A 56,043-nucleotide genomic window follows, 5' to 3' on the forward strand; every position below is an offset into this window, starting at 1 on the left:
TCCCCGAGCTGACCGAGGAGCGCCGCCGCGAGTACATCAAGGTCGCCAAGGGCAAGGGTGAGGACGCCAAGGTCTCCATCCGCTCGGTGCGCCGCAAGGCCAAGGACGCGATCGACAAGCTGATCAAGGACGGCGAGGTCGGCGAGGACGAGGGCCGCCGTGCGGAGAAGGAGCTCGACGACACCACCGCGAAGTACGTCGCGCAGGTGGACGAGCTCCTGAAGCACAAGGAGTCGGAGCTGCTCGAGGTCTGATGAACGACTCTTCCTGGGGAGCGCCGCAGCCGGCCGGGTACTGGGGACCCGCGGACGGGTCCCCCGCCCAGGGGTCCGCCCCGGGGGCCGTCGCCCCCACGGGCCCCGCGTACGATGCGCAGCAGGGCGCCCAGCAGACCCGCCCCATGCCCATCGTGCCCGAGGTGCCCGCACACGGCGGAAACCAGGATGACGACCGGGGGGCCGCCCGGACGGGCGGCCCCTTGTTCCGGGACCAGGCCCCGCAGCCCCACGGCACCCAGCCCCCGCAGCCGCAGTCGTACGACACGCGGCAGCCGTACGAGACGCGGCAGCCGCAGTCGTACGGCATACAGCCGCACCCGCAGCCGTACGAGATACAGCCGCAGCCGTACGAAGCGCCGCAGCCGCGGCCCTACGACACGCCGCAGACGCCGCCCGCCCACCAGGCGGTGTCGCAGAATCCGGAGCCCATGCCCGACGCCCCGCAGCCGGCGCCCGCCCCGCAGAAGAAGAGCGCGGGCCGGGACCTGGGCGCTGCCATAGGAGTCGGCCTCGGGCTCGGCGTGGTGATCATCGCGTCCCTGTTCATCGTCAAGGCCGTCTTCGTCGGCGTGATCGCGGTCGCGGTCGTGGTCGGCCTGTGGGAGCTGACGTCGCGGCTCCAGGAGCGCAAGGAGATCAAGGCGCCGCTCGTGCCCCTGGCCGTCGGCGGCGCCGCCATGGTGGTCGCCGGGTACGTGCGCGACGCCGAGGGCGCCTGGGTGGCGATGGCCCTGACCACGCTCGCGGTCCTGGTCTGGCGGATGACACAGCCGCCCGAGGGCTACCTCAGGGACGTCACGGCGGGTGTCTTCGCCGTCTTCTACGTGCCCTTCCTGGCCACGTTCGTGGCGATGATGCTCACCGCGGACGACGGTCCGCTGCGCGTCCTGACCTTCCTGATCCTCACGGTGGTCAGCGACACGGGCGCGTACGCGGTCGGCTGGCGCTTCGGCAAGCACAAGCTCGCCCCGCGCATCAGCCCGGGCAAGACCCGCGAGGGGCTGTTCGGCGCCGTCGCCTTCGCCATGGTCGCCGGTGCGCTGTGCATGCAGTTCCTGATCGACGACGGCCTCTGGTGGCAGGGCCTGCTCCTCGGCCTCGCCGTCGCCGCCAGCGCCACCCTCGGCGACCTCGGCGAGTCCATGATCAAGCGCGACCTGGGCATCAAGGACATGGGCACCCTGCTCCCGGGTCACGGCGGCATCATGGACCGCCTCGACTCGCTGCTGCCCACCGCGCCGGTGGCCTGGCTGCTGCTGGTGCTCTTCGTCGGCTCTGCCTGACCCTTCGGGCCGCGTACGCGGGAGGAGCCCCCACCCCGGCCGGGGTGGGGGCTCCTCCCGCGTACGGCCGGGTTCGTGGTCACTGGTCGAGACGGCGCCACGGGTTGGCTTCCCGCTCCCGGACGACTCGGGCGGTGTGCTCGTCGATCATGTGGAGGACTCCCGCCGCCATCCGTTCGAGGCAGGAGGCCGCCGCCTCCGCGTTCAGTTCCTCCACGGAATCGGTCTCTTCCTGGTACGCTTGGGTGCCGGCCTCGGTCCACTGGGACACGAACCGGGTCTCGCCCATGAAATGCACCAGGTCCTGGGGCGAGACGCGGGAGAGGCGTTCACCGACGGGCGGCGCGCCGTGCTCGGGGGGCGGCGACGGCCAGTAGAGGTAATCGCGGTACGGCGCTCCCTCGCCCAGGGACGGCGCGAATTTCGCGGAGAGGCCCACCGTCACGTTGCCGTGGCGGTCCAGCAGGAGGATGGGATACCCGGTCCACTCGCCCTGCTTGTCCCCGCGGTCCCAGACGCCTCCCCACGTCACATGGCGCCCGATGCCGCTGTACCGGTCACCGCCGGCCCAGAGCCGGCACAGCCTCCAGGCGTGGTGCGTGGCCACACGCTCGGGAGGCTCGGGGGTCCAGAGCTTGCGCGCCAGCCAGGAGCGGGGCGGGGGCTCGACGGGCCGCCGGGCCTCCCAGGGGACCGCCGACAGCGGCACACCGGCCTCCTCCAGCTTGCGCGCACTGGACCGGGCGAACGCGTGGAACCTCTCCGTGAACGCGGAGACCGCCGCCTCCCCGGCCTCCACGTCCTCCCGCCGGCTCCGTTCGGCGTCCCGCTTCCGTCGGTTCAGCCGCTCCCCTTCGGCGAACACGTCGCCGTCCCCGTCGACCACCGCTTCCCCCTTTCGCCGCGCCTGGGCCCCGGCGGCCACCCCCGGCCCACCCCGGGCACGGCCGACCGCGGAGCACCGCCCAACGTACCAACGTCCCCCCGTCCCGGCCCCGGTAACGACCACGCCGGACACGACCGACACGGGCCACGGCCCCGGACCTGCCGAGGCGACCCCCACGAGCGGCCGCGCCGGAAGAGGCGGGCCCACGCCACCGCGTGACGGCCGCGGCGCCGGTCCGGGCCCCTCGGCGCCGGCCCGACGACCGACGCCCCCAGGTCACCCAAGTCGATCTGCGACACTGGTACCACCATGCCCAAGCCCGGAGAACTCACTTTCGTCGCCCCGCGCGGAGCCAAGAAGCCGCCGCGGCACCTTGCCGATCTGTCGCCTGCCGAGCGCAAGGAGGCCGTCGCCGCGATCGGCGAGAAGCCGTTCCGTGCCAAGCAGCTCTCGCAGCACTACTTCGCGCGGTACGCGCACGACCCCGAGCAGTGGACCGACATCCCGGCCGGCTCGCGGGAGAAACTGCGCGAGGCGCTGCTGCCCGACCTGATGACGGTCGTGCGGCACCTGTCGACCGACGCCGGCACCACCCGCAAGACGCTGTGGCGGCTGTTCGACGGGACGCTCGTCGAGTCGGTGCTCATGCGCTACCCGGACCGGGTGACCATGTGCATCAGCTCGCAGGCGGGCTGCGGCATGAACTGCCCGTTCTGCGCCACCGGGCAGGCGGGCCTGGACCGCAACCTGTCGACCGCCGAGATCGTGCACCAGATCGTCGACGGCATGCGCGCCCTGCGCGACGGCGAGGTGCCGGGCGGCCCGGCGCGGCTGTCCAACATCGTGTTCATGGGCATGGGCGAGCCGCTCGCCAACTACAAGCGCGTCGTCGGCGCCGTCCGCGCCCTCACCGACCCCGAGCCCGACGGGCTCGGCCTGTCGCAGCGCGGCATCACCGTCTCGACGGTGGGCCTGGTCCCCGCGATCCACCGGTTCGCCGACGAGGGCTTCAAGTGCCGGCTCGCGATCTCCCTGCACGCCCCGGACGACGAGCTGCGCGACACCCTCGTCCCCGTCAACACGCGGTGGAAGGTGCGGGAGGTGCTGGACGCCGGCTTCGAGTACGCGGCGAAGTCCGGGCGCCGGCTCTCCATCGAGTACGCGCTGATCCGCGACATCAACGACCAGGCCTGGCGCGGCGACCGGCTCGGCCGTCTCCTCAAGGGCAGGCCGGTGCACGTCAACTGCATCCCGCTCAACCCGACCCCCGGCTCCAAGTGGACCGCCTCGCGGCCCGAGGACGAGAAGGCGTTCGTCGAGGCGATCGCCGCGCACGGGGTGCCGGTGACCATCCGGGACACCCGCGGCCAGGAGATCGACGGCGCCTGCGGCCAGCTGGCCGCCACCGAGCGGTAGACCGCCGGGGCCCGCGGCGGGACCGCCGTCGTGGGCCGTGGGCGGTCGCCGGCGGCCGGGCGGTAGTCTGGGGCCGTACACACATCTTCATATTCCGACAGGGGAGCGCCACAGCGCTGAGAGTGCGGCACCGGCCGCAGACCCTCTGAACCTCGCCCGGGTCATTCTGGGTAGGAAGTTCGGTCATCACTCGAGCTGTTGCGTCCTGCCCGGGCATCCCACGGAATGCCCGGGCAGGGCCGCGTCTCTTCCTGGCCCACCCCCAGGAGGAAAGTCCAGTGCACACCAAGACGTTCGTCGCGGCCGCGGTCGGGCTGGGACTGGTCACGCTGTCCGCGTGCGGATCGTCGGGCGGCGACACGAGCGCCGCGGACTCCAAGACCGTGACCCTGGTCAGCCACGACTCGTGGAAGGCGTCCAAGAGCGTCATCGCGGACTTCGAGAAGTCCTCCGGCTACAAGGTCAAGGTCCTCATGGACGGCGACGCAGGGCAGGCCGTCAACAAGGCCATTCTCACCAAGGACCACCCGCAGGGCGACGTCTTCTTCGGCGTCGACAACACCCTGCTGTCCCGCGCCCTGGACAACGGCCTGTTCCAGCCCTACCAGCCGAAGGGCTCCGAACTGGTCCTGCCGCAGTACCGGGTCGACCAGGCCAAGCACCGGGTGACTCCGATCGACACCGGCGACATCTGCGTCAACTACGACAAGAAGTACTTCGCCGACCACGAACTGGCCCCGCCGGCCTCCCTCGACGACCTGGCCGAGCCGCGCTACAAGAACCTCCTCGTCACCGAGGACGCCGCCGCCTCCTCGCCCGGCCTCGGCTTCCTGCTCGGCACCGCCGCCAAGTACGGCGACACCGGTTGGCAGGCGTACTGGAGGAAGCTGAAGGCCAACGGCGTCAAGGTCGTCTCCGGCTGGGAACAGGCCTACGACCAGGAGTTCTCCGGATCCGCCGGCGGCAGGAAGGCGGGCGGCGACCGCCCGCTCGTCGTCTCCTACGCCTCCTCGCCGCCCGCCGAGGTCATCTACGCCAAGCCCCAGCCGAAGACCGCGCCGACCGGCGTCGTCCAGGGCACCTGCTTCCGGCAGGTCGAGTACGCGGGACTGCTCGGCAACGCCCGCAACACCAAGGGCGGCAAGGCCTTCCTCGACTTCCTCCTCACCAAGGAGTTCCAGGACGACATGCCGCTGAACATGTTCGTCTACCCGGTGCGCGAGGCCGCCCAGGTGCCGCCGGAGTTCACCCGGTACGGCCCCCAGGCCAAGGACCCCGAGACCATGGCCCCGGAGAAGATCGCCGCCAACCGTGACCAGTGGGTCAAGTCGTGGACCTCGCTCGTAGTGAAGTAGGCGGCGGGCGACGCCGCCGCTCGGGGAACGCGGCGCGGCTCGGCCTGATGGCCCTGCCCGTCGCGTTCTTCGCGGTGTTCTTCGCCTACCCCGTGGTGGCGATCGTCCGGCGCGGCCTGCGGGCCGACGGCGCCTGGCACTTCGGCCGGTTCGCGGACGTGCTCGCCGACCCCGGCATCCGGCACGTGCTGTGGTTCACCACCTGGCAGGCGCTCGCCTCCACCGCGCTCACCCTGCTGATCGCGCTGCCCGGCGCCTACGTGCTGGCCCGCTTCGCCTTCCCCGGCCGTCAGGTGCTGCGCGCCGTGGTCACCGTGCCGTTCGTGCTGCCCACCGTCGTCGTCGGCACCGCCTTCCTCGCCCTCGTCGGGCACGGCGGCCTCCTCGACGAACTGTGGGGGGTGCGCCTGGACACCACCGTGTGGGCGATCCTCCTCGCCCACATCTTCTTCAACTACGCCGTCGTCGTCCGCACGGTGGGCGGCCTGTGGGCGCAGCTCGACCCACGGCAGGAGGAGGCGGCCCGGATGCTCGGCGCCTCACCGCTGACCGCCTGGCGCAAGGTCACCCTGCCCGCGCTGGCCCCCGCCCTGGCGGCCGCCGCGCTCATGGTGTTCCTCTTCACCTTCACCTCCTTCGGCATCGTGCAGATCCTCGGCGGGCCCGCCTTCTCCACCCTCGAAGTGGAGATCTACCGGCAGACCTCCGAGATCTTCGACCTGTCGACCGCCGCCGTCCTCACCGTCGTCCAGTTCCTCGCGGTGGGCGCCGTCCTCGCCGTGCACGCCTGGACCGTGCGGCACCGGGAGACCTCGCTGAAGCTGGTCGACTCCTCCCTGACCGCCCGCCGGCCGCGCGGCGCGGGCCAGTGGGCCCTGCTCGCCGGAGTGCTCGCCACCGTGGCCCTGCTGCTCCTGCTGCCGCTGGCCGTGCTCGTGCAACGCTCGCTCACCGCACCCGGCTTCGGCTACTACCGGGCGCTGAGCGACGCCGACGGCGGCACCTTCCTCGTCGCACCGATCGACGCCGTCGGCACCTCACTGTCCTACGCCGCCGCGGCCACCGCCATCGCCGTCGTCATCGGCTCCCTGGCCGCCGCCGCGCTCACCCGCCGGGACTCCGGGCGGCTCGTACGGGGCTTCGACGCGCTGCTGATGCTGCCGCTCGGCGTCTCCGCGGTGACCGTCGGTTTCGGCTTCCTGATCGCCCTGGACGAGCCGCCGCTCGACCTCCGGCAGTCCTGGATCCTGGTCCCGCTCGCGCAGGCCCTGGTCGGGGTGCCCTTCGTCGTACGGACCATGCTGCCCGTGCTGCGCGCGGTGGACGTACGGCTGCGGGAGGCGGCGGCGGTGCTCGGGGCGTCGCCCTGGCGGGTGTGGCGGGAGGTGGACCTGCCGATGGTGCGGCGGGCGCTGCTGGTCGCCGCGGGTTTCGCCTTCGCGGTCTCGCTCGGCGAGTTCGGGGCCACCGTGTTCATCGCACGGCCCGACAACCCGACCCTCCCGGTCGCGGTGGCACGGCTGCTCAGCCGCCCCGGCGACCTCAACTACGGTCAGGCGATGGCCCTGTCGACGATTCTGATGGTGGTGTGCGCCGTCGCCCTGTTGCTCCTGGAGCGGCTGCGGGGCACGGACCGGAGCGGGGAGTTCTGATGCTGCTGAGGCTGGAATCCGCCACCGTCCGCTTCGGCGGGCGGGCGGTGCTGGACGCCGTGGACCTGGCGGTCGCCGAGCACGAGATCGTGTGCGTGCTCGGGCCCAGCGGGAGCGGCAAGTCGACGCTGCTGCGAGCCGTGGCCGGGCTGCAGCCGCTGGACGCCGGGCGGGTGCTGCTGGAGGGCCGGGACCAGGCGACGGTGCCGGTGCACCGGCGCGAGGTCGGGCTGATGTTCCAGGACCACCAGCTCTTCCCGCAGCGCGACGTGGCCGGCAACGTCGGTTTCGGGCTGCGCATGCACGGCACCGCGAAGGATGAACGGGCCGCACGCGTCGAGGAGTTGCTGGAGCTGGTCGGGCTGCCGGGAGCGGGCGGACGAGCCGTGGCCGCGCTCTCCGGCGGCGAGCAGCAGCGGGTCGCGCTCGCCCGCGCGCTGGCCCCCCGGCCCCGGCTGCTGATGCTGGACGAGCCGCTCGGCCAGCTCGACCGCACGCTGCGCGAGCGGCTCGTGGTCGAACTGCGCGAGCTGTTCGGCCGGTTGGGGACCACGGTGCTCGCCGTCACGCACGACCAGGGCGAGGCCTTCGCGCTCGCCGACCGGGTCGTGGTGATGCGCGACGGCGAGATCGCCCAGTCCGGGACCCCGCTGGAGGTGTGGCAGCGGCCGGCGGACGCCTTCGTCGCCCGCTTCCTCGGTTTCGAGAACGTCGTCGAGGCGGGCGTGGACGGCGGGGTGGCGGTCACGCCGTGGGGCAAGGTGCCCGTCCCCGAGGACTCCGCCGAGGGCGCCCGCACGCTGCTGGTCCGGCCGGCCGGAGTGCGGCTCGTCCCGGCCGACGAGGGCCTGCGCTGCACGGTCGCCGCCCGCACCTTCCGGGGCACCCATGTCGCCGTCCGCCTCCAGCCCCCGGACGCGCCGCCTCTGGAGGCGGCCTGTGCGCTGCGCTCGGCGCCGGAGGTCGGTGACGAGGTCGGGGTGGAGTTCGACCCGGCCGACGTCGTGCTGCTGGGCTGAGCCCGCGACCGCCGCCGACGGCCGCGGCCCGTCCCCGGGTTCGGGGACGGGCCGCGGAGGGAAGGTGCGGACGAGGGCGTCAGCGACCGCTGTTGGCCCCGCGCCGGCGCAGGCCGAGGAAGACGGCGCCGCCGCCGAGGACGACCAGGGCGATCGCGATGCCGGCGATCAGGCCGGTGTCGGAGCTCGCGCCGGTCTCGGCGAGGTTGGAGTCACCGGCCGCGGGCGAGGGGGCGTTGTTCACGGTGCCCGCCGGGGCGGTGCTGCTCTGCGAGGGGGCCGGCGTCTGTGCGGCGGGCGCCGAGGGCGCCGCGGAGGTCGCCGGCGCCGACTGGGCCGGGGTCGCCGGCTTCGAGGGAGTGGCCGGCTCGGACGGCGTGGCGGGCGCGCTCGGGGTGGTGGGCGCGCAGGCGGCCGACGGGGTCTTGAGGTTCGGCTTGATGTCCGCGTCGACCAGCTTGCCGCCGGCCTTGACGTGGATGCGGTACTCGGCGTTCGGCTGCCAGTTCTCGGCGAAGGAGACGACGGCGCCTTGGGCGGTGCCCTTCACCGACCGGGGCGTGCCGATCCGCTTCGCGTCGGCGCCGTTGTTCTCCAGGAAGACGGTGATGACGGCCGGGGTGCCGAAGGCGTCCTTGTCGGTGACGGCGATGACGCCCTTGCCGCCCTCGCACTTGGCTTCGGCGGAGAACTCGCTGATGTCGCAGGCGAGCGCGTGGCCCGCCGCGCCCAGTGCGAGCGCGGCGGACGCGGTGGCGACGCCCAGGACGCGCAGGGGACGTACGGTACGACGGGATATCGACAAGATGGCCACTTTGCCCTTCACGGGATGTGCGGTTGCGGGGGGTGAAGGGGGTGGTGGGGCGACCGGGTGACGACGGGCAGTGCCCCGGCACCCCCAGGAGGCCCACATCTATAGGCGCTCGGTCAGAAGTGTCAACGCGCCTGTCCCGCGCGGTCGTTGACTTTGCCCGTTCATTAACCGCCACGACGTTTGAGCGCGTTGTGAACCGGCCCGATCCGGGCGGCGGGGGCGAATCGGCCCGCCCGGGCGGGAACCGCCCGGGCCGGAACGAATCCGTCCGGGTCAGCCCCGCACCGCCGCCGGGTCCATCCACATGACCTCCCAGGTGTGCCCGTCGAGGTCGTCGAAGGCACGGCCGTACATGTGGCCGTGGTCCTGGGTCTCGCCCGACGCCGTGCCGCCGGCCGCGATCGCCTTCTCGACCAGCTCGTCCACCTTCTCGCGGCTCTCGGCGCTCAGGCAGATCAGCACCTCGCTGGTCCGGGTGGAGTCCGCGATCTCCTTCTTGGTGAAGTCGGCGTAACGCTCCTTGCCGAGCAGCATGGCGATGATCGTGTCGCTGATGACGACACAGGCGCAGTCGTCGGTGGAGAACTGCGGGTTGATGGAGTAGCCGAGCTCGGTGAAGAACTTCTTCGACGCGGCCACGTCGGCGGTCGCCAGGTTCACGAAGATCATCTGCTGGTACATGGTGGAGTCGCTCCCGTTCGTGGGTGGGTGCCCTGCGTGCCTTTCGGTGGGGTAGACGGAGCGGGCCCGCGGAACTCATCGGTGGCCCCCGATTTTTCTTCCGGGCTGTCACTCAGTGCGCCAGGGGCAGCGCGGCGAGCGTGGCGACCGCCCAGGTCAGTGGGAGGAACAGGGCGAGCAGGGCGGCGGCGCGCAGGGCGGCCGCGGAGCGCAGCACGGTGGCGGGCGCGCCCAGCCGTCTGAGGGCGGCGGTGGTCCCGGCCCTGACCTGCCGCGCCTCGACGGCGGCGGTGAGCAGGGCGGCCACGGCGCAGCCGGCCACGAGCAGCGCGCCGAGGGCGGTGAGCGGACCGGGCGGGGCGGCGGCTCCGCCGTGCAGCGCGGTCATGGCGTACGTCCCCGACGCGACCGCGCAGACCACGCCCAGGGGGCGGCCGATGCGGCCCGCCTCCGCCATCAGGACCCGGCCGGCCAGGAGGCGCAGGGCGCCCGGGCGCACCGCCTGGAGCAGGCGGCCGCACAGATGGGTGAGGCCGGGGCCGGCGAGGGCGAGACCGAGGGCGGTGAGCAGCCAGCCGGCGAGGACGGGCACGGAGCCGGCGGTGAGGTCGCCGGGGAGGAAGGCGCGGGAGGCGCCGTCGGGGGTGCGCCCGGCGTAGGTCTCGACGGTGAGGCCGGCGGCGAGCACGGCGATGCCCCAGGGCAGGCCCGCGGGGGACCGGTCGGACGGGAGCGCGGGGCCGGTGCCGTCGCCGGGGACCGGGTCGTCGGAGGCCTCGCCGCCGTCGGCGGGGGCGTCCTGGACGGCGTCCGGCGCGGCGCCGTCGGGACTCGGGCTCGGCGTCGTGTCGGTGCGGGAGGGCCGGTCCGTCCGCTCCCGGGGGCGCAGGGCGGCGGCGACCGCCGCGGAGGCGACCGCCGGGACGGTCGCCAGCAGCGTCAGCGTCCCGGCGGCGGGCAGCCGCTCGCGGGCGGCGAGGAACCCGTACGCCGCCCCGTCGAGGGGGAACGGCGGGCCGGGGAGGTCGCCGCGCAGGAGGAGGAAGAGCAGCAGTGCCAGCAGCGAGCCGAAGGCGCAGGCCAGTGCGGTGGTCGCGGCCGAGACGGCCATCAGGCGGGCGGGGCCGAGGCCGAGCGCGGACAGGCCGGAGCGGGGCCGGGTGCCGGGGTCGCTGCGGGCGACCGCGACCGCCAGGTGGGCCGTGGCGGCCAGCGGTACCGCGCACCAGGCCAGGCGCAGCAGTGCGGCGGACGGGTCGTCCGGGTGGCCGAGGGCGTGTCCGAGGCTGGACAGCAGCAGGAAGCCCGTGCCCGCCGAGGCCGCCACGACGGTGAGGCGGCGCAGCTGGACGGCCGGGTGGGCCACGCGGATCAGACGGAGAGCGAGCACGCGGCCCGGCCTTCCGTGGTGTCGCCGGCCGGCGGCAGGTGCACCGTCTTCACGCAGCGGCCGTCGAGCAGGGCCACCGTGCGGTCGGCGAGGGCCGCGGTCTCCGCGTCGTGCGTGGCCAGGACGACGGTGATGCCGTGCGAGCGGGCGGCGGTGGTGAGGGTGCGCAGCGCGTGGGCGCGGTCGGCGCGGTGCAGCGGGGCCGTCGGCTCGTCGGCGAACAGCACCGTCGGCGCGGGGGCCAGGGCGCGGGCGATGCAGACGCGCTGGCGTTCGGCCTGGCGCAGCTGGTGCGGGCGCTTGCGGGCCAGTTCGCCGGCGTCCAGGCGTTCCAGCCACTCCAGGGCGGCCACCTTGGCCCGGCGTCTGGTGGTGCCGCGCAGCATCAGCGGCAGGGCGGCGTTCTCCCAGACGTTGAGCTCCGGCACGAGGGCGGGGACGGGGTCGATCCAGCCGAACCGGTCGCGGCGCAGCCGTTCGCGGGCGAGCGGCCCGAGGGTGTGCACGGGGGAGCTGTTGAACCAGACCTCGCCCTCGCGCACCCGCACCATGCCGGACAGGCATCGCAGCAGCGTGGTCTTGCCGCTGCCGCTCGGGCCGCCGACGGCGAGGATCTCGCCCTGCCGGACGCCGAGCGAGACGCCGCCGAGCGCGGGGGAGCCGTCCTTGTGGGTGTAGTGCAGGGCGCGTGCCCAGAGCACGTCGTTGTCCGGCGGGGCCACCATGGCGTACACCTCGGTTCGGATCAGAAATGCCGCGCGTTGCCGTACGGTCCGGGGAATCCTTCGTACGAATCCCCCATACGAGGGAACGAAGGCGGAGCCGATCGGTCACTGAACGCTAGGCAGCCGACGCCGGGAGCCTGGACAGCACACGGCCCCGGGCCGCCGTTTCCCACTCGAACGGACGGCTCCGGGGCCGGTGATGATCATCTGATCGGAGGTACGCGCCTCACGGGTCGCCCGCCGTGACGGTGCGCGCGTCAGGTCGCCCACCGCCGCGGCACGCGCCCACGGCGCTCACCGTGACGCGTCGGTCACAGCTTGGTCCACGCCTCCGTCAGCGTCGCGCGCAGGATCTGCTCGATCTCGTCGAAGGTCTCCTGGTTGGAGATCAGCGGCGGGGCGAGCTGGACGACCGGGTCGCCGCGGTCGTCGGCACGGCAGTACAGGCCGTTGTCGTACAGCGCCTTGGACAGGAAGCCGTACAGGACGCGCTCGGTCTCCTCGTCGTTGAAGGACTCCTTGGTGTTCTTGTCCTTCACCAGCTCGATGCCGTAGAAGAAGCCGTTGCCGCGGACGTCGCCGACGATCGGCAGGTCGTGCAGCTTCTGCAGCGTCGACAGGAACGCGCCCTCGTTGTCCAGCACGTGCTGGTTGAGGCCCTCGCGCTCGAACAGGTCGAGGTTGGCGAGGCCGACCGCCGCGGAGACCGGGTGGCCGCCGAAGGTGTAGCCGTGCAGGAAGGTGTTGTCGCCCTTGTAGAACGGCTCGGCCAGGCGGTCGGAGATGATGCAGGCGCCGATCGGGGAGTAGCCCGAGGTCATGCCCTTGGCGCAGGTGATCATGTCCGGGACGTAGCCGAACTTGTCGCAGGCGAACATGGTGCCGAGGCGGCCGAAGGCGCAGATGACCTCGTCGGAGACGAGCAGCACGTCGTACTGGTCGCAGATCTCGCGGACCCGCTGGAAGTAGCCGGGCGGCGGCGGGAAGCAGCCGCCGGCGTTCTGCACCGGCTCCAGGAAGACGGCCGCGACGGTGTCGGGGCCCTCGAAGAGGATCTGCTGCTCGATCTGGTCGGCGGCCCAGCGGCCGAAGGCCTCGGGGTCGTCGCCGAAGATCGGGGCGCGGTAGATGTTGGTGTTCGGGACCTTGTGCGCGCCCGGCACCAGCGGCTCGAAGGGGGCCTTCAGGCCCGGCAGGCCGGTGATGGACAGCGCGCCCTGCGGGGTGCCGTGGTAGGCGACCGCGCGGGAGATGACCTTGTGCTTGGTGGGCTTGCCGACCAGCTTGAAGTACTGCTTGGCGAGCTTCCAGGCGGTCTCGACGGCCTCACCGCCGCCGGTGGTGAAGAACACCTTGTTCAGGTCGCCCGGCGCGTAGTCGGCGAGGCGCTCGGCCAGCTCGACGGCCTTGGGGTGGGCGTACGACCACACGGGGAAGAACGCCAGCTCCTGGGCCTGCTTGAAGGCGGTCTCGGCCAGCTCGGTGCGACCGTGGCCGGCCTGGACCACGAACAGACCCGCGAGACCGTCCAGGTAGCGCTTGCCCTTGTCGTCGTAGATGTAGGTGCCCTCGCCGCGCACGATCGTCGGCACAGGGGAGTTCTCGTACGAGGACATGCGGGTGAAGTGCATCCACAGGTGGTCGTACGCGGTTCGGCTGAGGTCCTTGCTCACGGTTATCGGGTTCCCCACATGTAGGTCTGCTTCTTGAGCTTGAGGTAGACGAAGCTCTCGGTGGAGCGCACGCCGGGAAGGGCCCGGATGCGTTTGTTGATGACGTCCAGCAGGTGGTCGTCGTCCTCGCAGACGATCTCGGCGAGGATGTCGAACGAGCCCGCGGTCATCACCACGTACTCGACTTCCGACATGTCAGTCAGCGCGTCCGCTATGGCCTCGACATCGCCCTCGACGTTGATGCCGACCATCGCCTGCCGGCGGAAGCCCACGGTGAGCGGGTCCGTGACGGCGACGATCTGCATGACGCCCTGGTCCAGCAGCTTCTGGACGCGCTGGCGCACGGCCGCCTCGGACAGGCCCACGGCCTTGCCGATCGCGGCGTAGGGCCTGCGGCCGTCCTCCTGGAGCTGCTGGATGATGGCGAGGGAGACGGCGTCCAGCTGGGGGGTGCCGTTCCCGTTGCGGGACTCGCGGGACGAGTCCCTCTGCTCTGCGCTTCGACTGGCCACGACCTCACTGTGCACGACGTCTCGATAGTTTTGCAAGGCGTGAGCGATGAAATTCGTTGTTTGAGACCGCGCGCTCTGCGGATTTCGCAGAAGTCATGCGGACGGGGGTGTTGAAAACGTGGGCGCGCCGACTAGGGTGGGTGTCTCAGTGATTGGACACCTGCACCAGCCAAGGAGGGCCGGCAGTGAGCACCGAGCTGCGTCGTCTGCGCAACTACATCGACGGTGAGTTCCGGGACGCCGCCGACGGACGGACCACCGAGGTGGTCAACCCCGCGACCGGTGAGGCGTACGCGACCGCGCCGCTGTCCGGCCAGGCGGACGTCGACGCCGCCATGGCCGCCGCCGCGGCGGCGTTCCCGGGCTGGCGCGACAGCACCCCGGCAGAGCGTCAGAAGGCCCTGCTGAAGATCGCGGACGCCTTCGAGGAGCGTGCCGAGGAACTGATCGCGGCGGAGGTGGAGAACACGGGCAAGCCCATCGGGCTCACCCGCTCCGAGGAGATCCCGCCCATGGTCGACCAGATCCGCTTCTTCGCGGGTGCGGCGCGGATGCTCGAGGGCCGCTCGGCCGGCGAGTACATGGAGGGCCTGACCTCCATCGTGCGCCGCGAGCCGATCGGCGTCTGCGCCCAGGTCGCGCCGTGGAACTACCCGATGATGATGGCCGTGTGGAAGTTCGCCCCGGCCCTCGCCGCCGGCAACACGGTCGTCCTCAAGCCGTCGGACACCACCCCCGCCTCCACGGTCCTGATCGCCGACATCATCGGCTCGGTCCTGCCCAAGGGCGTCTTCAACGTCGTCTGCGGCGACCGCGACACCGGCCGCCTCATGGTCGAGCACCCGACCCCGGCGATGGCCTCCATCACCGGCTCCGTCCGGGCCGGCATGTCGGTCGCCGAGTCCGCCTCCAAGGACCTCAAGCGGGTCCACCTGGAGCTCGGCGGCAAGGCCCCGGTCGTGGTCTTCGAGGACACCGACATCGACAAGGCCGTCGAGGACATCTCGGTCGCGGGCTTCTTCAACGCCGGCCAGGACTGCACGGCCGCCACCCGCGTCCTGGTGCACGAGTCGATCCACGACGAGTTCGTCGCCGCGCTCGCCAAGGCCGCCGAGGAGGCCAAGACCGGGCAGCCGGACGACGAGGACGTGCTCTTCGGCCCCCTGAACAACCCGAACCAGCTCAAGCAGGTCGCCGGCTTCATCGAGCGGCTGCCCGCCCACGCCAAGGTCGAGGCCGGCGGCCACCAGGTCGGCGACAAGGGCTACTTCTACGCCGCGACCGTCGTCTCGGGCCTCAAGCAGGACGACGAGATCATCCAGAAGGAGGTCTTCGGCCCGGTCATCACCGTCCAGTCCTTCGCGGACGAGGACCAGGCCGTCGAGTGGGCCAACGGCGTCGAGTACGCGCTGGCCTCCTCGGTGTGGACCAAGGACCACTCCCGCGCCATGCGGATGTCCAAGAAGCTCGACTTCGGCTGCGTGTGGATCAACACCCACATCCCGCTGGTCGCCGAGATGCCGCACGGCGGCTTCAAGAAGTCCGGCTACGGCAAGGACCTGTCGGCGTACGGCTTCGAGGACTACACGCGGATCAAGCACGTGATGACGTCGCTCGACGCGTAGCGCTCCGCGGGCCCGCCGAGCCGGCCGGGGGCGCGTGGGAGGCCGCTCCGGCGACCCACGCGCCTCCTCGGCCGGAGAGGGCGCCCGCCGTACGACCCGTGGCCCCGGACGGAGGACGGACCGTCCGGGGCCGCGTCGTGCCGTCGTGCGGCGCGGGGTCCGGTTCCGCCGTGGCGCCGAGCGCCCGCGTCCGGCTCCCGGCCGAGACGGACGGCAGGTGCCTCCCCGGCTCGTGACGGGGACGGACGGCAGGCGCCTCCCCGGCTCGTGACGGGGACGGACGGCGCGGGCGTCCGGTTCGCGGCGGGGATGGACGGCGCGGGCGTCCGGTTCGCGGCGGGGATGGACGGCGCGTGGGCCGTCCCGGGCCCCGGCGGGGCCCGGCGCGCGTGAGGCGGTGTGCGCGGGCGCGCCCCCGGCCTGGCCTGATCGACAACGTGTCGCCTCCGCCCCGGGGCGCTCGACGGAGCGTCGATTGTCCCGCCCTGGGCGGTCGCGTCATGCTGCGCCAATGCCCCGGACACCGATGACGCCCCTGAAGCCGCTCCCGAGCAGGCCCGCACCCTCCCGCCGCTTCTTGCTGCGCGCGCTCGGCGCCGCCTCCGCGCTCGGCGCGCTCGCCGGCTGCGGTGTGCCCGCCGCCTACGTCCGGCCCGGCGACCGCGCGGCCCCGGACACCTCGGCCACCGACAGGCGGCTGACCTGGTCGAACTGGCCGCTCTACATCGACACCGACGAAAAGAACCCCAACCGGCGGCCCACCGTGGAGGCCTTCGAGAAGCGCACCGGCATCTCCGTGCACTACTCGGAGGAGATCAACGACAACGACGAGTTCTTCGGCAAGATCAGCCCCGCGCTGATGAACCACCAGAAGCCGGGCCGCGACCTCATCGTCATCAGCGACTGGATGTGCGCGCGGTTCGTGCGCCTGGGCTGGGTGCAGCAGATGGACCGCGCCCGCCAGCCCCACGTCGCCGCGAACCTCGACCCGCTGCTGCGCTCGCCCGCCTTCGACCCCGGGCGGCGGTTCACGGTGCCGTACCAGTCGGGCATCACCGGCATCGCCTACGACCGCCGCCGGCTCGGCCGCGAGATCCGCGCCGTCTCCGACCTGTGGGCGAGCGACCTGAAGGGCAGGGTGACCCTGCTGTCCGGGCTCGACGAGGCGTTCGCGCTGCTGATGCAGGGCGACGGCGTCGACATCCGCAAGTGGACGGCGGACGACTTCCACCGCATGTGCGACCAGGTGGAGAGGCAGGTCGCCCGCGGCCAGATCCGCCGCTTCACCGGCAACGACTACACCAAGGACCTGGTCAGCGGCGACGTCCTGGCCTGCCAGGCCTACTCCGGCGACGTGATCCAGCTCCAGGCGGACAACCCCGACATCCGCTTCGTCGTCCCCGAGGAGGGCGCCGAGCTGTGGTCCGACTCCCTGATGATCCCCAACCGGGCCGACCACAAGACCAACGCCGAACGCCTGATCGACTACTACTACGAACCCGAGGTCGCCGCCGAACTGGCCGCCTGGGTGAACTACGTGTGCCCGGTCCCGGCCGCGAAGGAGGTGCTGGCCGCCTCCGGGGACGAGGAGACGGCCGCCCTGGCCGACAATCCGCTGATCTTCCCCGACACCGCCATGCGCGAACGCCTGGCCATCGCCCGCGACATGACGTCGAGGGAGCGCCTGGAGTTCGCGCGGCGGTGGAACAAGATCGTGGGCTTGTAGGGCCTCTCGTCCGGATCAGGCCGGGCTCGCGTGCCCCGGGTGCCTGATCCGGACGGAGGACCTGCGCCAGGGCGGATGGTCCGCCTCCCTGCGTCAGCTCCCGTTGGACGGGCCGAAGAACTCGATCTCGGCGATGGACACCTGCTTGCTGCCGGAGGTCTGGTAGGCGGACTCGATGACGAAGCGGACGGCCGTGACCTCGCCGACCCGGAACGAGCGGCGCTGGCCGCCCGCACCCTGGTCGAGGGTGAGCTCACGGGTCGTGGTCTTGCCGTCGGCCAGCGTGATCAGGGCCTTGACCCGGTGCGGCAGCGCCGACTTGGAGAGCTGGTCGGGACGGATCGACACGCCCGGCGTGATGATCAGGTCCAGCAGCCGGGTCGGCTCGTCGAACCGGGCCTCGACCCACTGGCCCTGGCCGGAGTCGGACACGCCGGGGCCCCACCAGGTGTTGTTGAGCTTGTCGAACGCCAGCTCGGGCTTGTGGCCCGGGTAGGAGCGGGACGCGCTGACACGGTCGGGCGCGACCGGGGCGCGCTTGGCGAAGTGGTCGCGGGTCGCCTGGACCCCCTGGGGAATGTTCACCACCAGCGCGATCAGCAGACCCAGGACGACGGCCACACCCAGCCAGGCCAGGACGCGGTCGAAGGCCCGGCGCAGGCGCGGCCGGTCGCCGGCCCACGGGGCCTCGCGGTTGCCGGCCGCCGTCAGCCGCCGCCACCAGGGCAGCCGGGTCGGCGCCTGCGCGCCACCGGCCATCGGCATCGCGCAGCGCGCGCAGTAGTGCCGGTCGGGCCGGTTGCCCGTCCCGCACCACGGGCACGGCGTCCCGCCGTCGGCGCCCAGTTCCTCGCCCGGGGCCCGTACGACCTGCGGGCGCTGGGGGGCCGGACGGCCCGGCAGCACCGGGGCCACGGAGGGAGCCGCCGCGGCCTGCGGCCCCGGGTCGGAGACCGGGATGAGGAGCTGCCGCGCCCGGTCGGTCATGCCCTCCGTCTCGCCGGCCGCCGGCGCGGCGGGCAGGGGCGCGGTGGGAGCGGTCTGGTCCACGGCCGGTGAGGCCGCGGGAGCGGAGACGGCGACGGCGGGCTGGGGCAGGGTGTCCGCCGCCGCGGAGGGGTCCGGTTCGGCGGCCGGTCCGACCGCCGGTTCGGCGGACGGGGCCGGGGCGCCCGTAGCGGTCGGCGCGGTGCGGGCCGGGCCCGCCGGATCCGTGCCGCCGCCGTCGGGACGGAAAGCGGCGGCGCCACCGGCCGCCGCGGCGCCGAGCGCGCCGCCGGAGCCGGTGGCCGCGGGGGCGGAGGAGGCCGGGGCCGCGCCGGTCGGGGACCCGGCGGGGGTCCCCGCCGCCGAAGGCTCGCCGGACCGCGTACCGGCAGTCCCGGACGCTTCCGGCGCCCCGACGGGCCCGCCGGTGCCGCCGGGCTCACCGGCACCGCCGGGGCCCCCGGCGCCGGCCGGCGCCGCGGCCGTCGCTGCCGCCGGGGTGCGGCTCGCCGACCGGTCCGTCCAGCTCAGCACCGCCCCGCAGGCGTCGCAGAACGACTGGCCCGGTTCCGCGCGGGTGCCGCAGTCGGCGCAGTTCTGGGTGGTCGTCATCTCTCGGAGGTCCTTTCGGCGGGTACGGCGGCTTCCATGGCGGTCACCTGAACCGTGTACGGCATGTGGGCGGGGCGGGCGGCGGCCACCAGGGTGTCCAGGCGATGCCGGTCCGCGGCGGTGGGGCGGGGCAGCCGCAGGTGTACGTGCAGACGGGGACGCGGCTCGCCGGGAACGGGGCCGAGCGGGCGCGCGTTCCAGTCAGCGGCCCCGCTCTCGCTGATCTCCGGCTCCACGCCGAAGGCCAGCCGGACCGTCTCCGACAGCCCGCGCCGGGTCCCGCGGATGCGGTGCAGATACGCCGCGGCGGCCACCGCCGCGCGCAGCAGCGGTTCCGGTTCGCCGCCCTCGGTCTCCGCGCCGACCCACCCGCCCAGCCACCGGGCGAAGTCCAGCGGGGCGAGGGAGGGCCGGAAGTACGCGTCCAGGCAGTCGAGGACGCTCAGGATCGGCGCGATCACCTCGTCCAGGCCGCCGACGAAACGCTGGGCGAGGTCGTCGTCGGCGAACACCGCCGGCAGCATCATGCCGATCGGCGCGGACGAGCCGAGACCGTCGATGGAGCCCCGCATCAGGCACCGTCCCCGATCACGCGCACCCGGTGGTCGAAGGAGAAGACCAGCGACGGCCGGGACAGGTCGATGCGGTCCGTGGCCTCCCCGCGCTTGCCGGTCAGCGGGTCGGCCGGGTGCAGGACCACCTGGTCGACCAGCTCCACGCCCGGCACGCGCTGCAGCACCGCGAACACCTCACCGGACTGGACCGGACGTCCGAACGGCCATCCGGTGCCGTCCGCGCCGCCGGTGAGCGGGTCGAGGTGCCGGTAGAGCGCGTCGTGCGCGTCCCGGCGCACCCGGTCGGTGTCCACGCCCCGGAAGGCGTGCACCGTCGCCACCACCGTCACGCCCTGGTAGTACGGCGGTCCCACCGCCAACCGGGTGCCGATCAGGCGGCGTTCGTCCAGGTGCCGGGTGATCCGATCCAACAGGGCGTCGCCGGGCACGAGTTGTTCGAAGCGCAGCCGTCCGCCCGGGTCGGCGACCGCCTGCGGCACCACCAGCACCCGTACCGCATAGGCCCCGTGCTCGCCCTCCTCGCCCTCCAGGCAGGTGATGCGCGCCGTCTCCGGGGCGGCCCGGCGGGCCAGCTCCTCGTAGTCGCGCAGGGTCACCGCCCGTTCCTGGGCGCGCAGGGTGATCGGCGCGCGGACCTTCGCCTCCTCCACGGTCTCCCCGTCCACGCCGCCGCGCGCCGCCTCGCGGTTGACGACCTCCGAGACGTAGGGGATCGAGGTGCGCAGGATCTGCACCGCGCCCCGGGCCACGTTGCCCGCGCGGCCGCCGCCGGTGCGATAGCGGCGCGCCCGGATCGGCGAGCCCTTCGGGGCGACGGCCCCGTACTGGCGCAGGGTGCCGTCGGGTTCGCGCACGGCGGGCCCGAAGGAGATCTCGCCGCCGGCGGCGTCCAGGGTGATGTGCCGGTCGTGCGGGCCGGAGGCCGCGAAGTTCGGGACGACCTGCCAGTCGGTCCAGCCGTCGTGCTCGGCGGTCTGCAGCAGCACCGGCGGGTCGTCGCCGACCACGGGCGCGTGCGCCAGACGCAGCCGCTGTCCGGGCAGCCCGGACGACTCGCCGAGCGCCTCGTCGTACACCGTTTCGGCGTGCACGGTGGCGGTGGTGCCGCCGACCGTGAACGCCTCGGCGGAGCGGACGGTGGGGGAGGTGGTGTAGAAGGGCTGGCCGGGGTGGGGCTCGGTGACCCGGCAGCGCAGCCAGCCCGCCTCCTGGCCGGCGTTGCGCGACAGCACGTGCCCGCCGGGGACGTGCAGGACCACCTCGCCGGGGCGGTTGAGGCCGCCGGTGCCGTCCCGGTCGACCTCGCAGGGCCGCCAGCCGTCCGCCGTCCACGCCTCCCACACCAGCGGCGGCTGGCGCGGGTCCACGCCGACGCCGTCGACGCGGCTGTCCAGGTCCAGCGCCAGCGCGCAGTGCGGCACGGCCGCGGACAGGCCGAACAGCATGCTGTCGCCGGGGTCGGGCGACTCCGCGAAGCACAGCAGGTCCTTGTCGTCCTCGGTGAGGTCGTGCGTGCGGTCCACGGCGGTCTCGCCCCGGTGCTGCACCAGAAGATGGCGCAACTCGCAAGGCACGACCGTCAGCTCGCGCTCGGTGGCGAAGACGACCGCCTCCTCGCTCTCGGTGCGCATCGTGGCGACCTCGGTGCCCACCGGCACCGCCACCGGCTCCTCCTGCGGCGCCGACAGCCAGAAGGTGACGTCGGTGCGGGCGGCCGACGGCGGGAACAGGGTGATCCCGACCAGGTCCAGGAAGGCCAGGTGGTTCTTCTCCGGGACCCGGTTGAGCCGGTAGACGATCTGGTCGGCCATGTGGGCGACCGTCTCGACGAGGGTGACGCCGGGGTCGGAGACGTTGTGATCGGTCCACTCCGGTGCGCGCTGCTGGATGTAGCGCTTGGCGTCGTCGACGAACTGCTGGAAGCGGCGGTCGTCGAGGTTGGGGGAGGGCAGTGCCATCAGCGGTCGCTTTCCGGAGCCGGGGAGGTGCCCTCCGGCTCGTCGTGGGACGGAATGACGTAGAACGGGAAGACGAGGCTGCGCGGGTTGTTGGTGCCGCGGATCGAGTAGCGCACGTCGATGTAGAGGACGCTGCGGTCGGCGCCCGCCGTCACCTCGACGTCCTCCACCTCGATCCGCGGCTCCCAGCGGTCCAGGGTGGCGTACACCTCGTGCTGGATGCGGCCCGCGGTCTGCTCGTTGACCGGGGCGAAGACCAGGTCGTGGATCGCGCAGCCGAAGTCGGGACGCATCGGCCGCTCGCCCGGCGCGGTCGACAGCACCAGCCGGATCGCCTCCTCGATCTCCCGCTCCCCGCTGACCAGCGCTATCCCGCCGGTCGGCCCGATGCGCAACGGGAACGACCACCCGGACCCGACGAACTGCTCGGCCATCAGAACCCCACCCCGCCTTTTGGAAGTCGCGTCACGGGATCACCATCGGAACCGGGATGGTGGTGACCCCGAACACCGCCGAACCGACCAGCGTGGTCGGCGACTTGATCGTCGTGTTGACGGCCGAGGTGATCTGCACGGTGCCCCCGCCGGTCACGTTGGCGACGCCGCCCGCCGTCAGGTTCAGCGCGCCCACGGTGTTGACCCCGATCTCGCCGGCGGCCCGAACGTTGACCATGCTCGCGCTCTGGATGCTGAGCGGCCCGCCGCTCTTGAGGGTCAGGCTGCGCCCGGCGCTCAGCGAGAGGTCGGTTCCGGCCTCCACCGACACCGACCGGCTGCCCTTGATCGTCACCGAGCCCTTGCTGTCCACGACGATCTCGGTGTTCGTGCGGTCCAGGTTGATGGTCAGCCGCTTGTCGCCGGACACCAGCCGGACACCCTGCTTGCGGCCGCCGGTCTTCTGGCTGAGCAGGTCCATGCGGTTGCCGTCCCGGTCGGAGACGGTGTGCCGGCTGGCCTTCTTGCGCACGGTGTCGTGCAGCGGCACGTCGCTGACGACGGTCGGCTTGTCCCGGCCGTTGTAGAGCCCGCCGATGACGAACGGGTGGTCCAGCGCGCCCCGGTCGAAGGCGACCAGCACCTCGTCGTTGACGTCCAGCGGGAAGATCCCGCCGCCGTCCAGGCCGCCCATCTGCACGGTCCGCGTCCAGTCGCTGACATACGCGTCGTCCAGCCACGGGAACTGCAACCGCACCCGGCCCTGCTTGAGCGGGTCGTTCACGTCCGTCACGAGCGCGTTGGCGACGCTCGGCAGCCGGGGCGCGGTGTCCGAACCGCCCGAGGCCAGCCCGTACAGCGAACGCCACTGCCGGCCGCTGACCGTCACCCACACCTCGTAGTGCTTGCCGTCGCCGAAGACGTGCCGCACCGAGGTCACCGTGTACTTGCCCTCGAAGGGCACGCCGACGTCGGCCAGCGCCACCGGAACTCCCGGCCTCAGCAGGGGGTTTCCGCGCGCCACGACCTCCAGTTCGCCGAACGAGCCGGTCACGTCGTCGGCGAGGGCGTCGGCCGCGAACTTCACCTCGTTCTGCTTGTCGTAGGGCGTGCCCGTCTCGACCAGGGTGGCGGGACCGAACTTGGCGGCGGCCTCGCCCGGCGTGGCGCCGATGGTGATGCCGGGGTTGTCGACGGCGGGCGCGGTGGCGGTGAGCTTCTTCTTCGTCGTCACGTCCCAGCCGCGCGACTCGACCTTCCCGACCTGGTCGGAGGCGGTGACCGCGGCCCGCAGGCGCAGGATGTCGTGCCCGGCCTGGAGCACGAAGGGGCTCTTGTCGCCGTCGGTGCTCGGCGACGGCGCGCCGGAGGCCGACTTCGGCTTCACGAACTGGAACTTCCCCTTCGCGTCCACCGACATGACCATCTCGTTCTCGTCGGCGAGCCGTGCCAGGAAGTCCCAGTCGGTGACGTTGGACTGGCTGATGAACTCGTACACCGTCCGCGTGGACTCGATCTTCCCGACCGGCACCCCGTCCTGGGCGGCCAGCTTGCGGGCGATGTCGGAGGCGCTCTGGTTGCGGTACGCGGCCACCCGGCGCCGGCGCAGCAGCCGGTGCCCGAGGTCGTAGCCGCGTACGACGGTGAAACTGCCGGTGCCGTCGTAGTCGGCCTCCAGACCGGTGACCTCGCCGGTCAGCAACGGATCGCCGGACCCGTCGCCGTCGGCCACCGGGGCGAGCACCACCTTGGTGCCGAAGGTGATGCCCAGCTGGCCCAGCAGCAGCCGGTAGGGGTCCCGGAAGGTGAGCCGGAACGCCGCCGGGACGCCGACGCCCTGGTCGACGTAGCTGTCCACGAGGTCCGCGGCGAACTCGGGCGGCAGCTTGGCGCCCCCGACCCGGACGTCGATGACATTGGAGAAGGCGGACTGCACCATCAGCCGCGCACCTCCTCGGCGGCCGGCATGATCAGCTCGGTGCCGGTGGGCAGGTATCCGGGGTCGTCGATGCCGTTGACCTCCGCGATGGCCCGCCAGGCGGCCGTGTCGCCGTACTCCCGCCAGGCCAGCGACTGCAGCGAGTCGCCCGCCACGACCCGGTGCACGCGCTGCGCGGTGAGCGCGCCGGAGGTCGGGTTCTGCCCCTTGGTCCGGCTGGGGATCTCGTGCAGCCGGAGCGAGCAGGTGGCGCGGATCGGCACGCCCGTCGTCCCGAACAGCGTGTAACTGGCCTCCACCGAGCTGACGTACGCCGTGAAGCGGGCCGTGGAGAACGACCCCCACTGGAAGACGACCCACGGCGGCGACGGCTGCTTGGCGGCGATGCTCTGCGCCGTCACCTCGCAGCAGGACAGCAGCGACTCGACCTTCTTCAGGACGGTGTTGCTGTTCGGGTCGTCGGAGGAGTCGAGGAAGATCTCCAGGCTCATCTCGCGGGGGTCGGCGCCCATGAACTCCGGGAGCGGGCCGCTGCGTTCGATCTGGGCGGGGGTGACCTTCCAGTTGGCGCGCCGGGTCATCGACAACCGCGCCGGGTTGAAGTCGAAACCGAACGTCTTGATGATCCCGCCGGGCGTCCTGCTCTTGCCCTTGGGCGGCTGGTGGATCGCGAGCGTGGCCCGCACCAGGCTCTTGCCGGCGCCGCCGCTGCTGCCTTTCGCCATGTGTCCGCTTCCCCTCAGTCCGTGAACCCGTGGTGGGCGATCTCCAGCACCTCGGTCGCCACCGCCGGGCTCGCGGGGTCGAGCGTGGGACCGGTCCAGCTCACCGGCAGCACGTCGATCAGCCCCCACCGGGCGACCTCGGACCCGTCGGCGCGCAGTGCCGCGATCTGCGCCGTGGGCCGCTTGATGCCGGTCTGCACGGACGAGATCCACTTGGCGACCTTGGCGGTGTCGGGGGTGAGCGGGCGGGTCAGCCGGATGGTGGAGAAGGTGACGCGCGTCGGCAGGTGCCAGACGAAGCCGTTGTTGCCGCCCTCCTGGTGGTGCTCGACCTCCACCTGGGACGACAGACCCTCGCAGCCGTTGAAGTAGCCGAGGCTCTCGCCGTCGATGCTGAGGGTGAACCAGATGGTGGAGCCCGGGTCCTGGCGGGACATCGAGGGTGGGCCTTTCTTTCGTTTCCGTCGTTCCTGGTCGGTGGTCGCGTGCCGCGCGGGTGCTCAGCGGCGCGGATCGCGGAGCTTGCCGATCCGCTCGCGGTCCAGGCGGAGTTCGGTGCGGATCAGCCGGGTGATGCGGCCGATGATCCGGTGCACCAGCTCGTCGAGCTGGAAGTCGGTCAGCTCCCTCGGGTCGAACGCGCCCGGCGGGATCTCCGCGTGGTCCGGCGGTGTCGCGGCGCCGGAGGGCGGGCCGCCGACGGGGGACGGTGGGGAGGTGGTGCGGGACGTGCGGGACGGCGGCGGGGCCGTGGTCCGGGAGACGGCCGGGGTGACCGGCGCCGGGGCCGGGTGCGGCACGGGGGCCGCGACGGTGGCCGACGGCGCGGGCTTGGTGAGCTTCGCGGACCGCTGGACCACCGGGAGGGACGGTACGGCCGGTACGACCGGCGGGGTGAGGCCGGTGGGTGAGGGCCTGGTGGTGCGCACGGGCGCCGCGGGCGCGGCGTGCGCCGGTGGTGCGAGGGGGGCGGGGGGCGTGAGCCGGGCCACCGGGAGGGGGCCGGCGGGGGCGGTGGGGCCGGTCGACGCGGGGGCGGCGAGGGGGGCGACGTCGGTGGGCGCGGTGGGCAGCGGCGCGCCGAGGGGGGAGCGACGCCGTGCGGGGGCGGCGGCTTCGGCGGCGTGCTCGCGCTGGACGGCGACCGGGGGCGCGCCGTCCTGGACGGGCAGCGGTGCGGGGCCGGCCGGCGGCGCGGGCGCACCCGCCTCGGCGGCGGGTGCGTTCGGTGCGGTGACGGCGGGGGGCGTCGGGCGGGGGGCCGAGGCGCGCGGGGGCGTCGGCTCGGCCGTGGGCGACGTGCTCCGCTGGATCGCCGGGGCCTGCGGGGTGGCAGAGGTGGAGGGGGTGGCCGGGACCGCCGGTGTGCCGGGGATGGCCGAGGGCGCCGTGGCGGACGCCGGGCCGAGGCGCACGGGTGCGGCGGGCGGCGTCGGGGTTCCCGAACCGGCGCGCGGGCTCGGAGAAGACACCGAGCGGGTGTGCTGTGCCGCCGAGCCGGGCCGGGGAGCGGGGTTCGGCCCGGTGGACGGGGCCGGCCGCGGCGAGGCGCCGGGCCGCGGTGACGGGGCCGGCCCGGCCGCCGTCGGAGCGGGACGGTCCGAGGCGCCGGGGCGGTGGGGCTCGGCCGGCGAGGGCAGTGCGGCCGGCGGGGCGAGCCGCTCCGACGCCGTACGGCCGGCTGGGGTGGCCCGCTGGACGGGAGACGCGGGCTGGTCGGACGGGTCCGGGCCGGTGGGCCGGGGCCGCGGGGCCGCCGGGTCGGCGGGCCGCGCGGAGACCGGCGCACCCAGCCCGAGACGCGGCGCACGGCGCTCGGAGCCGCGCTGGACGACCGGGGCGGCGGGCGGGGCCGCGGGGGTCCCCGGACGCGGAGTCCCCACCGCGGGGGCGGCCGGACGGGAGCTTCCGGCGGCGGGGGCGTCCGGGCGCGCGGCGGGAACGGCGGCCGTGGGCCCGGCCGGCGGCTCCTGCGCGGCACCGGAGTTCGTCCGCGCCCGCTGCACGGGAAGGCCGGCGCCCGGCGTGCCGGCGCCCCGCACGGATTTGGATCCGGCCGGCAGTGCTTCGGCCGCCGGAGCGGCCGGGGCCGGAGCGGCCGGAACCTGGGGGGTCGGGGTGGTCGGCGTGGTCGGGGTGGCGGCCGGAGCCGGCGCGGACGGCGTCGACGGTGCCGAGGAAGTGGAAGAGGCGGAAATGGAAGTGGCAGACGGCGCCGATGGGGTGGAAGAGGCCGAAGTGGCCGACGGCGCCGATGGAGCGGAAGGGGTGGAAGTGGCCGACGGCGCGGAAGGGCTCACCGGCGCGGGGCCGGGTTCCGCCTGCTTCCGCTGCACGGGCAGGTCGGCGCCCGTGGTCCGGGAAGCCCGGACGGAGTCGTTCGGCCGCGTTCGGGTCACCGGAGTGGACGGAGCCGGAGCGGACGGGGCCGGAGTGGACGGGGCCGGAGTGTGCGCGGACGACGCCTGGGCGGGGCGTGCGGACGGGGGACCGGCCGGGGCCGGGTGCTCCACCGCCGGGCCGGACGGCGTCGTACGACCGTCCCGCGCCGTCGCCCGACGCTGGACGGCGGACCGCGCCGCCGCCCCGTCGGCGCCCGGAGCGGCAGCGGAAGCCGCGTCACCCGGCGCGCCCGAACGCCGGGACACGGGGGCCGCCGAGTCCTTCGCCCCGTCGCTGCTCCGCTGCACGACGGCACCGGAGACCGGACCGGCACCGGAGACCGGACCGGCACCCGAGCGCCGTACGGCGCCGGGCGCGGCCTCGCCGGCCACCGCGCCGAAGGACGCGGGAACGCCGTCCGCGCGCGCCGGCGCCTGAGCAGAAGTCACCGAGCCGGCGCCGCTCGTGGCGGACGCCGACTCGGCGCTCGCCGGCGACGGATCGGCCGGCCGCACGACGGGAGCGGGGCTCCCGTCGCCCTCGGCGGCCGGGGTCGCCGACGTGTCCGCCGTACCGCGGCCGTCCCGCGCGGACCCCGCGCCGGACGGAGAGCCCGCCTGCGCCGCGGACGGCGCGGCGGCCATCCGCCGGGACACCGGAAGCACCCGCCGCTGGGTGCGGACGAGCGACGCCGGCGGAGCCGCGGCGGCCGGCCCGGTCGCGACCGGGCTCAGCCGGATCCCGGAGGAGGGCGGAGCAGGATTCACCGACCGGACGGACGGCGCCTGGGGCGACACCACCGGGCCGACCACCGGACCGCCCGACGCCGACGCGACCGACGTCGAAGCGGCCGGCACCGACGTCGCGGATCCCGCGGGCGCAGGCGCCGAGGCGGCCGCCGCCGCTCCCGGACCCGCCGACGGCAAGGCGGCGGAGGCGGGGACGGACGCGCCGGAGGAACCCGCGCCGCTCGACGAGGAGCCGGGAACCGGCCCGCCGGAACGCGCAGAACCGCCCGCCCCCGGTCCGGCAGCCGACCTGTGCCCGGCGGTAGGCCTCGCCGCGGACGCGGACCGGAGTACAGGAGTGGCGGAGCCGTCAGCCGTGACGGACCTCGCGGGCGACGTGGCGGCAGACGGGCCGGCGGACCCGGCACCCCCGGCGGACGGCCCGGTGAAGGGCACCCCCGGACCACCCGACGGCCGCCCGACACCGCTGCCCGACGCACCGGCCGACGCCGGAGACATCCCCGCCGCCGACGACGTCCCCGCCGCCCCCCGCGGCGGAAGCCACCGCAGCGGAACGGCCGGCGCCCGCTGCACCACGGGTCCCGGACCGGGCGACGGCAGCGATGCCGCCGGCTGCTCCAGCCCCGTCACCGGGCGGCCGGGCAACGGCTGCGCCGTACCGCCGCCGAGCACCGCGCTCGATCGTCCGTCCAGGACCGCGTGGGAGGCCGCGCCCATGAAGGACGGGTTCTGCCAGGTCGGCAGCCGTCCGCCGAACCCGCGGTCGGCGACGCCGGCCGGGCTCGGGGCCAGCGCCCGCTGGATCGGCGGCAGCACCGACCAGGTCGCGGGCACCGGCGCGCGACCACCGCCCGCCGGCCCCTCACCGCCACCGGGGGTCGCACCCGGCGACACCGGATCGGCGGACGCCGCCGCACCCGGCGGCATCTCGCCGCCGGGCACGGCGACAGAGCCGCCGGGTGCGGTGCCGCCCGTGCCCTCGTCGTCCGTCCGTCCGCGGAACCGGTCCAGGAAACCCACCGCTCAGCCCTCCGCCCCGGCGCGCGTCACCAGGGACGCGATCTCGCCCGTGTACCGGCGGCGGTCGTGATGTTCCAGGTCCAGGATCTCCTCCAGGCCCCAGTGGAAGTGGTAGGCCACGTACGCGATCTCCTCGTGCAGCCGGTCGGTCGCGTACGTCACGATTCCCCCAGGCGGCTCCCGCCGAGTTCCACCTCGAAGGGCTCCGCGCAGTGCGGGCACCGCACGGCGGCGCGCGTGTGGCCCTCCGCGTTGATCTGGCGGTAGAAGTCCTGCAGGAACGCCAGGTCGGAGGCGAACATGTTCTCCACGATCCCGTCGTGGACCATGGGCAGCGTGCCCAGCCGGGTGATGACCCGGCCGAGCAGTACGACCGACAGGTAGGCCGGGTTCTCCTGCACGCGCACGTCCCGCAGCGGGACGAGTTCGTCCCGCGCCGTCGACAGCCGCATCGTCCCGTCCCGGTGCACGGTGCCCGACTCGTCGACGTACCCGCGGGGCAGCTGGAAGGAGAACTCGGTGCGCAGCGACTCCTGCTGGAGCGGGAGCTGCTGCTGCGGCGGGGCCGCCTCGACCGCCGCCTCCGGCACGGACTCCGCCGCATCCGGGCCGGCGTGCGCGACGACGCCGCCGGCCCTGGCAGCCGTACGCCGCATTACTCGATGACCAGTTCTTCGAACGTGATCGTCACGGTCTCGGTGAGGGCGGCTGCCTCGCCGGCCTTGACCGTGCTCGCGTCGATCTTGCTGCACCAGGCGTTGCGCAGGTGGTAGCGCTTCACCGGGTTGTTCTGGAAGTCCATCATGATGATGGAGGCGTTCTTGCGGGCGGTGGTCATCTGCCCGGTGATCGACTGGTTGATCCACTGGGTGAACGACGCCGACTGGGTCATGCCGCGCACGACCGTGCAGGTGCCGTTCTTCTTCACACCCGGCAGGTTCTTGACCACGTTCTGGCCGCCCGGGGTGTTCTGCTGGTAGGTGATGACGTCCTGCTCGATGCTGAGGCCGCTGACCTCGGCCAGGTACTCGACCATCACACCGTCGATCTGCAGGCCGAAATTGTGCGAGGTGAGGGCGTCACCCGGCTGGAGACTCATGAGTTCGCTGTCCTTCTAGGGGTGTCGAGGGAGAGTTCGGGGAGCGGCGGGCGGCCTACTCCTCCAACTCACCGCTGCCGCTGGAGAACTGGGCCAGCCGGAAGATCACGAACTCGGCCGGCTTGACCGGTGCGATGCCGATCTCGCAGACGACCCGGCCGACGTCCACCGACTCCGGCGGGTTGGTCTCCTCGTCACACTTGACGTAGTACGCCTCTTCGGGCCGCTGCCCGAACAGGGCGCCGCTGCGCCACTCGTTGACCAGGAACGCCGAGATGTTGCGCCGGATGCGGGCCCACAGCGCGTGGTCGTTGGGCTCGAACACCACCCACTGGGTGCCGATCAGGATCGACTCCTCCAGGTAGTTGAAGTACCGGCGGATGTTCAGGTAGCGCCAGGCCGGGTCGGAGGAGAGGGTGCGGGCGCCCCAGACGCGGATGCCCCGCCCGGGGAAGGCGCGGATGCAGTTGACGCCGATCGGGTTGAGCAGGTCCTGCTCGCCGCGGGTGATCTGGGTCTCCAGGTCGACCGCGCCGCGCACGACCTCGTTGGCGGGCGCCTTGTGCACGCCGCGCTCGGCGTCGTTGCGGGCCCAGATGCCGGCGATGTGGCCGCTCGGCGGGACCAGCCGGGTCTGGCCGCTGCTCGGGTCGAACGTCTTGATCCACGGGTAGTACAGGGCGGCGTACTTGGAGTCGTAGCCGGCCGTCTCCTGCCGCCAGACGCGGATCTGGCGGGCGTTGAGGCCGGGCGGCGGGTCGATGACCGCGACCCGGTCGCCCATCAGCTCGCAGTGCGCGATCAGGCCGAGCTGGACCGCCTTGACGGCCTCCAGGTCGATCGCGCCGCGCTGGTAGGCGGCCATGAGGTCGGGCACCGCGACCATGGAGACCTCGTCGACGGCCTCCAGACCGCCGAAGCCGGTACGGTCCGCGGAGTCGCCGAGGTACTCGGCCGGGCCGGGGTGCGAGTTCCGCGCCGTGTCGGAGGCCGGCACGGCGGGGACGGGCGCCGGGGCGGCGACGGCCACCGTCTGGTTGTCGGGGCGGACCAGCTGCGCGGCCGGCACGGCCTCGGTCACGGAGATGAGCTTGGAGCGCTCCTTGACCTGCGTGACGACGTAGTTGCGGCCGCCCTTCTTGGCGGTGACGTCGAAGGTCTCGACCGCCTTGTCGCCGTCCTTGACGATCAGCCGGAACCGCTCGGCGGGGCCCTCGCCCTCCGGGTCGGTGACCTCCACGCTCAGCGAGCCGCTGCTCGCGGAGGCGATGGCCGACACCGCGAACGTGCCGAGCTGCGTCGGCTCGGCGGCGGGCAGCGCGGCCGGCGTGGTGGAGGAGGCCACGGCGGCGGGCGCCGAACCGGCCCGGCCGGCGGCCGCGTCGGCCTCCAGGGCCGCGCCCTCGGCGGAGCCGCCGACGCGCACGACGTAGGCGGCCGTGCCGCCGTTCTGGAAGAATCCGTAGACCGAGTGCGCGAGGTAGTACCCGTCGGTGAACTCACCGAAGGCCGCCACGTACTGGCTCCAGTTGGTCACCAGCGTCGGCTCGTTCAGCGGGCCGGCCGGGGCGAGCCCCACGAAGGCCGCCACCGAGGTGCCCACTCCCTCGATCGGACGAGAACCGCTGGCCACCTCCTCGACGTAGACGCCGGGCGACAGGTAGGAAGGCATGCTCTGCGCTCCTCGGGGTACGAGTCAGGATCAGGTCCACCCTCACGCGCGAAGCGCGTCGGCCGAAACGTCCCGCGGTGCCGGTCCGGGGGCACTCTCCTTGCCCACAAGGGCACTTCGCGGGCCGTGCGCCGCACGGCCGACGGCGGGGGCGGCGGGGGCGTCGCACCGCCGCCGCAGCCCGGGGCCGCGCCTGGGCCGGCGCACCGCGAGGCGGGCGCCGGGCCGCGGAGGACGGCCGTGCGCCGGTCCGGTCCGCGCCCGGTGGCCGTTCGGGCACCGGCTGTGCGCGCGAGACTCCTGACCAGGTGATGGCCCGTTCGTAGCGTCTTCGCGTGAGCCTTTGGACTTCCCTCGAACCGGCGTCCGTGACCGTGGACCCCGGCAGCACCGCACGTGTGCGGCTGCGGTTGCGCAACACCGGTGACGTCGTCGACGAGTACCGCTTCGAGCCGGTCGGTGACGTCGCGCCCTGGACGACGGTGGAGCCGCAGACGCTGCGGCTGTTTCCCGGTACGACGGGGACGGTGGAGCTGACGTTCGCCCCGCCCCGTACGCCGGACGCGACGGCGGGCCCGAATCCGTACGCGGTGCGGATCACGCCGACCGAGCATCCGGAGGCCGTCACCGTCCCGGAGGGCAACCTCACCATCACCCCGTTCACCGAGGTGCGGGCGGAACTGGTGCCGCCGACGGTCAAGGGCCGTTTCCGGGGCCGCCCCCGCCTGGCGGTGGACAACCTGGGCAACACCAAGGTCACCGCTTCCGTGGGGGGCAGCGACAACGGTGATCACCTGTCGTACGACATCCACCCGAGCAATGTGCAGATCGAGCCGGGCCGGGCCGCGTTCGTGAAGGCCACGCTGAAGCCCCGGAAGATCATCTGGTTCGGGGGGAAGGAGCAACGGCCCTACACCCTGGCGGTGCAGCGCTCCGGCGCGAAGCCCCTTCCGGTGGAGGGCACCTACCTCCAGCGTGGGTTCCTGCCCCGCTGGCTCGCCACCTTCCTCGGCGTCGCCCTGGCCCTCACCCTCGCCTTCGTCATGTTCTGGCTCGCTCACAAACCCCCGGTGCGCAGCGTGGCCACCGAGAAGGTGGCGGAAGCCGGTGCCACCGCGCTGCCGACCGCCATGCCCTCGGCGGGCGCGCTGCCCTCCGGCGGGACGTCCCGGGGCGCCGGGCACGACGAGGCGGGCGGGGACGACGACGGGGCGGGGCTCGACCTCACCCCGGGCGGGGACGACGGCGGGCAGGACAAGGCGGGCGGCTCCGACGGCTCCGGAGGGTCGGCGGCCAAGGACGGTGGCTCCGGCGGAGGCGGTGGGGCGGCGGGGGCCGAGAAGGACGAGCCCCGTGCCCCGCTCCCCTTCCGGCCGGGTGACGGACCGAACCTGTTCGTGCAGTTCGCCCAGGTCAGGATGGCCACGTTCCCGGAGGACTCCCCCTGCCGGCTCACCGAGCACCACACCGTGGGAATGATGGACACGGCGACGGTCGCTGCCCTGAAGTGCTGGCAGCGGCAGGTCGACGGCATCTATGACGGGGTCATGGTCAAGACGGACGGGCTGGGCAACCTGGGCCGTTCCACGATGACGGCCCTGCTGATGGCGCACCTGGGCAAGAACACGGCCGACATCCAGTCCGGCAAGGACAACCCCAACGTCGTGTGGTTCAACAGCGTCCTGCTGTGGGCCACCTACGACCGGATCACCGACGACGTGGTCACCACGCAGAGCCTCTTCATCCGGTCGAACATGCAGTACCTCCAGGGCGTCAAACCCCGCGCGCACGCACCCGTCAACGACGCCCTGAAGGAGCGCGTCCGGCTCTACCAGCGGGCGATGGGCCTCCCGGTCACCGGAACGGTGGACGACGCGACGTTCCGGCAGCTGCACGGCGGGCGGGTCGTCTCCCAGGACGAGCCCGGCGAGGTGACCGCCGCCGACTACCCGCCCCTTCCGGCCACGGACCAGTAGGCATCGGCGGCTCGGCCGGCGGGGCCCCGTGGCGCACCGGCGGGAGACGCGGACCGTACCCGTACGGCCCGGGCGGGACACGTGTCTTCGCCCGGGCCGCCGGGGGTCGCCGCTTCCTCCCCTTCGGGCAGTGGTCGTGCCCCGGCGACTCGTGACGTGCGCGGGGGGCCGGCCATAGCGTCGACAGGTGAGCCTTTGGACTTCCCTGGAGCCCGCCTCCGCGACCGTGGATCCGGGTGGCAGTACGCGTGTGCGGCTGCGGTTGCGCAACACGGGTGACGTCGTCGACGAGTACCGTTTCGAGCCGGTCGGTGACGTCGCGCCCTGGACGACGGTGGAGCCGCAGACGCTGCGGTTGTTCCCCGGTACGACGGGGACGGTGGAGCTGACGTTCGCGCCGCCCCGTACGCCGGACGCGACGGCGGGCCCGAATCCGTACGCGGTGCGGATCACGCCGACCGAGCATCCGGAGGCCGTCACTGTTCCGGAGGGCAATCTCACGATCACCCCGTTCACGGAGGTGCGGGCGGAACTGGTGCCGCCGACGGTCAAGGGCCGTTTCCGGGGCCGTCCCCGCCTGGCGGTGGACAATCTCGGGAACACGAAGGTCACCGCGTCGGTGAGCGGCAGCGACAACGGCGACCAGTTGTCGTACGACATCCACCCGAGCAATGTGCAGATCGAGCCGGGCCGGGCCGCGTTCGTGAAGGCCACGCTGAAGCCCCGGAAGATCATCTGGTTCGGGGGGAAGGAGCAGCGGCCGTACACCCTGGCGGTGCAGCGTTCCGGTGTGAGCCCGTTGCCGGTGGAGGGCACGTATCTCCAGCGTGGGTTCCTGCCCCGGTGGCTCGCGACCTTCCTCGGGGTGTTCCTGGCCCTCGGCATCACCTTCACGATGCTGTGGATCGCCTACAAGCCGAACGTCGGCAGCGGTGCCACCGAACGGGTCGCCGAGGCCGGCAGCACGCTCGCCCCCACGGCGGAGCCGAGCCGGCCGCTGGTCAAGGAGACGCCCCCGGCGCCCCAGGAGTCCGCTCCCGCGCCGGCCGGCGGCGGGGAGAGCGAGAAGCCCGGTGGCGGTGACCCGGGCGGTGCGCAGCAGCCGGACACCTCCGGCTCCACCGGAGGGTCGGGGGGTTCGGGTGGCTCAGGCGGCTCGGGCGGTGGCGGCGACCAGGGCGGCGGCTCGAAGCCCAAGCCCGCCAAGCCCGCCGAGGCCGCGGGCCAGCTCATCATCGGGCGCGGGTCCGACCGCTGTGTCGACGTCACCGGCGGCGAGGACGGCGTGGGCCGCGACGGCACCCGGCTCCAGATCAAGGACTGCAAGCGGACGCCCAACCAGAAGTGGCAGTTCCTCGGCGACGGCACCGTGCGCTCGCTCGGCATGTGCATGGACGTGGCCTGGGGGTCCAGTGACGACGGCGCGGCGATCCAGCTGGCCCGGTGCAGCGGCAACCCGGCGCAGACGTTCGTGCTGAGCACCGAGGGCGACCTGGTGAACCCGCAGGCGAACAAGTGCGTGGACGCGGTGGACAACGGCACCGGGAACGGGACGAAGCTCCAGCTGTGGTCGTGCGCGGGGACGCCGAACCAGAAGTGGCGGGTGCAGGACTGACGGGGTGAGCGGCTCCCTCACCAGGAGCCGCTTCACCGGGAACCGTCTCACCAGGAGCCGTCGCCCGGCAGGAGCCGGCCCGCCTTGCGGTACTCGCGGCGGGCCCCCTCCAGCAGGTCGGCCGCGGTGACCGGACGGCCGCGGCCGGCGGCGAGGTACGCGGCGGTCACCACCGCGCTGCGGATCGAACCGCCGGCCAGCTCGAAGTCCGCCGCCACCGGGCCGAGTTCGACGTCGTCCTCGCAGGGCACGTGGGACAGGCTGTGCCGCCACAGGGCCGTGCGCTGCTCGACGTCGGGGAACGGGAAGTCGACCACCAGGTCCAGACGCCGGGTGAAGGCCTCGTCGATGTTGGCGCGCAGGTTCGTGGTGAGCAGGGCGATGCCGTCGAAGGACTCCAGCCGCTGGAGCAGGTAGGCGCTCTCCATGTTGGCGTACCGGTCGTGCGAGTCCTTCACCTCCGAGCGCTTGCCGAACACGGCGTCGGCCTCGTCGAACAGGAGCACCGCGTCGGTGCGGTCGGCCTCCGTGAAGATCCGCTCCAGGTTCTTCTCCGTCTCGCCGACGTACTTGTCGACCACGGACGACAGCTGGACGACGTAGAGGTCCAGGCCCAGCTCGGCCGCCACGACCTCCGCCGAGAGCGTCTTGCCGGTGCCGGACTCGCCGGCGAACAGACCGAGGACGCCCCGGCCCCGGCCGCCGCCCGCGCTGAGCCGCCAGTCGCCGAGGACCCGGTCGCGGTGGCGGGCGCGCAGGGCGAGTTCCCGCAGCTGGGTCAGGGGCTGCTCGGGCAGCACCAGGTCCGTCCAGTCGACGGCGGGCCGGATCCGGCGGGCGTGCTGCTCCAGGCCCGAGGCGGACTGCCGGCGGGCGGCGGCGCGCAGATGAGCCGCGGTGAGCGGCGCGCCCTCGAAACCCGCCAGCTCCAGGGCGGCGCGGGCGGCCCGGACGACGCGGTCGTCGGAGAGGTGGTACGGCGCGACGGTGGCGGCCAGGTCGAAGCCGGGCTCCGTCCCGAGGACGGCCGCCCAGGTGAGCACGGAACCGGCGCCGCGCCGGGGCACCTCCAGCACCAGTGGGTCGGGGGTCCCGTGGTCGCACCACTGGGGATCGTAGGGCCGGGCGTCGGTGATCAGCACGGGCACCTCGGCCGCGGCCAGCTCCCCGACCATCCGGGCCGGCTTTCCGGGCAGCGCGGAGACGACGATCGCGGCCCCGGTCAGCCGCGCCTCGCGCAGCAGGTCGGGCACCCGGTCCTCGGGCCCGGCGAAGTGCAGGGCCGCCAGTCCGGCGGCGCTCAGGGCGGCGGCGGCACAGGAGAGCCCGTCGCCCTCGCGGGCCTCGCGCAGATAGGCGGTGAGCGGGGGAGCGTCGGCCAGCCGGTCGGCCAGCCGGTCGGTGAGTCGGTCGAACTCCCCGCCCTCGGCCCCGCCTTCGCCGGTGTGCGACGTCCGCGGCGGCGGCGCGGGCAGCGGGCGCAGGTGTGCGGCGAGCTCGGGATCGGGGGCGCCGTCGCCGAGCAGATGGGACACGACCCGGTCGGGCACGCGCAACGAGCGGCTCAGGAGGGGGCGTTCGGGCTCCTCCACGGTGAGCAGCCCGAACGAGACCAGCGGGGCCGCGGGGTGCAGTCGGGCCCGGGCGGCGGCCGAGTGGGCCGGGATCCCGCACAGATCGAGGGCGAGGGCGACGCTCGCCCGCCGCCGGCTGACGTCGTCGTTCAGGTAGCCGTACAGCGGTTCGAAGGTGCGGTCCAGGTCGGGTGCGAGGGCGACGAGGAGGAGCGCGGAGTCCAGCTCGGTCAGCCCGAGCCGCGCGCAGAGCCCGGCGACCGGGTCCGCCGCCGGAGCGGCGGCGGAGGCAAGTGCCCGCGAGGGAGCGGGCAGCTCGGCGGAAAGGGCGCGGAGCGGATCACCGGAGGGGGAGCGGCGAGGGTCGCCGGGCAAGTCGTCGGGCGGAGAGCCGGGCGGGCCGCCGGGAAGGTCACCGGTCCCGCCGTCCACCGGCGGTTCCGCCGGGTGCAGCAGCCGGCGTATCGCCTCCTCCGGCAGGTACAGGCCGCGCAGCGGGTCGGCGGCCGTGGGGTCGGTCGCCGACCGGAGGTCGACCAGCAGGGCGACGCGCTCGCGCAGAACGGCGAGCCGGGCGAGGAGCGCGGTGGTGGGGTCGGGCGCGGGGGGCCGTGCGGTGGTGGTGTCGTGCGCCGCGGGCGGTGCGGTCATGTCGTTCCGGCCGTTCCGCTCGCTCCGGCCGCTCCGTCCGGTCTGCCGGCTCTGTCCGCTCCGCCCGTCCCGTGGCCGCGCCAGGCCCTCTTCCTGGCGTCGCGGGCCGCCGCCACCTGCCGGGGCCGGTGGGCGCGCTCCTCGGCGTCGGCCGGGGCCGTGCCGTCCAGGCCGCGGACCCGGACCACCGCGCCCTCGGTGACGGGCGGGCCGGCGTCGTAGTCGGGATAGGAGGGGAAGGGCACGGTGATCATCAGGTCGAGGGACGGCTTGAGTTCGCCGCCCAGTGCGGACCAGATCTCCGCCAGGGACCGGGACTCCGTCTGGGTGCCGGCCACCGACAGCGGCACGGCCATGCCCAACTGTGCCAGCGAGGCGGGCAGTTCCGAGGGGGCGAGCAGCTCGCGCGGCAGCAACGTGACCAACGCCGCGGACAGCAGCCGGTGTTCGTCCTGCGGCTGCCTGGTCCAGGCCGTCACCAGGTACGACAGCCGGAACCAGCGTGGTGGCCGGCGCCGTTTGACGACGACGTCCCGCTCGTCGACCACCGGGAACTGCCCGCGCTGACGGCGGGCCACGTCCTCGCGGATGTCGTAGAGATAGGCGTTGATCGTCGGCGCGTTGCGGCGGGCGGCCCAGTCGCGGGTGGGGGCGTCGAAGGCGACGTCGATGCCGGATCCCGCCAGCGCACCACCCTCGAGCAGGGTCTTGAGGACCTCGTCCACCTCGTGGATCACCGTCGCGCTCCCGCCCTGCCGTGCTCTGTTCGCCGTTCGCCGCGGCGTGCCCGAGTGGCGCGCCGCCCTGACCCGTTCGCTCCGCCGTGGCCGATCCTGCCCCGCACCCGGTCCGCGCCCGCAGGCGCGCCGGGGACGGCGGCGGTGCACACCGTGCTGCCCGCCGGGCCGGTCACCGCTGCCCGACGGGTCAGATGTAGCCTTCCCTTAGGGCATACGCCACCGCATGCGCCCGGTTGCGCAGGTGGAGTCGGGTCGTCAGCCCGTGGATGACGTTCTTGACGGTACGTTCGGAGTAGGACAACTTGCCGGCGATCTCCCCGGTGTCGAGCCCCTCGGCGACCAGGCGCAGTACGTCCACCTCGCGCGCCGTCAGCCCCGAGACAGGCATCCCGGCGCGGCCGGCCGCGCTGCGGTGCAGCGTCCCCACCTGGTCGATGAGCCGGCCGAGCAGGTCGGCGGGCAGGTCGCCGTCGCCGCGCGCCGCGGCGAGCACGGCCTGCACCAGGCGGTGCGCCGTGGCCTCGTGGCGCCACACGATGGCGCCCACCCCGCACTCGATCACGTCGAGCAGCCCGGCCTCCCGCAGGGAACTGACCACGAGCACCGCTCGCGCCCCCTCCCCGCGCACCAGCCGGCGCAGCCGGGCCAGCGCGGCCTCGTCGAGTGTGTCGTCGACGAGCAGTGCCACCGTGCCCGGGCCCGAGCCGGCCTCCTCCCGCAGGTCGACCTCGGGGTACCGGCGCAGCTGGCTGAGCACCCCCTCGCGCAGGATCGGATCCGTGGCGTGCACCGCCACCGGTGTCCGGTCGGCGAGGCCGGCCGTACCGGGGCGCGTGGTCCCAGATGTGCTGAGCAAGAGATTCCCCCATGTCCGCGGGCCCGCCACGGCTGTGGGTGCGGTGGCGGGCGTGCCCTCCTCAGGTTCCTGCGGCGGGCGGGGACCGGACAATCGTGGAACACCACGAGGGGCACCACGAGAACAGGTGTACGGGACCACGAGGTTGCCCGGCGGGACGGTTCCGCCGGCCCCCGGGTCGGCACCAGTGGGCCTTGTCACGGCACCGCACGGCGGCCAGGGGCGTCCTGGTGTGCGGAGGGGTGTGAGAGCCGACCATGCGGCGGCGCCCGGACCGCAGCGGAGCAACCGAGTGAACCATCGCGACAGCCGGCGTGTACAGGGGTGTGACGGATGTACGAGCGAACCGATGAACGGGGGTGCGGACAGGTGTGCGATGAGCCGTGGGAACAGCCGCGTGAGCACCGGGAGGCCGTCGCGCTGATCGCGGCCGCCGCCGCGCGCGCCCGGGCCGGCGGCGGCGCCCTGGTGGTGCTGCGCGGGGCGACCGGCACCGGCCGCACCACCGTCCTGGAGACCGCCGGGCGGGCCGCCGAGGCACATGGCATGCGGGTGCTGCGCGCCCGCTGCTCGCCCGGCGACGCCGCGGCCCCGTACGCCGCCGTCCTGCAACTCCTCGGTCGACGACCGGAGTTCCTGCACGCGGACGGGGAGCGCGCGCAGGCCGAGACGCTGTGGCAGGCGCTGCGCGCGCACGCCGCCGAGGGGCCGCTGCTGGTGGCGGTGGACGACGTCCACCTCGCCGACGGTCCCTCCCACCGCTGGCTGGTGGAGATCGCCCGGCACGTGGACCGGCTGTCCCTGCCGATCCTGCTGGCCGTCACCGAACGCAGCCAGTACGACGTCGACGCGCCCCGCCCCGGCTTCACGCACACGCTGTCGCCCGCCCTCGTGCGCACCCGCACCCTGGCCCCGCTCGGCGCGGAGGCGGCGGCCGCCCTGGTGCGCGCCCGGTTCCCGGCGGCGCCGCCGTCCTGGACCGACGACTGCGTACGGGCCGGCGCGGGCAGCCCGCTCCTGCTGCGCGCCCTGCTCGACGACCTCGGCACCCCGGACCACGGGCACCCGACGGTGCCCGAATCGACGGCCGCCCTCTACCCGGGCGCCTACCCGGCGGCCGTGTCGTGGTGGCTGGACAGCGCGGGCCCCGGCACGGCCGAGGTCGCGCGGTCGCTCGCCGTCCTGGACGAGGGCTGGGACCGCGCGGGACCCGCACCGGCGAGGAGCGCCTTATCCGGTCGCCCGGGCGCCCGTCGTCCGGACGCCGGTGGTTCGGACGCCGGTCGTCCGGGCCGTGCGGTGCGCGCCGGGGCGCCGGCCGCCGGTGCGTCCGCCGGAATACGGCACGAATACGGGTGGGACCCGGCCGGTGACGTGCCCACGGGCGAGCGGCACGAGTGGGGCCGGCCCGACGCACAGGCGCCGTTTGCCGGTGTGCCCGCCGGGGACGGGACCGGACCGGGCCTCACGCACCGTCAGGCCCCGTTCGACACGGCGTGCGCGGAGGAGGGCGCCGGGCACGGCCCGGGGCCGGCCGGCGCCGTCCACGCCGATGCCTGGGAGTCCCAGGGGCGGGTCCCGGGCGCCGGCCGCCCGGGCGGTGAGCGCGACCACCGGCGACGCCGGCCGGCCGACCGCGCCTTCGGCGCCTGGGAGCGCCGGCGCCCGGAACCGGCCGGCCGGGGCCTGGGCGCGGAGCCGGCCGCGCTGCTCGCCGGACTGACCGGCGCCGATCCCGCCCGGGTGGCGGGCTGGCTCACCGCCATGACGGGCCTCGGGCTGCTGCGGAAGGACTCCGCTGGCCGCCCCCGCTACGCCCATCCCCTGCTGCGGGACGCGGTGCTCACCGGCGTGCCCGCGGCGCGGCGGCACGCGGCGCACCGGGCCGCCGCCGAGTCGATGCTGCGGCACGGCGCTTCCGCCGACGCCGTGGCCAGGCAACTGCTGCCGGCCGGTCCCGTCGGCGCCGGCTGGGCGCCGGACGTCCTCCAGGAGGCGGCGAGCCTCGCCCTGAGCGAGGACCGCGCCACGGACGCCGTGGCCTTCCTGCGCAGGGCCCTGGACGAACCCCTGCCCGGCGAGCGCCGCCAGCGGCTGCTGACCGAACTGGGCTCCCTGGAGTGCGCCGGTCCGGACTCCGCCGCCGGGATACCCCGGCTCACCGAGGCGCTGCGGCTGCCCGGCTCCCCGCAGGACCGGGTGCGCGCGGCCGTCGCCCTGGGCACCGCGCTGGCCGGCCAGGGCAGGGCACGCGCCGCCGTGGACGTGCTGTGCGCGGTGGTCGGACAGCTCGCCGACCGCCCCGAACTGGTCGGCGCCCTGCGCATCGCCTCCGCCCTGCTGTCCGACTGGGATTCGGCCGTACGGCGCGACGTCTACGGTGTGCTGCGCGACGCGGCCACCCGCTCGCCCGAGCTGGTCGGCCCGGCCGCCCGGGCGCTGCTCGTACGGCACGCCGCCACCGCCGGGCTCACCTCGGCCGAGGACGCGATGCGCCAGATGCGCGCACTGCTCGCCGAGCCGGCCGACCCGCTGACCGAGCCGTTCCTTCTGGGCACCGCCGCCGCGGTCGCCCAGTGGGCGGACGAACTCGACGAGGCGGACCGGCTGGTGGACCGCGGCCTGGCCGGCCAGCGGTCCGTCCTGCTGCACCCCATGCACCAGGCGCTGCTCAACACACGGGTCGACATCGAGGCGGCCCGCGGCCTGTACGGGCGGCTGCCGGCCGAGCCGCCCGTCGCCTTCGCCGCGGGGCCGGGCAACACCCACGCCCACACCCTGATCGCGCTGGTGGAGCAGGGCCGCGCGGAGGAGGCGCGCCGGCTCGCGGACGCCTTCGACCTCGGGGCGGCGCCCGACTCCTTCGAACTGAACCGGTTCCTCTACGCGCGGGGCGTGCAGCGCGCCGCCGAGGGGGACCACGCGGGCGCGCTGCACGACTTCCTGGAGTGCGGCCGCCGCCAGGCGGCCCGCGAGGTGGTCAGCCCGGTCGTGACCCCGTGGCGCACGGCCGCCGCCGAGTGCAGGCTCGCGCTCGGCGCTCCCCGTGAGGCGCTCGCCCTGGCCGAGGAGGAGCTGCGGCTGGCGCGGGTGTGGAACACCCCGCGCACGGTGGGCCGCGCCCTGCGGGTGCTGGCCGCCGCCACCGGCGGCCGGCGCGGCCTGGAGCTGGCCGACGAGGCCGTACGGCTGCTGCGGGACGCGCCAGCCGGGACCGAGCCCGAACTGGCCGCCGCGCTGCTCGCGCAGGGCCGGCAGCTGACCGCCGCCGGGGACCGCGCCCGGGCGCGGGAGTGCCTGCGGGAAGCCGCGGCGCGCGCCGAACGCCTGGGCGCCGTCCGGCTGCGCACGCTCGCGGAGGAGGCGCTGCGCGAGGGCGGCGCCCGCCGCCCGGGCTCCGCCCGCACCGGCTCCGCCTCCCTCACCGGCAGCGAACGGCGCATCGCGGAACTGGCCGCGTCCGGCCGCACCAACACGGAGATAGCCGCCTCGCTGCACCTGGCCCGCCGCACCGTGGAGACCCATCTCACCAGCGCCTACAAGAAGTTGGGCATACGACGTCGGGGCGAACTGCGTGACGCGCTCGGCCCGGACCGGCTCCCCGCCCCCGACCCTCCCGCCCCCGACCGCCGACCGGGTCTCTCCCCACGCCCCTGACCTTCCCTTCCCCGACCACAGAGCCGCGCACCGAGCGCGCCCCACTGCCCTCGGGCCGCACGGCGAACACGGATGAGAGTCAACTCGTCCGCGCGGCGGTCACGCGCGGACCGGCGGCGGCCTGGGCCCTGCACGACACCGAGGAACTGGCGCCCCTGCCGAGGTGGCTGCGGCACGACCTGCCGGCGCTGCGCGACCGCTTCCCGGCAGTGCCCGAGGCGGTGTGGCGGCGGGTGGAGTCCATCGCCGGCCGGGAGTTCACGGTCGCCGTCGGAGTGATGGCCGCCGTCGCCGTCGCCTCCGCGGCGGGACACGCGACCGGCGAAGCCACCGGGGTGCCGAACCCTGGGTTTTGAACGTGTTCAAGTCCGGGCGTACGCTCCTGTCATGAGCGACAGAGCCGCCCTGCTCAAGGGCATCCGCGTCTGGCTGGTTGTCTTCGTCGTCTGCCTGGTGCTCAGCGGGGCCACCGCCTTCCCGCTGGTCCACGAACTGCGCTGGACCGAGGACCTGTTGCGGTCCCTGTCCGTGCCCGAGCACCTGCCCGCGCTGACGGACTGGATCGAGCGGGTCCGGCGCGGGCTCGACACCGCCGACGCCGATTACCCGTTCCTGCTCTACGGCACGGACTGGCTGGCCTTCGCACACCTCGTCATCGCCGTCGCGTTCTACGGCCCGTACCGCGACCCGGTCCGCAACGTGTGGGTCGTGGAGTTCGGCATCATCGCCTGTGTGGGGATCGTCCCGCTCGCCCTGATCTGCGGCCCGGTGCGCGGCATCCCCTTCTGGTGGTCGGTGATCGACATGTCCTTCGGGGTGTTCGGGATCGTGCCGCTGTACGCGGTCCGCAGGAGGATCAAGCGGCTGGAGGCGCTGACCGCGAACGCCGCAGCCGTCCCGGCTACTTGAGGGCGGCCAGCGCGACCCGCTCGGCCACCGGGTTCATCGACTCGCCCTTCGCGTCGGTGGTGTCGATCGAGTAGACCAGGGTGCGGCTCAGGTCCCGGGTGGCGGCGACGACCGTGCTGTAGCCGTAGCGGGCGCCGGACTTGATCCAGTACACCCGGCCGCCGTACTCGAAACGCTGGAGGCCCGCGCTGTAGGTGGCGCCCTCGATGTGCGCGGGGACCGTGAACATCTCACGCAGCTGCGGCTCCGGCACGACGCGGCCCCGGAACAGCGCCCCCAGCAGGCGCTCCAGGTCGGCGGTCGTGGAGATCATGTCGCCGGCCGCCCAGCGGTCCGCCTGGTTCCAGTCGGTGACGTCGACGAGGCGGGTCGTCCCGTCGGCCTCCCGCACCGCCTGGTACCCGTGGTTGTGCGGGCCCGCGATGTGCGGGTCGTCGCCCGGGAAATACGTGTCCCGCATCCCGGCGGGGCGCAGCACGAGCCGGGTCGCCTCCTCGGCGTACGACCGCCCGGTCACCTTCTCGACGAGCAGACCGAGGACCGTGTAGTTGATGTTCAGGTAGTCCTGGCGCGTGCCCGGGCGGAACTCGGGTCCCTTCGCCACCGCCGACGCGACCACCTGCCGCGGCGTCAGCGTGTCGAAGCGGTGCGCGTACTGCTCCTCGAAGCCGTCCCCGAAGCCGTCACCGGACTGGATGCCGCTGGTGTGGTTCAGCAACTGCCGTACGGTCACGGGCCGGAAGTCCTTGGTGAGCAGGCCCGGGAGATAGTGCTGGACGGGCGTGTTCAGGTTGATCCTGCCCTGGGCGGCGAGCCGCAGCACGACGGCGGCCGTCACCACCTTCGTGGTGGAGCCGGCCCGGAAGCGGGCGTCCGGATCGGCCGGCCCCGCGCCCTCCAGGTCGTGCACACCCGCGCTGCCGCGCCAGAGGCCGTCGGAGCCGCCGACGCGCACCAGGGCGGCGGTCGCGTCCTGGTCCGGCAGCCCGGCGATCGCGGCCGAGAGCGCGGCGGCGTCCGGCCCGGACGTGGCGGGGGCCGTCGCCCGGGCCCGGGCGGGTGACGCGGCGAACGCCTGCGCCGCGGTCAGCGGCCCCGCCGTGAGGGCCAGAACGAGACAAGCGGCGGTGAGGGCGGTGGTGCGGGCTCGCATCTGCTGCTCCTGAGAAATCCGGGTGCTGCGAACGGCTGACTGTCACCGGTCATCCTCGGGCCGCGCCCCGGCCCGGCGGATCGTCACCGAGGAGGGCGCCCGCCCCGAAGGTGTCCCGGAGCGAGCGGCGCACAGAACGGGGGAGTTGTCAGGGTCGGACCCTTAGGTGGCCGAGAACACGCCTACCGCGCACGGGTGTTGGTTACCCGTTCATCAATGTGGGCAAGGCTCACCGAGCCACCGCACGTGATCTTCACCGGTCCGCCCGGAGAGCCGCGTGCCCTACGCCCCGCCCCGAGAGGAGGTGCAGTGATGAGGCTTCTCTTCGCCGTCCGCAACAAGGTCTCGGCCCGCAAGAGCCTGAAGGCCAGCGCCTGGTACATCTGGTACTGACCCGGCGCGCCCGCCCCCCGCCGGGCGGCCGGAGGACATCGTCGTCCGGCGCGTGACGTGACGCCGGCACGTGGACACGTGGTGGAACACACGGACACGCGCACACGGGACAGCGAGGTCGCGATCCGTGCCGCCCGGCGGGGGCGTCCGCCGTCCCCCGCGCGGCCCCCGGGCCGGTCCGCGGCAGCCTCCCGCGCCGGCCCCCACCGCTCCCGGAGATCCGAATGTCCCTGTCATCCGTGCCGCGTACCCGCACCACCGTCTTCGCCCCGCGGCTGGCCGCCCTGCTGAAGGACCACCTCGGCCAGGACGTCTTCCGGCTCGAACCCGACACCGTCGGAGTCGCCGGGCACGAGGCCGCCGACCGGATCCTGGCCGCCCGGCGCGCCACGGAGACCGAGCGGCCCACGTTCAAGCCGCTGCACGGCCGGTCGATCTCGCGCACCGAGGCCTCGGCGGTGACCCGGACCGTCGGCAGCGACGTCCGTGAGGCCCTGGCGCGGCCCCGCCCGCAGGACGTCGACCTCTCCGGCGTCTGGCCGCTGACCGGACACCTCTTCCTGCGCGACCTGGTCCTCGGACAGGACCCGTACCGCCTGCGCGTGCTGATGAGCCGCAACCTCGAACTCACCACTCTGCTCACCTGGTCCGTGATCAGCGTCGGCGCCGCCCTGCCCGGCCGGCCCCGCGCGGGCGACGGCCGGCTCACCGCGCTGGGGCAGCGGGTCGCGGGCGCCGTCGGCTACCAGGAACGCCGGTACGCGATGGGCATGTACCGCAGGGCCGCCGCCCCGGTCTGCTTCACCGTCTCCACCCTCGTGTCGAACGCGCTGTGGCTCGGCGCGCCCTTCGACGACGGCGTGTCCAACCGCGACATCATCCACGAGTCGCTGCGCCTGCTGCCGCCTTCGTGGAACATCCTGCGCAACGCCTCCCCGGAGTACCCGGCCCTCGACGGAAGGATCGGCGCGGACGACGACGTCCTGGTGCTGCCACTGCTCTCCCACCGCGACCCCGCCCTGTGGGACGAGCCCGACGCCTTCCGCCCCGAGCGCTGGAGGACGCTCGACCCCGACGACACCCCCGGCTACCTGCCCTTCGGCCACTCCTCCGAACGCTGTTGGGGCCGGCACATGGTCATGCCGCTGGCCGAACTGCTCCTCGACCTCGTCCGCGGCTCGCATCTCGTCGTCGACCCCGACCAGCGCACCGGCAAGGTGCCGCTGCTCGGGCTGCTGGGGGTCGCGGACGTACGGCTGGTCAAGGCGGCCTGAGCGCGGCCGGCCGAGACCCTCTCATCGCACGGGCGGGCTGCGCGCCGCACCGCCGCGCAGCGCGCCGCACCTGCGGCATGCGGCTCAGCGGTCGCGCGACGGGCGGCTCAGCGCTCGCGCAGCGCGTGGAGCAGGTCGACGCGGTTGGTCGTGATCGAGTCGACGCCGAGGCCGAGGAGGCGGCGCAGCGAGCGGCGGGTGTCCGGCGTCCACACGGACAGCAGCAGGCCGTCGCGGTGGACGCGGGCCGCGAGTTCCCGGTCCACCAGAGCGAACCGGTAGTTGAGCCACCGGGGCCGCACCGCGTCCAGCAGCCCGGCGCGCGGCGGCGCGAGGGAGGTCCAGGTCAGGGCGATCTCGGCGGACGGGTCGGCGGCGCGCACCGCGAGCATCGCCTCGGCGCCGGCGCAGTAGTACACCCGGTCCTCGGCCCCGCACTCGCGGACCACTCCCACGATCCGCCGCACCGCCCGCACGTCGCCCGCGCCGGGCAGGTCCACCATCACCCTGCTGTCCGCCGTCGCGGTGAGCGCGTCCACGAGCGTGGGCACCCGGCCGTCCGTGAGGTCGCGCACCTCCTCGGCCGTCAGCGAGCGCAGCGGCCGGTCGTGCGCCCACAGCCGTTTCAGGGAGTCGTCGTGCAGCAGCACGGGAACACCGTCCCGCGTCAGCCGTACGTCGATCTCCACCGCGTCCGCGCCCCGGTCGAGCGCGGAGCGGAGCGAGTCGATCGTGTTCTCGCGGAAGCGGTAGGGGTCGCCGCGGTGCGCGACGGCGGTCACGGTCTGCATGGACCCCATTGTGTCCCGGGCGCCCCGGGCGGGGATCGCCCGGCGCCTTCGCCCGTCTCAGCGGGCGAGCCACCGCGCGGTGTAGGCGTCGATCTCGTCGGCGATGCGGGCCTTGCCGGCCTCGTCGAGGAAGGAGGCGCGCACCGCGTTCTTCGCGAGCTCGGCGATGCCCCGCTCGTCGAGACCGAGGAGGCGGGCGGCCACGGCGTACTCGCTGTTGAGGTCGGTGCCGAACATCGGCGGGTCGTCGGAGTTGATCGTGACGAGCACCCCGGCGTCGACGAACTCCCTTATCGGGTGCTCGTCCAGGGTCCGGACGGCGCGGGTGGCGATGTTGGAGGTCGGGCAGACCTCCAGCGGGATCCGGTGCTCGGCCAGGTGTGCGAGCAGCTTCGGATCCTGGGCGGAGCTGGTGCCGTGACCGATGCGCTCGGCGCGCAGTTCGGTCAGCGCGTCCCACACCGTCTCGGGGCCGGTGGTCTCGCCGGCGTGCGGGACCGAGTGCAGGCCGGCGGCGATCGCCTGGTCGAAGTACGGCTTGAACTGCGGGCGGGGGACGCCCTGTTCGGGACCGCCGAGCCCGAACGAGACCAGGCCCTCGGGCCGCACCCGGTCGTCGGTGGCGAGCCGGAGGGTCTCCTCGGCCGACAGGAGACCGGCCTCGCCGGGGATGTCGAAGCACCAGCGCAGCACGGTCCCGAACTCCGCCTCGGCCGCCTTGCGGGCGTCCTCGATCGCGTCCATGAAGGCGCGCTCGTCGATGCCGCGGCGGGTGGAGGAGAACGGGGTGATGGTCAGCTCGGCGTAGCGCACCTGCTGGCGGGCCATGTCACGGGCGATCTCGTACGTCAGCAGCCGCACGTCCTCCGGGGTGCGGATCAGGTCGACGACGGACAGGTACACCTGGATGAAGTGGGCGAAGTCCGTGAACGTGAAGTAGTCGGCCAGGGCCTCGGGATCGGTGGGCACCTTGGAGTCGGGGTGGCGGGCGGCCAGCTCGGAGACGATCCGGGGGGAGGCGGAGCCGACGTGGTGCACGTGCAGTTCGGCCTTGGGCAGACCCGCGATGAAGGAGTGCGGGTCGTGAGGTGCGCGCTGGTCGGTCAAGGGGTCCCTCCCCGGAAGGGCACCGCGGCCGGGCGGGGCGCGGTGCGGATGATCGGCTGATCGATGAGCACGGTCATGGTAGGCACACCCCCGCCGGCCGGAACCGGGGACCGTGAGGCGGACCGAGCGATCCGGCCCACCGGAACCGCCGACCGCGGGAGGCGGGGCGAGCGGCGGGCTCCGGCCGGTCGGGCCGGACCGGGCGGGTCTACCGGGTGCGGCCCGGATCAGCCGTGGCGGGCCGGCGGGCCGGGGCGCGTACGGGCGTCGACCGGGCGTCAGGTTCATGTCGGGCAGGCCGTAGCATGGCGGGACGTTCGATCGAGGGGGACACGACGACATGACGGACGGAACGCACCCGGGCGGCGACGCCGGGGGCGGCGACAACCCGTGGGCGCCGCCCGAGAGCGGCGGCGGGCGGAAGCGGCCCGAGGACGCGCAGGCGTCCCCGCCGGGGTACCCGTACCCCCCGCAGGACCGGCCGCCCGTGCCTCCGGCGCCCCCGTCGTCCGTGCACGACCAGGCCACCGTGGCGTCGATGCCCTCCGCGGACGACTTCCCGCCGCCCGTGGGCTCCGCCCCGGCGGGCTCCGCGGCCGGCGGGTCCGCCGTGCCCCCGCCGCCCATCGCGCCCACGGGCCCCGGCGGCGGCTACGGCTACCCCGGCGGGCCCGGTCATCCGGGGCCGTCCGGTTACCCGGCCGCGCCCGGCTATCCCGCCTACGGCTGGCCCGGCATGGCGATGGCCCCGCAGAACGGCATGGGTATTGCGGCCATGGTGCTCGGGATCCTCTCCTGCTGCCTGTTCTGTCTGTACGGCGTGGTCTCGGTGGTCCTCGGCATCCTCGCCGTGGTCTTCGGCATCAAGGGCCGCCGCAGGGCCGAGCGGGGCGAGGCCGACAACCACGGCCAGGCCCAGGCCGGCTTCATCACGGGCATCATCGGCATCGTCCTCGGCATCGCCATGCTCGTCTTCGTGATCGTCATGATCGCGACCGCCGTCCAGGAGACGGACGACGATCCGTACCCGTACGACTACGACGGCGCACTGCGCCCGGCCGCCACGGCCCCCGTGCTCCCCTGAGACAGGGGCCGGGCCCGCCTGCGGCCCCGCGCGGGAGGGCGGCGGTCCCGGCCGTCCCGGCCTCCGCGCGGACCTGGGCCATTACGATGCCTTGACCGTCAACGGAGGGGAGACCACACCATGTCCGACACCCAGCCCGCTCCCGAGGGATTCGGGCCGCCGTCCCAGCCGCCGCCGCAGCCGGCGCCGGGATACGGCTACCCGCAGTCCGCACCGGGCTACGGCTACCCGCAGCAGCCTGCCCCGCCCCTCCCGCAGCAGCCCCCGGCCGCCTTCCCGCAGCAGCAGCCGCCGGCCGCCTTCCCCCAGCAGCCGGGCGCCGGTCATCCGCAGCAGCCCGGCACGGGCTACCCGGTCGCCCCGCCCCTCGGCCACCCCCAGGCCGCCGGCTACGGCATGGGCATGCAGCCGAGCAACGGCATGGGCACCACGGGCCTGGTGCTCGGCATCATCGGCGTCGTCTGCAGCGTCACCCTGATCCTGTGGTTCTTCGGGATCATCCTCGGCATCCTCGCCATCATCTTCGGCGCCATCGGACGGGGGAAGGCCAACCGGGGGGAGGCCACCAACAAGGGGGCGGCCACCGGCGGCCTGGTGTGCGGCATCATCGCCACCGTGGTGCTGCCGGTGCTGGGCTTCGTGGTGTTCGCGAGCATCATGGGCAGCGCGAGCACCTTCTGACGCGCTCCGCCGTCGCGGGGACCGGCCGCACACCGCGTCGGCCCCGCACCGCGGGGACCGGCCGCGAGAGCCGGCCCCCGCGACGGCGCCCCGCCCCCACCGCGCGTGACGCGCCGTGCCGCGCGCCCGTACGACTCGTAGGGCCGCCCGCGCTCGCCGTCTACGCGCCGCGCAGCCGCTCCCGCGCCTCCATCAGCGCGAACCCCAGCAGGTTCGGCCCCCGCCAGCGCTCCGGATCGGCCGCCGCCTCGTCGTCACCGGCGAGCCCGATGCCCCACACGCGGTCCACCGGACTCGCCTCCACGAGCACCCGGTCGCCCGTGTTCAGCAGGAACTCCCGCAGCACGGGGTGGGCGGCGAACTTGTGCACGCTGCCCGTCACCACGATCGCGAACCGCTCCCGCGCCCATACGCGCTCGTCGAAGCCGCGCACCAGCCGCCCGGCGTTCTTCGCCTCGGAGGGGTGTCCCGCGGCCAGTACCCGTTCCAGCGCCTCCGCGTCCCGGAACAGCCGGGCCTTGCCCGCCATCATCCAGTGCTCGGCGGTCGCGTACGTCACCCCGTCCACCGTGAACGGCGACGGCCACCACTGGCTCAGGCAGCTCGGACCCACCCGTCCGTCCGGCCGCGGCCGGTGTCCCCAGAAGTACAGGTACTTCACCCTCGCTCCCGCGCGGAGCTCCTCGACCAGTGCTTTTCGGCCATCGATCTTCCCCATGCACGCGAGTGTGGCACGCACCACTGACACTCCGTCCTGCCTTTTCCGTGGCGACTCGACACCTGGTCGACAGATTCCGTCGCGTAACCAAAAGGCAACAACGGAATCACTTGTTGGCGCTTACCTGCTCTGTCAGGATCGGCACTCAAATCGAGCTGGAGCTACGCCACCCGCCCCCCTGGACGCGGGACGACGGCGGAGGAGAGCGACATGCACAACCCGGGCACCGCCACCCCGGAACGATTCCCCGCGCAGGACCGTTTCGCCGACGGCGCGCAGTACATCGCCGGCCGACTGACGAAGGGCACGTCCGGCCGCACCCACACCGTGATCGACCCGGCCACCGGCGAGGGCGTCCTCACCTACGAACTGGCCGGCGCCGAGGACGTCGACGCCGCGGTCGCCGCCGCCCGCGAGGCCTTCTCCGGCTGGGCGGGCGCCACCCCCGGCGAGCGCTCCGACGCCCTGCACCGCTTCGCCGCGGTGCTCGCCGAGCAGGCCGAGGACCTCGCCCGCGCCGAGTCCCTGCAGTGCGGCAAGCCGCTGAAGCTGACCCGCGAGTTCGACGTACCGGGCACGGTCGACAACACCGCGTTCTTCGCGGGCGCCGCCCGGCACCTCCAGGGCCAGTCCGCCGGCGAGTACTCCGGCGACCACACCTCGTACGTGCGTCGTGAGCCCATCGGCGTCGTCGGCTCCATCGCGCCGTGGAACTATCCGCTCCAGATGGCCGCCTGGAAGATCCTCCCGGCGATCGCGGCGGGCAACACCATCGTGCTGAAGCCCGCCGAGCTGACCCCGCTGACCTCGCTGATGTTCGCGCGGGCCGCCACCGAGGCGGGCATCCCGGACGGTGTCGTCAACATCGTCACCGGCACCGGCCGGGAGGCCGGTGAGCGCCTGGTCGGCCATCCGGACGTGGCCATGACCTCCTTCACCGGCTCCACGGCCGTCGGCAAGCGGGTCGCCGAGGTCGCCACCGCCACCGTCAAGCGCCTGCACCTGGAACTCGGCGGCAAGGCCCCGTTCGTCGTCTTCGACGACGCCGACCTGGAGGCCGCCGTCAACGGCGCGGTCGCCGGCGCCCTCATCAACACCGGCCAGGACTGCACCGCCGCCACCCGCGCCTATGTGCAGCGGCCCCTGTACGACGCGTTCGTCGAGCGCACGGCCGCCCTGATGGAGACCGTCCGCCTCGGCGACCCCTTCGCCGCCGGCACCGACCTCGGCCCGCTGATCTCGCACACCCAGCGCGACCGCGTCGCCGGCTTCGTCGACCGGGCCCGCGGCTACGCCCGCGTCGTCACCGGCGGCGAGGCGCCCGGGGGCGAGCTGAAGGACGGCGCCTACTACCGCCCGACGCTGATCGCCGACGCCCCGCAGGACAGCGAGATCGTCCAGTCCGAGATCTTCGGCCCCGTCCTCGCCGTCCTGCCCTTCGACAGCGACGACGAGGGGATCCGTCTCGCCAACGACACCCCCTACGGACTGGCCGCCTCCGCCTGGAGCCGCGACGTCTACCGCGCGAACCGCGCCACCCGGGAGATCAAGGCGGGCTGCGTCTGGGTCAACGACCACATCCCGATCATCAGCGAGATGCCGCACGGCGGCCACAAGCAGTCCGGCTTCGGCAAGGACATGTCGGCGTACTCGTTCGAGGAGTACACCCAGATCAAGCACGTCATGTTCGACAACACCGCGGTGGTCCGCAAGGACTGGCACCGCACCGTTTTCGGGGACCGATAGCAGACCGGCCGTCCAGACGGCCGACCCCTCCCGAAAGGGCACCACGCGCATGGAGCAGTACGAGCCCGACCGCCCGTCCCCGGCCCTGCAGCGCGCCGTACGGCGCGGCCTCACCAGTGGCAGGGCCGCCCTCACCCGCCGTTCGCTGCTGCGGGCCGGGGCGGCCGGCGCGTTCGCCGTCGGCGGACTCGGGGCGCTGAGCGCCTGCGGGATCCCCGCGGCAGGCAAGACGCAGGGCGGCACCGCGACCGAGGACCACTCGGCGAAGGAGAAGACCGTCAGCTTCTCCAACTGGCCCGAGTACATCGACGTCGACGACAGCGGCAAGCACCACCCGACCCTGGAGGCGTTCACCAGGCGGACCGGCATCCAGGTCAAGTACACCGAGGACATCAACGACAACAACGAGTTCTTCGGCAAGATCAAGCCGCAGCTCGCCGCCGGCCAGGACACCGGCCGGGACATCATCGTCCTCACCGACTGGCTGGCCGCCCGGGTGATCCGCCTGGGCTGGGTGCAGAAACTGGACCCGGCCAACCTGCCGCACGCCTTCGCCAATCTCTCCGCCCAGTTCCGCAGCCCCGACTGGGACCCCGGACACGCCTACGGCTATCCCTGGCAGGGCGTCTCCACCGTCATCGCCTTCAACAAGAAGGCCCTCGACGGCATCGAGGTGAAGTCGGTCTCCGACCTGCTCGACAACCCGAAGCTCAAGGGCCGGGTCGGCTTCCTGTCGGAGATGCGCGACAGCATCGGCATGACCCTGCTCGACATGGGCAAGGACCCGGCCAAGGTCACCGACGACGACTACGACGCCGCCCTCGCGCGCCTCCAGAAGGCCGTCGACAAGGGTCAGATACGCCGCTTCACCGGCAACGACTACACCTCCGACCTCAGCAAGGGCGACCTGGCCGCCTGTGTCGCCTGGGGCGGTGACGTGGTCCAGCTCAAGGCGGACAACCCCGCCATCGACTACGTCATCCCGGACAGCGGCTACATGACCTCCACCGACGTCATGCTGGTCCCCGACAAGGCCCGTCACAAGACGAACGCCGAGCGGCTCATCGACTTCTACTACGAGCCCGAGCAGGCCGCCGCGCTCGCCGCGTACGTCAACTACGTGTCTCCTGTCGACGGTGTGAAGCCCTACCTTGCGAAGATCGACCGAGCGGCGGCCGAGAACCCGCTGATCGTCCCCACGAAGGACACGGCAGCCAGGTCCCACTCCTTCCGCGCCCTCGGCGAGAAGGAAGAGGCGGCCTACGAAGAGAAGTTCGCGAAGCTCACAGGGGCGTGACGACCATGATGACGACAGACAACAGCGGCGACGTCCGCCTCACGCAGATCGGCAAGCGCTACGGCGCCTTCACCGCCGTGCACCCGCTGGACCTGACCGTGCCGCAGGGCAGCTTCTTCGCCCTGCTCGGCGCCTCCGGCTGCGGCAAGACCACCACCCTGCGCATGATCGCCGGCTTGGAGGAGCCCAGCCAGGGCACCGTCCACCTCGGCGACCAGGACGTGACCCACCTGCCGCCCTACAAACGCCCGGTGAACACGGTCTTCCAGTCCTACGCCCTCTTCCCGCACCTCGACATCTTCGAGAACGTCGCCTTCGGCCTGCGCCGGCGCGGCATCAAGAGCGTGAAGAAGCAGGTCGAGGACATGCTCGACCTGGTCCAGCTCGGGGAGCAGGCCCGCAAGAAGCCGCACCAGCTCTCCGGCGGCCAGCAGCAGCGCGTGGCCGTGGCCCGCGCCCTGATCAACCACCCCAAGGTGCTGCTGCTCGACGAGCCGCTCGGCGCCCTCGACCTGAAGCTGCGCCGCCAGATGCAGCTGGAGCTCAAGCGCATCCAGACCGAGGTCGGCATCACCTTCGTCCACGTCACGCACGACCAGGAGGAGGCCATGACCATGGCCGACACGGTCGCCGTGATGAACGCCGGCCGCGTCGAACAGCTCGGCTCGCCCACCGACCTCTACGAGAACCCGCGCACCACGTTCGTCGCCAACTTCCTCGGCACCTCCAACTTCATCGAGGCCGAGGTCGGCTCCGCGAGCGGCGACGAGATCGTCCTGAAGGCGGGCGGCGGCAAGCTGACCCTGCCCAGGGGGCGATGTTCCGCCCCCGCCACGGCCGGCGGCAAGGTGCTGGTGGGCGTGCGCCCGGAGAAGATCTCCCTCACCCACGCCGACGACGCCGGCCGGATCCCCGAGGGCCGCAACCGCATCACCGGCCGCATCGCCGAGTCCAGCTTCATCGGCGTCTCCACGCAGTACGTCGTCGACAGCCCCGTCTGCTCCGACTTCGAGGTCTACGTCCAGAACGTCGACCGCGACCCGCGCCTGACCCCCGGCGCCGAGGTCGTCCTGCACTGGGACCCGGCCCACACCTTCGGTCTGGACGCCGCCCAGGCCATCGACGCCGGTGTCGAGAGTGTCGAGGAGGACGCCGCCTGATGTCCGCCGCCACCGAGGCGCCGCCCCCGCTCGCGCCCACCGACCCCGGCGCCAAGCCCCCGCGCAGGCGCGGCCGCCTCACCCCGTACTGGCTGCTGCTGCCCGGCATCCTGTGGCTGGTCGTCTTCTTCGCGCTGCCGCTGGTGTACCAGGCCTCCACCTCCGTGCAGACCGGCTCCCTGGAGGAGGGCTACAAGGTCACCTGGCACTTCGCGACCTACTGGGACGCGCTGTCGGAGTACTGGCCGCAGTTCGTCCGCTCGGTCCTGTACGCGGCCTCAGCGACGATCCTGTGCCTGCTGCTCGGCTATCCGCTGGCGTACCTGATCGCCTTCCGCGCCGGCCGCTGGCGCAATCTGATCATGATCCTGGTGATCGCCCCGTTCTTCACCAGCTTCCTGATCCGCACCCTGGCCTGGAAGACGATCCTCGCCGACGGCGGCCCGGTCGTCGGCGCCCTGAACACCCTGCACGTCCTGGACGTCACCAACTGGCTCGGCTGGACCGCCGGCGACCGCGTGCTCGCCACCCCGCTCGCGGTGGTGTGCGGACTGACGTACAACTTCCTGCCGTTCATGATCCTGCCGCTGTACACCTCGCTGGAGCGGATCGACGGGCGGCTGCACGAGGCGGCCGGCGACCTGTACGCCCGGCCGTGGACCACCTTCCGCAAGGTCACCTTCCCGCTGTCCATGCCCGGCGTGGTCTCCGGCACCCTGCTGACCTTCATCCCGGCCGCCGGCGACTACGTCAACGCCGACCTGCTGGGCTCCACCGACACCCGCATGGTCGGCAACGTCATCCAGTCGCAGTTCCTGCGGATCCTCGACTATCCGACGGCCGCCGCGCTCTCCTTCATCCTCATGGCCGCGATTCTCGCCATGGTCACCGTCTACATCCGCCGGTCCGGGACGGAGGATCTCGTCTAAATGCCCTTCGTCAACTGGCTCAAGCGCCGACTCGTCGTCATCGCCGGACTTTTCACACTCGGTTATCTCCTGCTGCCGAACGTCGTCGTCACGGTGTTCTCCTTCAACAAACCGAAGGGCCGCTTCAATTACGAGTGGCAACAGTTCTCCACCGACGCGTGGAAGGACCCCTGCGGTGTCGCCGGAATGTGCGGCTCGCTCTCGCTCAGCCTCCAGATCGCCGTCCTCGCGACCCTGGGCGCCACCGTGCTGGGCACGATGATCGCCTTCGCGCTGGTCCGCTACCGCTTCCGCGCCCGCGCCGCCGTCAACTCGCTGATCTTCCTGCCGATGGCGATGCCCGAGGTCGTCATGGCCGCCTCGCTGCTCACCCTGTTCCTCAACATGGGTGCCCAGCTGGGCTTCTGGACCATCCTCATCGCCCACATCATGTTCTGTCTCAGCTTCGTCGTCACCGCCGTCAAGGCCCGTGTGATGTCGATGGACCCGAGGCTGGAGCAGGCCGCGCAGGACCTCTACGCCGGCCCGGCCCAGACCTTCCTCAG

At 73.5% G+C, this 56,043-nt stretch carries 50 protein-coding genes and 1 riboswitch (2 of these 51 cut by a window edge); of the genes, 24 read left to right on the forward strand and 26 right to left on the reverse strand.

Annotation, left to right across the window (positions count from 1 at the left end):
* Both frr and ACH5A8_RS29145 read left to right on the forward strand, forming a co-directional pair.
* Nucleotides 1-254, forward strand: partial view of a ribosome recycling factor gene (frr, locus tag ACH5A8_RS29140; RefSeq protein ID WP_399006914.1) — the 3' end only. It extends 304 nt beyond the left edge of the window; only the last 254 of its 558 coding nucleotides appear in the window; its start codon lies beyond the left edge, outside the window; it ends in the stop codon at nt 252-254.
* The gene (locus tag ACH5A8_RS29145; RefSeq protein WP_399006916.1) at nt 254-1,561 is read left to right on the forward strand and encodes a phosphatidate cytidylyltransferase; all 1,308 of its coding nucleotides are present in this window, start codon (nt 254-256) and stop codon (nt 1,559-1,561) included. The genes frr and ACH5A8_RS29145 overlap by 1 nt, the downstream gene beginning before the upstream one ends.
* A 79-nt stretch (nt 1,562-1,640) precedes the next feature.
* Here ACH5A8_RS29145 and ACH5A8_RS29150 read toward each other — a convergent pair whose 3' ends face one another.
* Entirely contained in the window at nt 1,641-2,447 is an 807-nt protein-coding gene (locus ACH5A8_RS29150; RefSeq protein ID WP_399006918.1) for a hypothetical protein, read from the reverse strand.
* A gap of 309 nt (nt 2,448-2,756) precedes the next feature.
* Between ACH5A8_RS29150 and rlmN the strand changes: the two genes are divergently transcribed.
* The 4 genes from rlmN (at nt 2,757) to ACH5A8_RS29170 (ending at nt 7,889) form a co-directional block, all read left to right on the forward strand.
* Entirely contained in the window at nt 2,757-3,863 is a 1,107-nt protein-coding gene (rlmN, locus tag ACH5A8_RS29155) for a 23S rRNA (adenine(2503)-C(2))-methyltransferase RlmN (RefSeq protein WP_399006920.1), read from the forward strand.
* An 89-nt stretch (nt 3,864-3,952) separates the two neighbouring features.
* A riboswitch (TPP riboswitch) is annotated at nt 3,953-4,058 on the forward strand.
* 83 nt (nt 4,059-4,141) lie between these two features.
* Nucleotides 4,142-5,218: a thiamine ABC transporter substrate binding subunit gene (locus ACH5A8_RS29160; protein ID WP_399006922.1), complete on the forward strand. Its 1,077-nt coding sequence runs from the start codon at nt 4,142-4,144 to the stop codon at nt 5,216-5,218.
* A complete protein-coding gene (locus ACH5A8_RS29165) occupies nt 5,194-6,870 on the forward strand; it encodes an ABC transporter permease (RefSeq protein WP_399006923.1) in 1,677 nt (558 codons plus the stop codon). Before ACH5A8_RS29160 ends, ACH5A8_RS29165 begins: the two co-directional genes overlap by 25 nt.
* Nucleotides 6,870-7,889, forward strand: coding sequence for an ABC transporter ATP-binding protein (locus ACH5A8_RS29170; RefSeq protein WP_399006925.1), 1,020 nt, complete (start codon nt 6,870-6,872; stop codon nt 7,887-7,889). The genes ACH5A8_RS29165 and ACH5A8_RS29170 overlap by 1 nt, the downstream gene beginning before the upstream one ends.
* Nucleotides 7,890-7,968: 79 nt before the next feature.
* On the opposite strand, the gene ACH5A8_RS29175 is transcribed toward ACH5A8_RS29170, so the two are convergent.
* From ACH5A8_RS29175 to ACH5A8_RS29200, 6 genes are all read right to left on the reverse strand, one after another.
* Nucleotides 7,969-8,694 carry an LAETG motif-containing sortase-dependent surface protein gene (locus ACH5A8_RS29175; protein ID WP_399006927.1) on the reverse strand — a complete coding sequence of 242 codons (726 nt, stop codon included), beginning with the start codon at nt 8,692-8,694 and terminating at the stop codon, nt 7,969-7,971.
* A 282-nt stretch (nt 8,695-8,976) separates the two neighbouring features.
* Nucleotides 8,977-9,384, reverse strand: coding sequence for a VOC family protein (locus tag ACH5A8_RS29180; protein WP_399006929.1), 408 nt, complete (start codon nt 9,382-9,384; stop codon nt 8,977-8,979).
* A gap of 112 nt (nt 9,385-9,496) precedes the next feature.
* Entirely contained in the window at nt 9,497-10,774 is a 1,278-nt protein-coding gene (locus tag ACH5A8_RS29185; RefSeq protein WP_399006931.1) for a hypothetical protein, read from the reverse strand.
* Entirely contained in the window at nt 10,756-11,499 is a 744-nt protein-coding gene (locus ACH5A8_RS29190) for an ABC transporter ATP-binding protein (protein WP_399006933.1), read from the reverse strand. The genes ACH5A8_RS29185 and ACH5A8_RS29190 overlap by 19 nt, the downstream gene beginning before the upstream one ends.
* A gap of 311 nt (nt 11,500-11,810) precedes the next feature.
* A complete protein-coding gene (locus ACH5A8_RS29195; RefSeq protein WP_399006934.1) occupies nt 11,811-13,190 on the reverse strand; it encodes an aspartate aminotransferase family protein in 1,380 nt (459 codons plus the stop codon).
* A complete protein-coding gene (locus tag ACH5A8_RS29200; protein ID WP_009190909.1) occupies nt 13,175-13,699 on the reverse strand; it encodes an Lrp/AsnC family transcriptional regulator in 525 nt (174 codons plus the stop codon). Before ACH5A8_RS29200 ends, ACH5A8_RS29195 begins: the two co-directional genes overlap by 16 nt.
* 170 nt (nt 13,700-13,869) lie before the next feature.
* Between ACH5A8_RS29200 and ACH5A8_RS29205 the strand changes: the two genes are divergently transcribed.
* Both ACH5A8_RS29205 and ACH5A8_RS29210 read left to right on the forward strand, forming a co-directional pair.
* Entirely contained in the window at nt 13,870-15,309 is a 1,440-nt protein-coding gene (locus ACH5A8_RS29205; RefSeq protein ID WP_399006936.1) for a gamma-aminobutyraldehyde dehydrogenase, read from the forward strand.
* A gap of 511 nt (nt 15,310-15,820) precedes the next feature.
* Nucleotides 15,821-17,035, forward strand: a complete 1,215-nt coding sequence (locus ACH5A8_RS29210) for a spermidine/putrescine ABC transporter substrate-binding protein (protein WP_399006938.1) — start codon at nt 15,821-15,823, stop codon at nt 17,033-17,035.
* A gap of 93 nt (nt 17,036-17,128) precedes the next feature.
* Here the strand turns inward: ACH5A8_RS29210 and ACH5A8_RS29215 are convergent, their stop codons facing one another.
* From ACH5A8_RS29215 to ACH5A8_RS29250, 8 genes are all read right to left on the reverse strand, one after another.
* On the reverse strand, nt 17,129-18,634 hold the full coding sequence (locus ACH5A8_RS29215) for an NADase-type glycan-binding domain-containing protein (RefSeq protein ID WP_399006940.1): 1,506 nt from the start codon (nt 18,632-18,634) through the stop codon (nt 17,129-17,131).
* Nucleotides 18,631-19,206 carry a phage tail protein gene (locus tag ACH5A8_RS29220; RefSeq protein WP_399006942.1) on the reverse strand — a complete coding sequence of 192 codons (576 nt, stop codon included), beginning with the start codon at nt 19,204-19,206 and terminating at the stop codon, nt 18,631-18,633. Before ACH5A8_RS29220 ends, ACH5A8_RS29215 begins: the two co-directional genes overlap by 4 nt.
* Nucleotides 19,206-21,167, reverse strand: coding sequence for a putative baseplate assembly protein (locus ACH5A8_RS29225; protein ID WP_399006944.1), 1,962 nt, complete (start codon nt 21,165-21,167; stop codon nt 19,206-19,208). Before ACH5A8_RS29225 ends, ACH5A8_RS29220 begins: the two co-directional genes overlap by 1 nt.
* Complete coding sequence (locus tag ACH5A8_RS29230) at nt 21,167-21,601, reverse strand: GPW/gp25 family protein (protein WP_399006946.1); 435 nt, start codon at nt 21,599-21,601, stop codon at nt 21,167-21,169. Before ACH5A8_RS29230 ends, ACH5A8_RS29225 begins: the two co-directional genes overlap by 1 nt.
* 31 nt (nt 21,602-21,632) lie before the next feature.
* Complete coding sequence (locus ACH5A8_RS29235) at nt 21,633-23,540, reverse strand: VgrG-related protein (protein WP_399006948.1); 1,908 nt, start codon at nt 23,538-23,540, stop codon at nt 21,633-21,635.
* On the reverse strand, nt 23,540-24,265 hold the full coding sequence (locus ACH5A8_RS29240; RefSeq protein WP_399006949.1) for a LysM peptidoglycan-binding domain-containing protein: 726 nt from the start codon (nt 24,263-24,265) through the stop codon (nt 23,540-23,542). The genes ACH5A8_RS29235 and ACH5A8_RS29240 overlap by 1 nt, the downstream gene beginning before the upstream one ends.
* Nucleotides 24,266-24,279: 14 nt before the next feature.
* Entirely contained in the window at nt 24,280-24,702 is a 423-nt protein-coding gene (locus ACH5A8_RS29245) for a phage tail protein (protein ID WP_399006951.1), read from the reverse strand.
* Nucleotides 24,703-24,765: 63 nt separating this feature from the next.
* The gene (locus ACH5A8_RS29250; RefSeq protein ID WP_399006953.1) at nt 24,766-25,737 is read right to left on the reverse strand and encodes a hypothetical protein; all 972 of its coding nucleotides are present in this window, start codon (nt 25,735-25,737) and stop codon (nt 24,766-24,768) included.
* 724 nt (nt 25,738-26,461) lie between these two features.
* On the opposite strand from ACH5A8_RS29250, the gene ACH5A8_RS29255 reads away from it, so the two are divergent.
* Both ACH5A8_RS29255 and ACH5A8_RS29260 read left to right on the forward strand, forming a co-directional pair.
* Nucleotides 26,462-27,085 carry a hypothetical protein gene (locus ACH5A8_RS29255; RefSeq protein WP_399006955.1) on the forward strand — a complete coding sequence of 208 codons (624 nt, stop codon included), beginning with the start codon at nt 26,462-26,464 and terminating at the stop codon, nt 27,083-27,085.
* Nucleotides 27,086-27,112: 27 nt separating this feature from the next.
* Entirely contained in the window at nt 27,113-28,486 is a 1,374-nt protein-coding gene (locus tag ACH5A8_RS29260) for a hypothetical protein (protein ID WP_399006957.1), read from the forward strand.
* Here ACH5A8_RS29260 and ACH5A8_RS29265 read toward each other — a convergent pair.
* Genes ACH5A8_RS29265 through ACH5A8_RS29280 form a run of 4 tightly spaced genes read right to left on the reverse strand, consistent with a single transcriptional unit; the run spans nt 28,420 to nt 31,187 of the window.
* On the reverse strand, nt 28,420-28,578 hold the full coding sequence (locus ACH5A8_RS29265) for a DUF6760 family protein (RefSeq protein ID WP_399006958.1): 159 nt from the start codon (nt 28,576-28,578) through the stop codon (nt 28,420-28,422). The two genes, ACH5A8_RS29260 and ACH5A8_RS29265, sit on opposite strands and share 67 nt — an antisense overlap.
* Nucleotides 28,575-29,072, reverse strand: coding sequence for a hypothetical protein (locus ACH5A8_RS29270; RefSeq protein WP_399006960.1), 498 nt, complete (start codon nt 29,070-29,072; stop codon nt 28,575-28,577). The genes ACH5A8_RS29265 and ACH5A8_RS29270 overlap by 4 nt, the downstream gene beginning before the upstream one ends.
* Complete coding sequence (locus tag ACH5A8_RS29275; protein ID WP_009190922.1) at nt 29,072-29,515, reverse strand: phage tail protein; 444 nt, start codon at nt 29,513-29,515, stop codon at nt 29,072-29,074. Before ACH5A8_RS29275 ends, ACH5A8_RS29270 begins: the two co-directional genes overlap by 1 nt.
* 55 nt (nt 29,516-29,570) lie before the next feature.
* Nucleotides 29,571-31,187, reverse strand: coding sequence for a phage tail sheath family protein (locus tag ACH5A8_RS29280; RefSeq protein WP_399006962.1), 1,617 nt, complete (start codon nt 31,185-31,187; stop codon nt 29,571-29,573).
* A gap of 335 nt (nt 31,188-31,522) precedes the next feature.
* Here ACH5A8_RS29280 and ACH5A8_RS29285 point away from each other — a divergent pair, with 335 nt between their 5' ends.
* The gene (locus tag ACH5A8_RS29285) at nt 31,523-33,163 is read left to right on the forward strand and encodes a peptidoglycan-binding protein (protein WP_399006964.1); all 1,641 of its coding nucleotides are present in this window, start codon (nt 31,523-31,525) and stop codon (nt 33,161-33,163) included.
* Nucleotides 33,164-33,350: 187 nt separating this feature from the next.
* The gene (locus tag ACH5A8_RS29290) at nt 33,351-34,778 is read left to right on the forward strand and encodes a ricin-type beta-trefoil lectin domain protein (protein ID WP_399006966.1); all 1,428 of its coding nucleotides are present in this window, start codon (nt 33,351-33,353) and stop codon (nt 34,776-34,778) included.
* Between the two features lie 47 nt (nt 34,779-34,825).
* Here the strand turns inward: ACH5A8_RS29290 and ACH5A8_RS29295 are convergent, their stop codons facing one another.
* From ACH5A8_RS29295 to ACH5A8_RS29305, 3 genes are all read right to left on the reverse strand, one after another.
* A complete protein-coding gene (locus ACH5A8_RS29295) occupies nt 34,826-37,003 on the reverse strand; it encodes an ATP-binding protein (protein ID WP_399006968.1) in 2,178 nt (725 codons plus the stop codon).
* Entirely contained in the window at nt 37,000-37,740 is a 741-nt protein-coding gene (locus tag ACH5A8_RS29300) for a DUF4255 domain-containing protein (RefSeq protein WP_399006970.1), read from the reverse strand. Before ACH5A8_RS29300 ends, ACH5A8_RS29295 begins: the two co-directional genes overlap by 4 nt.
* 190 nt (nt 37,741-37,930) lie before the next feature.
* The gene (locus ACH5A8_RS29305; protein ID WP_399006972.1) at nt 37,931-38,599 is read right to left on the reverse strand and encodes a LuxR C-terminal-related transcriptional regulator; all 669 of its coding nucleotides are present in this window, start codon (nt 38,597-38,599) and stop codon (nt 37,931-37,933) included.
* A gap of 369 nt (nt 38,600-38,968) precedes the next feature.
* Between ACH5A8_RS29305 and ACH5A8_RS29310 the strand changes: the two genes are divergently transcribed.
* The 3 genes from ACH5A8_RS29310 (at nt 38,969) to ACH5A8_RS29320 (ending at nt 43,165) form a co-directional block, all read left to right on the forward strand.
* Nucleotides 38,969-42,256: a LuxR C-terminal-related transcriptional regulator gene (locus ACH5A8_RS29310; protein WP_399006974.1), complete on the forward strand. Its 3,288-nt coding sequence runs from the start codon at nt 38,969-38,971 to the stop codon at nt 42,254-42,256.
* A gap of 128 nt (nt 42,257-42,384) precedes the next feature.
* On the forward strand, nt 42,385-42,612 hold the full coding sequence (locus tag ACH5A8_RS29315; protein WP_399007006.1) for an HXXEE domain-containing protein: 228 nt from the start codon (nt 42,385-42,387) through the stop codon (nt 42,610-42,612).
* A 31-nt stretch (nt 42,613-42,643) separates the two neighbouring features.
* A complete protein-coding gene (locus ACH5A8_RS29320; RefSeq protein WP_399006976.1) occupies nt 42,644-43,165 on the forward strand; it encodes a hypothetical protein in 522 nt (173 codons plus the stop codon).
* On the opposite strand, the gene ACH5A8_RS29325 is transcribed toward ACH5A8_RS29320, so the two are convergent.
* Nucleotides 43,158-44,318, reverse strand: a complete 1,161-nt coding sequence (locus ACH5A8_RS29325; RefSeq protein ID WP_399006978.1) for a serine hydrolase domain-containing protein — start codon at nt 44,316-44,318, stop codon at nt 43,158-43,160. The two genes, ACH5A8_RS29320 and ACH5A8_RS29325, sit on opposite strands and share 8 nt — an antisense overlap.
* Before the next feature lie 312 nt (nt 44,319-44,630).
* Here ACH5A8_RS29325 and ACH5A8_RS29330 point away from each other — a divergent pair, with 312 nt between their 5' ends.
* The gene (locus ACH5A8_RS29330) at nt 44,631-44,711 is read left to right on the forward strand and encodes a tryptorubin family RiPP precursor (RefSeq protein ID WP_399007007.1); all 81 of its coding nucleotides are present in this window, start codon (nt 44,631-44,633) and stop codon (nt 44,709-44,711) included.
* 224 nt (nt 44,712-44,935) lie between these two features.
* Nucleotides 44,936-45,985, forward strand: coding sequence for a cytochrome P450 (locus ACH5A8_RS29335; protein ID WP_399006980.1), 1,050 nt, complete (start codon nt 44,936-44,938; stop codon nt 45,983-45,985).
* 107 nt (nt 45,986-46,092) lie between these two features.
* On the opposite strand, the gene ACH5A8_RS29340 is transcribed toward ACH5A8_RS29335, so the two are convergent.
* Both ACH5A8_RS29340 and ACH5A8_RS29345 read right to left on the reverse strand, forming a co-directional pair.
* Entirely contained in the window at nt 46,093-46,776 is a 684-nt protein-coding gene (locus ACH5A8_RS29340; protein WP_399006981.1) for a glycerophosphodiester phosphodiesterase, read from the reverse strand.
* A gap of 57 nt (nt 46,777-46,833) precedes the next feature.
* A complete protein-coding gene (locus ACH5A8_RS29345; protein WP_399006982.1) occupies nt 46,834-47,883 on the reverse strand; it encodes an adenosine deaminase in 1,050 nt (349 codons plus the stop codon).
* A gap of 340 nt (nt 47,884-48,223) precedes the next feature.
* Between ACH5A8_RS29345 and ACH5A8_RS29350 the strand changes: the two genes are divergently transcribed.
* On the forward strand, nt 48,224-48,967 hold the full coding sequence (locus tag ACH5A8_RS29350; protein ID WP_399006983.1) for a DUF4190 domain-containing protein: 744 nt from the start codon (nt 48,224-48,226) through the stop codon (nt 48,965-48,967).
* A gap of 120 nt (nt 48,968-49,087) precedes the next feature.
* Nucleotides 49,088-49,648, forward strand: coding sequence for a DUF4190 domain-containing protein (locus tag ACH5A8_RS29355; RefSeq protein WP_399006984.1), 561 nt, complete (start codon nt 49,088-49,090; stop codon nt 49,646-49,648).
* A gap of 160 nt (nt 49,649-49,808) precedes the next feature.
* Here ACH5A8_RS29355 and ACH5A8_RS29360 read toward each other — a convergent pair whose 3' ends face one another.
* A complete protein-coding gene (locus tag ACH5A8_RS29360) occupies nt 49,809-50,366 on the reverse strand; it encodes an NADAR family protein (RefSeq protein ID WP_399006985.1) in 558 nt (185 codons plus the stop codon).
* A gap of 210 nt (nt 50,367-50,576) precedes the next feature.
* Here ACH5A8_RS29360 and ACH5A8_RS29365 point away from each other — a divergent pair, with 210 nt between their 5' ends.
* The 5 genes in view from ACH5A8_RS29365 to ACH5A8_RS29385 are tightly spaced (at most 49 nt apart) and all read left to right on the forward strand, a layout consistent with a single transcriptional unit that may run on beyond the window.
* Nucleotides 50,577-52,112: a gamma-aminobutyraldehyde dehydrogenase gene (locus ACH5A8_RS29365; RefSeq protein ID WP_399006986.1), complete on the forward strand. Its 1,536-nt coding sequence runs from the start codon at nt 50,577-50,579 to the stop codon at nt 52,110-52,112.
* A 49-nt stretch (nt 52,113-52,161) separates the two neighbouring features.
* Entirely contained in the window at nt 52,162-53,409 is a 1,248-nt protein-coding gene (locus ACH5A8_RS29370; RefSeq protein WP_399006987.1) for a PotD/PotF family extracellular solute-binding protein, read from the forward strand.
* A gap of 8 nt (nt 53,410-53,417) precedes the next feature.
* Nucleotides 53,418-54,569 carry an ABC transporter ATP-binding protein gene (locus ACH5A8_RS29375; protein ID WP_399007008.1) on the forward strand — a complete coding sequence of 384 codons (1,152 nt, stop codon included), beginning with the start codon at nt 53,418-53,420 and terminating at the stop codon, nt 54,567-54,569.
* Nucleotides 54,569-55,498 (forward strand): ABC transporter permease, encoded by a 930-nt coding sequence (locus ACH5A8_RS29380; RefSeq protein ID WP_399006988.1) that lies wholly within the window; start codon nt 54,569-54,571, stop codon nt 55,496-55,498. Before ACH5A8_RS29375 ends, ACH5A8_RS29380 begins: the two co-directional genes overlap by 1 nt.
* On the forward strand, nt 55,499-56,043 hold the 5' portion of the coding sequence (locus ACH5A8_RS29385) for an ABC transporter permease (RefSeq protein ID WP_399006989.1). It continues 256 nt past the right edge of the window; only the first 545 of its 801 coding nucleotides appear in the window; the start codon lies at nt 55,499-55,501; the stop codon falls past the right edge of the window.

The organism is Streptomyces sp. NPDC018610 (assembly GCF_044391765.1).
In the GTDB taxonomy this organism is placed as follows: Bacteria; Actinomycetota; Actinomycetes; order Streptomycetales; family Streptomycetaceae; genus Streptomyces.

Bases quoted from the DNA above. Each gene is read 5' to 3' on its own strand.
- ACH5A8_RS29145 (WP_399006916.1), top strand. From the start codon at position 254: ATGAACGACTCTTCCTGGGGAGCGCCGCAGCCGGCCGGGTACTGGGGA.
- rlmN (WP_399006920.1), top strand. From the start codon at position 2,757: ATGCCCAAGCCCGGAGAACTCACTTTCGTCGCCCCGCGCGGAGCCAAG.
- ACH5A8_RS29170 (WP_399006925.1), top strand. From the start codon at position 6,870: ATGCTGCTGAGGCTGGAATCCGCCACCGTCCGCTTCGGCGGGCGGGCG.
- ACH5A8_RS29180 (WP_399006929.1), bottom strand. From the start codon at position 9,384: ATGTACCAGCAGATGATCTTCGTGAACCTGGCGACCGCCGACGTGGCC.
- ACH5A8_RS29190 (WP_399006933.1), bottom strand. From the start codon at position 11,499: ATGGTGGCCCCGCCGGACAACGACGTGCTCTGGGCACGCGCCCTGCAC.
- ACH5A8_RS29210 (WP_399006938.1), top strand. From the start codon at position 15,821: ATGCCCCGGACACCGATGACGCCCCTGAAGCCGCTCCCGAGCAGGCCC.
- ACH5A8_RS29215 (WP_399006940.1), bottom strand. From the start codon at position 18,634: ATGACGACCACCCAGAACTGCGCCGACTGCGGCACCCGCGCGGAACCG.
- ACH5A8_RS29220 (WP_399006942.1), bottom strand. From the start codon at position 19,206: ATGCGGGGCTCCATCGACGGTCTCGGCTCGTCCGCGCCGATCGGCATG.
- ACH5A8_RS29225 (WP_399006944.1), bottom strand. From the start codon at position 21,167: ATGGCACTGCCCTCCCCCAACCTCGACGACCGCCGCTTCCAGCAGTTC.
- ACH5A8_RS29230 (WP_399006946.1), bottom strand. From the start codon at position 21,601: ATGGCCGAGCAGTTCGTCGGGTCCGGGTGGTCGTTCCCGTTGCGCATC.
- ACH5A8_RS29235 (WP_399006948.1), bottom strand. From the start codon at position 23,540: ATGGTGCAGTCCGCCTTCTCCAATGTCATCGACGTCCGGGTCGGGGGC.
- ACH5A8_RS29240 (WP_399006949.1), bottom strand. From the start codon at position 24,265: ATGGCGAAAGGCAGCAGCGGCGGCGCCGGCAAGAGCCTGGTGCGGGCC.
- ACH5A8_RS29245 (WP_399006951.1), bottom strand. From the start codon at position 24,702: ATGTCCCGCCAGGACCCGGGCTCCACCATCTGGTTCACCCTCAGCATC.
- ACH5A8_RS29255 (WP_399006955.1), top strand. From the start codon at position 26,462: ATGGAAGTGGCAGACGGCGCCGATGGGGTGGAAGAGGCCGAAGTGGCC.
- ACH5A8_RS29270 (WP_399006960.1), bottom strand. From the start codon at position 29,072: ATGCGGCGTACGGCTGCCAGGGCCGGCGGCGTCGTCGCGCACGCCGGC.
- ACH5A8_RS29275 (WP_009190922.1), bottom strand. From the start codon at position 29,515: ATGAGTCTCCAGCCGGGTGACGCCCTCACCTCGCACAATTTCGGCCTG.
- ACH5A8_RS29280 (WP_399006962.1), bottom strand. From the start codon at position 31,187: ATGCCTTCCTACCTGTCGCCCGGCGTCTACGTCGAGGAGGTGGCCAGC.
- ACH5A8_RS29295 (WP_399006968.1), bottom strand. From the start codon at position 37,003: ATGACCGCACCGCCCGCGGCGCACGACACCACCACCGCACGGCCCCCC.
- ACH5A8_RS29320 (WP_399006976.1), top strand. From the start codon at position 42,644: ATGAGCGACAGAGCCGCCCTGCTCAAGGGCATCCGCGTCTGGCTGGTT.
- ACH5A8_RS29325 (WP_399006978.1), bottom strand. From the start codon at position 44,318: ATGCGAGCCCGCACCACCGCCCTCACCGCCGCTTGTCTCGTTCTGGCC.
- ACH5A8_RS29330 (WP_399007007.1), top strand. From the start codon at position 44,631: ATGAGGCTTCTCTTCGCCGTCCGCAACAAGGTCTCGGCCCGCAAGAGC.
- ACH5A8_RS29335 (WP_399006980.1), top strand. From the start codon at position 44,936: ATGTCCCTGTCATCCGTGCCGCGTACCCGCACCACCGTCTTCGCCCCG.
- ACH5A8_RS29340 (WP_399006981.1), bottom strand. From the start codon at position 46,776: ATGCAGACCGTGACCGCCGTCGCGCACCGCGGCGACCCCTACCGCTTC.
- ACH5A8_RS29350 (WP_399006983.1), top strand. From the start codon at position 48,224: ATGACGGACGGAACGCACCCGGGCGGCGACGCCGGGGGCGGCGACAAC.
- ACH5A8_RS29355 (WP_399006984.1), top strand. From the start codon at position 49,088: ATGTCCGACACCCAGCCCGCTCCCGAGGGATTCGGGCCGCCGTCCCAG.
- ACH5A8_RS29360 (WP_399006985.1), bottom strand. From the start codon at position 50,366: ATGGGGAAGATCGATGGCCGAAAAGCACTGGTCGAGGAGCTCCGCGCG.
- ACH5A8_RS29365 (WP_399006986.1), top strand. From the start codon at position 50,577: ATGCACAACCCGGGCACCGCCACCCCGGAACGATTCCCCGCGCAGGAC.
- ACH5A8_RS29370 (WP_399006987.1), top strand. From the start codon at position 52,162: ATGGAGCAGTACGAGCCCGACCGCCCGTCCCCGGCCCTGCAGCGCGCC.
- ACH5A8_RS29375 (WP_399007008.1), top strand. From the start codon at position 53,418: ATGACGACAGACAACAGCGGCGACGTCCGCCTCACGCAGATCGGCAAG.
- ACH5A8_RS29380 (WP_399006988.1), top strand. From the start codon at position 54,569: ATGTCCGCCGCCACCGAGGCGCCGCCCCCGCTCGCGCCCACCGACCCC.